Annotated in this window: 49 protein-coding genes and 1 riboswitch (2 of these 50 running past the window's edge); of the genes, 33 read left to right on the top strand and 16 right to left on the bottom strand. The window is 39.5% G+C overall.

The annotated features are described in order from the left end of the window. Both AB3I00_RS03810 and AB3I00_RS03805 read left to right on the top strand, forming a co-directional pair. Positions 1 to 410, top strand: the 3' portion of a protein-coding gene (locus AB3I00_RS03810) for a hypothetical protein (protein ID WP_104764821.1). It extends 190 nt beyond the left edge of the window; only the last 410 of its 600 coding nucleotides appear in the window; its start codon lies beyond the left edge, outside the window; it ends in the stop codon at positions 408 to 410. 91 nt (positions 411 to 501) lie between these two features. After that, positions 502 to 1,188: a hypothetical protein gene (locus AB3I00_RS03805; RefSeq protein WP_070770584.1), complete on the top strand. Its 687-nt coding sequence runs from the start codon at positions 502 to 504 to the stop codon at positions 1,186 to 1,188. An 872-nt stretch (positions 1,189 to 2,060) separates the two neighbouring features. Here the strand turns inward: AB3I00_RS03805 and brnQ are convergent. Continuing rightward, complete coding sequence (gene brnQ / locus AB3I00_RS03800; RefSeq protein WP_368024789.1) at positions 2,061 to 3,413, bottom strand: branched-chain amino acid transport system II carrier protein; 1,353 nt, start codon at positions 3,411 to 3,413, stop codon at positions 2,061 to 2,063. 146 nt (positions 3,414 to 3,559) lie between these two features. Here brnQ and AB3I00_RS03795 point away from each other — a divergent pair, with 146 nt between their 5' ends. Continuing rightward, complete coding sequence (locus tag AB3I00_RS03795) at positions 3,560 to 4,150, top strand: TMEM175 family protein (RefSeq protein WP_368024788.1); 591 nt, start codon at positions 3,560 to 3,562, stop codon at positions 4,148 to 4,150. 407 nt (positions 4,151 to 4,557) lie between these two features. Here AB3I00_RS03795 and AB3I00_RS03790 read toward each other — a convergent pair whose 3' ends face one another. From AB3I00_RS03790 to AB3I00_RS03775, 4 genes are all read right to left on the bottom strand, one after another. Further along, a complete protein-coding gene (locus tag AB3I00_RS03790; RefSeq protein ID WP_002293445.1) occupies positions 4,558 to 5,907 on the bottom strand; it encodes an amino acid permease in 1,350 nt (449 codons plus the stop codon). Positions 5,908 to 6,075: 168 nt separating this feature from the next. Further along, positions 6,076 to 6,816, bottom strand: coding sequence for an amino acid ABC transporter ATP-binding protein (locus AB3I00_RS03785; RefSeq protein ID WP_002293446.1), 741 nt, complete (start codon positions 6,814 to 6,816; stop codon positions 6,076 to 6,078). Between the two features lie 12 nt (positions 6,817 to 6,828). Then, positions 6,829 to 8,421 carry an ABC transporter permease subunit gene (locus AB3I00_RS03780; RefSeq protein ID WP_002293447.1) on the bottom strand — a complete coding sequence of 531 codons (1,593 nt, stop codon included), beginning with the start codon at positions 8,419 to 8,421 and terminating at the stop codon, positions 6,829 to 6,831. Between the two features lie 137 nt (positions 8,422 to 8,558). Beyond that, a riboswitch (Lysine riboswitch) is annotated at positions 8,559 to 8,733 on the bottom strand. A 255-nt stretch (positions 8,734 to 8,988) separates the two neighbouring features. Then, positions 8,989 to 9,285 carry a hypothetical protein gene (locus AB3I00_RS03775; RefSeq protein ID WP_002293448.1) on the bottom strand — a complete coding sequence of 99 codons (297 nt, stop codon included), beginning with the start codon at positions 9,283 to 9,285 and terminating at the stop codon, positions 8,989 to 8,991. A 175-nt stretch (positions 9,286 to 9,460) separates the two neighbouring features. On the opposite strand from AB3I00_RS03775, the gene AB3I00_RS03770 reads away from it, so the two are divergent. From AB3I00_RS03770 to AB3I00_RS03755, 4 genes are all read left to right on the top strand, one after another. After that, a complete protein-coding gene (locus tag AB3I00_RS03770; protein WP_086286333.1) occupies positions 9,461 to 10,186 on the top strand; it encodes an NAD-dependent protein deacylase in 726 nt (241 codons plus the stop codon). After that, on the top strand, positions 10,179 to 11,021 hold the full coding sequence (locus AB3I00_RS03765; RefSeq protein WP_002329732.1) for a chorismate mutase: 843 nt from the start codon (positions 10,179 to 10,181) through the stop codon (positions 11,019 to 11,021). The genes AB3I00_RS03770 and AB3I00_RS03765 overlap by 8 nt, the downstream gene beginning before the upstream one ends. Positions 11,022 to 11,023: 2 nt before the next feature. Beyond that, positions 11,024 to 11,545 carry a transcription repressor NadR gene (locus AB3I00_RS03760; protein ID WP_002341084.1) on the top strand — a complete coding sequence of 174 codons (522 nt, stop codon included), beginning with the start codon at positions 11,024 to 11,026 and terminating at the stop codon, positions 11,543 to 11,545. Positions 11,546 to 11,759: 214 nt separating this feature from the next. Continuing rightward, the gene (locus AB3I00_RS03755) at positions 11,760 to 12,890 is read left to right on the top strand and encodes a hypothetical protein (RefSeq protein WP_368024787.1); all 1,131 of its coding nucleotides are present in this window, start codon (positions 11,760 to 11,762) and stop codon (positions 12,888 to 12,890) included. A 118-nt stretch (positions 12,891 to 13,008) separates the two neighbouring features. Here AB3I00_RS03755 and def read toward each other — a convergent pair whose 3' ends face one another. Beyond that, positions 13,009 to 13,572 carry a peptide deformylase gene (gene def, locus AB3I00_RS03750; protein ID WP_002293455.1) on the bottom strand — a complete coding sequence of 188 codons (564 nt, stop codon included), beginning with the start codon at positions 13,570 to 13,572 and terminating at the stop codon, positions 13,009 to 13,011. 249 nt (positions 13,573 to 13,821) lie between these two features. Between def and rpsO the strand changes: the two genes are divergently transcribed. From rpsO to AB3I00_RS03725, 5 genes are all read left to right on the top strand, one after another. Continuing rightward, the gene (rpsO, locus tag AB3I00_RS03745; protein ID WP_002289282.1) at positions 13,822 to 14,091 is read left to right on the top strand and encodes a 30S ribosomal protein S15; all 270 of its coding nucleotides are present in this window, start codon (positions 13,822 to 13,824) and stop codon (positions 14,089 to 14,091) included. 187 nt (positions 14,092 to 14,278) lie between these two features. Continuing rightward, entirely contained in the window at positions 14,279 to 16,405 is a 2,127-nt protein-coding gene (gene pnp, locus AB3I00_RS03740; protein ID WP_002309766.1) for a polyribonucleotide nucleotidyltransferase, read from the top strand. Positions 16,406 to 16,916: 511 nt separating this feature from the next. Continuing rightward, complete coding sequence (locus AB3I00_RS03735; RefSeq protein ID WP_174131746.1) at positions 16,917 to 17,183, top strand: GlsB/YeaQ/YmgE family stress response membrane protein; 267 nt, start codon at positions 16,917 to 16,919, stop codon at positions 17,181 to 17,183. 143 nt (positions 17,184 to 17,326) lie between these two features. Continuing rightward, positions 17,327 to 19,318, top strand: a complete 1,992-nt coding sequence (locus AB3I00_RS03730; protein WP_002315557.1) for a KUP/HAK/KT family potassium transporter — start codon at positions 17,327 to 17,329, stop codon at positions 19,316 to 19,318. Positions 19,319 to 19,534: 216 nt separating this feature from the next. Continuing rightward, positions 19,535 to 20,836 (top strand): hemolysin family protein, encoded by a 1,302-nt coding sequence (locus AB3I00_RS03725; RefSeq protein ID WP_024635700.1) that lies wholly within the window; start codon positions 19,535 to 19,537, stop codon positions 20,834 to 20,836. A 128-nt stretch (positions 20,837 to 20,964) separates the two neighbouring features. On the opposite strand, the gene AB3I00_RS03720 is transcribed toward AB3I00_RS03725, so the two are convergent. From AB3I00_RS03720 to AB3I00_RS03710, 3 genes are all read right to left on the bottom strand, one after another. Next, entirely contained in the window at positions 20,965 to 22,335 is a 1,371-nt protein-coding gene (locus tag AB3I00_RS03720) for an MATE family efflux transporter (RefSeq protein ID WP_002293436.1), read from the bottom strand. A gap of 181 nt (positions 22,336 to 22,516) precedes the next feature. Further along, positions 22,517 to 22,840 (bottom strand): DUF960 domain-containing protein, encoded by a 324-nt coding sequence (locus AB3I00_RS03715; RefSeq protein ID WP_002289744.1) that lies wholly within the window; start codon positions 22,838 to 22,840, stop codon positions 22,517 to 22,519. A gap of 325 nt (positions 22,841 to 23,165) precedes the next feature. Next, positions 23,166 to 23,774, bottom strand: a complete 609-nt coding sequence (locus tag AB3I00_RS03710; protein ID WP_002293435.1) for a 50S ribosomal protein L25/general stress protein Ctc — start codon at positions 23,772 to 23,774, stop codon at positions 23,166 to 23,168. A gap of 328 nt (positions 23,775 to 24,102) precedes the next feature. Here AB3I00_RS03710 and AB3I00_RS03705 point away from each other — a divergent pair, with 328 nt between their 5' ends. The 7 genes from AB3I00_RS03705 to AB3I00_RS03675 all read left to right on the top strand — a co-directional run bounded on the left by AB3I00_RS03705 (position 24,103) and on the right by AB3I00_RS03675 (position 29,961). Continuing rightward, entirely contained in the window at positions 24,103 to 24,819 is a 717-nt protein-coding gene (locus tag AB3I00_RS03705; protein ID WP_024635699.1) for a 16S rRNA pseudouridine(516) synthase, read from the top strand. Positions 24,820 to 24,831: 12 nt separating this feature from the next. Next, a complete protein-coding gene (locus AB3I00_RS03700) occupies positions 24,832 to 25,527 on the top strand; it encodes a YjjG family noncanonical pyrimidine nucleotidase (protein ID WP_002315562.1) in 696 nt (231 codons plus the stop codon). 83 nt (positions 25,528 to 25,610) lie between these two features. Beyond that, positions 25,611 to 26,240 carry a uridine kinase gene (gene udk / locus AB3I00_RS03695; protein WP_002289751.1) on the top strand — a complete coding sequence of 210 codons (630 nt, stop codon included), beginning with the start codon at positions 25,611 to 25,613 and terminating at the stop codon, positions 26,238 to 26,240. Between the two features lie 461 nt (positions 26,241 to 26,701). Next, a complete protein-coding gene (locus AB3I00_RS03690; RefSeq protein ID WP_002293431.1) occupies positions 26,702 to 27,304 on the top strand; it encodes a TVP38/TMEM64 family protein in 603 nt (200 codons plus the stop codon). Between the two features lie 21 nt (positions 27,305 to 27,325). Continuing rightward, on the top strand, positions 27,326 to 27,814 hold the full coding sequence (locus tag AB3I00_RS03685) for an N-acetyltransferase (protein WP_002293430.1): 489 nt from the start codon (positions 27,326 to 27,328) through the stop codon (positions 27,812 to 27,814). Positions 27,815 to 28,136: 322 nt separating this feature from the next. After that, positions 28,137 to 29,510: a hypothetical protein gene (locus AB3I00_RS03680; RefSeq protein ID WP_086286329.1), complete on the top strand. Its 1,374-nt coding sequence runs from the start codon at positions 28,137 to 28,139 to the stop codon at positions 29,508 to 29,510. Further along, positions 29,494 to 29,961: a YaiI/YqxD family protein gene (locus AB3I00_RS03675; protein ID WP_104764245.1), complete on the top strand. Its 468-nt coding sequence runs from the start codon at positions 29,494 to 29,496 to the stop codon at positions 29,959 to 29,961. Before AB3I00_RS03680 ends, AB3I00_RS03675 begins: the two co-directional genes overlap by 17 nt. Positions 29,962 to 30,144: 183 nt before the next feature. On the opposite strand, the gene AB3I00_RS03670 is transcribed toward AB3I00_RS03675, so the two are convergent. Beyond that, positions 30,145 to 31,890: an ABC1 kinase family protein gene (locus AB3I00_RS03670; protein ID WP_368024786.1), complete on the bottom strand. Its 1,746-nt coding sequence runs from the start codon at positions 31,888 to 31,890 to the stop codon at positions 30,145 to 30,147. 195 nt (positions 31,891 to 32,085) lie between these two features. Here AB3I00_RS03670 and AB3I00_RS03665 point away from each other — a divergent pair, with 195 nt between their 5' ends. From AB3I00_RS03665 to AB3I00_RS03640, 6 genes are all read left to right on the top strand, one after another. Then, positions 32,086 to 33,162, top strand: a complete 1,077-nt coding sequence (locus AB3I00_RS03665) for a D-alanine--D-alanine ligase (RefSeq protein WP_002293424.1) — start codon at positions 32,086 to 32,088, stop codon at positions 33,160 to 33,162. Positions 33,163 to 33,314: 152 nt separating this feature from the next. Beyond that, positions 33,315 to 34,667, top strand: coding sequence for a UDP-N-acetylmuramoyl-tripeptide--D-alanyl-D-alanine ligase (gene murF / locus AB3I00_RS03660; RefSeq protein WP_086328589.1), 1,353 nt, complete (start codon positions 33,315 to 33,317; stop codon positions 34,665 to 34,667). A 321-nt stretch (positions 34,668 to 34,988) separates the two neighbouring features. Beyond that, entirely contained in the window at positions 34,989 to 36,500 is a 1,512-nt protein-coding gene (locus AB3I00_RS03655) for a DEAD/DEAH box helicase (RefSeq protein ID WP_002293419.1), read from the top strand. 129 nt (positions 36,501 to 36,629) lie between these two features. After that, entirely contained in the window at positions 36,630 to 36,980 is a 351-nt protein-coding gene (acpS, locus tag AB3I00_RS03650; protein ID WP_002293418.1) for a holo-ACP synthase, read from the top strand. Between the two features lie 15 nt (positions 36,981 to 36,995). Beyond that, positions 36,996 to 38,117 carry an alanine racemase gene (gene alr / locus AB3I00_RS03645; protein ID WP_086286326.1) on the top strand — a complete coding sequence of 374 codons (1,122 nt, stop codon included), beginning with the start codon at positions 36,996 to 36,998 and terminating at the stop codon, positions 38,115 to 38,117. Between the two features lie 10 nt (positions 38,118 to 38,127). Continuing rightward, positions 38,128 to 38,490 (top strand): type II toxin-antitoxin system PemK/MazF family toxin, encoded by a 363-nt coding sequence (locus AB3I00_RS03640; protein ID WP_002289874.1) that lies wholly within the window; start codon positions 38,128 to 38,130, stop codon positions 38,488 to 38,490. Positions 38,491 to 38,661: 171 nt separating this feature from the next. On the opposite strand, the gene rpsN is transcribed toward AB3I00_RS03640, so the two are convergent. Then, on the bottom strand, positions 38,662 to 38,931 hold the full coding sequence (rpsN, locus tag AB3I00_RS03635) for a 30S ribosomal protein S14 (protein ID WP_002293413.1): 270 nt from the start codon (positions 38,929 to 38,931) through the stop codon (positions 38,662 to 38,664). A gap of 187 nt (positions 38,932 to 39,118) precedes the next feature. On the opposite strand from rpsN, the gene AB3I00_RS03630 reads away from it, so the two are divergent. From AB3I00_RS03630 to AB3I00_RS03620, 3 genes are all read left to right on the top strand, one after another. Beyond that, entirely contained in the window at positions 39,119 to 40,066 is a 948-nt protein-coding gene (locus AB3I00_RS03630; RefSeq protein WP_368024785.1) for an NADP-dependent oxidoreductase, read from the top strand. A gap of 307 nt (positions 40,067 to 40,373) precedes the next feature. Further along, complete coding sequence (locus AB3I00_RS03625) at positions 40,374 to 43,043, top strand: YhgE/Pip family protein (protein ID WP_368024784.1); 2,670 nt, start codon at positions 40,374 to 40,376, stop codon at positions 43,041 to 43,043. A 417-nt stretch (positions 43,044 to 43,460) separates the two neighbouring features. Beyond that, entirely contained in the window at positions 43,461 to 45,284 is a 1,824-nt protein-coding gene (locus AB3I00_RS03620; RefSeq protein WP_002294202.1) for an APC family permease, read from the top strand. Between the two features lie 97 nt (positions 45,285 to 45,381). Here AB3I00_RS03620 and AB3I00_RS03615 read toward each other — a convergent pair whose 3' ends face one another. Genes AB3I00_RS03615 through AB3I00_RS03600 form a run of 4 tightly spaced genes read right to left on the bottom strand, consistent with a single transcriptional unit; the run spans position 45,382 to position 48,790 of the window. Continuing rightward, positions 45,382 to 46,059, bottom strand: a complete 678-nt coding sequence (locus AB3I00_RS03615; protein WP_368024783.1) for an ABC transporter permease — start codon at positions 46,057 to 46,059, stop codon at positions 45,382 to 45,384. After that, positions 46,056 to 46,973: an osmoprotectant ABC transporter substrate-binding protein gene (locus AB3I00_RS03610; RefSeq protein ID WP_368024782.1), complete on the bottom strand. Its 918-nt coding sequence runs from the start codon at positions 46,971 to 46,973 to the stop codon at positions 46,056 to 46,058. The genes AB3I00_RS03615 and AB3I00_RS03610 overlap by 4 nt, the downstream gene beginning before the upstream one ends. Beyond that, positions 46,970 to 47,611: an ABC transporter permease gene (locus tag AB3I00_RS03605; RefSeq protein ID WP_002293405.1), complete on the bottom strand. Its 642-nt coding sequence runs from the start codon at positions 47,609 to 47,611 to the stop codon at positions 46,970 to 46,972. The genes AB3I00_RS03610 and AB3I00_RS03605 overlap by 4 nt, the downstream gene beginning before the upstream one ends. Positions 47,612 to 47,614: 3 nt before the next feature. After that, positions 47,615 to 48,790: a betaine/proline/choline family ABC transporter ATP-binding protein gene (locus AB3I00_RS03600; protein ID WP_086286320.1), complete on the bottom strand. Its 1,176-nt coding sequence runs from the start codon at positions 48,788 to 48,790 to the stop codon at positions 47,615 to 47,617. Positions 48,791 to 48,982: 192 nt separating this feature from the next. Between AB3I00_RS03600 and queA the strand changes: the two genes are divergently transcribed. Both queA and AB3I00_RS03590 read left to right on the top strand, forming a co-directional pair. Then, positions 48,983 to 50,014, top strand: coding sequence for a tRNA preQ1(34) S-adenosylmethionine ribosyltransferase-isomerase QueA (gene queA / locus AB3I00_RS03595; protein WP_002293403.1), 1,032 nt, complete (start codon positions 48,983 to 48,985; stop codon positions 50,012 to 50,014). Positions 50,015 to 50,879: 865 nt separating this feature from the next. Then, the gene (locus AB3I00_RS03590) at positions 50,880 to 53,519 is read left to right on the top strand and encodes a cation-translocating P-type ATPase (RefSeq protein ID WP_368024781.1); all 2,640 of its coding nucleotides are present in this window, start codon (positions 50,880 to 50,882) and stop codon (positions 53,517 to 53,519) included. Positions 53,520 to 53,745: 226 nt separating this feature from the next. Here the strand turns inward: AB3I00_RS03590 and AB3I00_RS03585 are convergent, their stop codons facing one another. Continuing rightward, positions 53,746 to 54,444: a DUF975 family protein gene (locus tag AB3I00_RS03585; protein ID WP_002293400.1), complete on the bottom strand. Its 699-nt coding sequence runs from the start codon at positions 54,442 to 54,444 to the stop codon at positions 53,746 to 53,748. A 214-nt stretch (positions 54,445 to 54,658) separates the two neighbouring features. Here AB3I00_RS03585 and tgt point away from each other — a divergent pair, with 214 nt between their 5' ends. The 3 genes from tgt to adhE all read left to right on the top strand — a co-directional run. After that, entirely contained in the window at positions 54,659 to 55,804 is a 1,146-nt protein-coding gene (gene tgt, locus AB3I00_RS03580) for a tRNA guanosine(34) transglycosylase Tgt (protein ID WP_002294183.1), read from the top strand. Positions 55,805 to 55,900: 96 nt separating this feature from the next. Continuing rightward, a complete protein-coding gene (gene yajC, locus AB3I00_RS03575) occupies positions 55,901 to 56,281 on the top strand; it encodes a preprotein translocase subunit YajC (protein WP_002293398.1) in 381 nt (126 codons plus the stop codon). Between the two features lie 304 nt (positions 56,282 to 56,585). Next, on the top strand, positions 56,586 to 57,671 hold the start of the coding sequence (gene adhE / locus AB3I00_RS03570; protein ID WP_002341075.1) for a bifunctional acetaldehyde-CoA/alcohol dehydrogenase. The gene runs 1,512 nt beyond the window's last position; 1,086 of the gene's 2,598 nt are visible here — the first part of the coding sequence; the start codon lies at positions 56,586 to 56,588; the stop codon falls past the right edge of the window.

Genomic DNA, 57,671 nt, shown 5'->3' with positions numbered 1-57,671 from the left:
TAGTTTCTAAAAAAATATATGCACAAAAACTTTACGAATTCAGAGAAGAAAAAATCAACTATACGGATATCCGATTTTTTGACAAGATGAAAGATTATCCTATTTATGTGAATAAAGAAATGATGAAGGCGAAAAGAGTCACCCCTAAAGCATTATGGGCTGAGGATGGTATCTATCGGACTTCTTTTCTTGATGCGCCTCAAGGAGCGGCAGGAACGGAAGAAGAATTTAACCAGTTGAATGATCGTCTTTTCCCAGATAAAGATCATCTGCATATTTACCTTTGGAATAATGAATTTACGAATTATTATAATAATGGTCGTTATTGGGATGGTGCTTATGTGTGGTCAGTGTATGACGAAAAAAGAAAGCGATTTACTGTTTTTGATGCTATATTGGTATTGGATTGAATTACTTCATAATAGTGAGATAGCGAGAATCTACATCTTTAAAATCATCATGTAATGAAACGAGAGGTAGTAAAAATCGGAGGAGGACAAAATGAAACTTTTGAAGGAGGTAACAGATCAATTATACAAGAAGTATATTCTAGATTTAGATTATGTTATTTTATCTGTATCAGATTATCAAGGATTAGATAGCCATCAAGAAGCTGCAATCATATTAATGAAATATGTAAATAATGAATGGTATAAAGGCGTTAGAGGGACAAAACCTATACGTAAACCTATGCCGTTTGTAGAGTTCATATTCCAAAAATGGTTACAGCAAAAAATGAAAGGTAAACCATCGGGTATGACTTTTCGTGAGCGTCGGAGTTTAAAAAGAACTGTAGATAACTATTGGCGAACGGAGAAGCCGATAAAAATGAGATTAGTACATACTGACTGGACATCTTTTGATCATGTGGCTGGTTACCCAATTTATTTGAATAAAGGGCGAATGATTCCATCTCCCATTGATTTTGAAGAAATGCTTCAGCCAGAAAGTCTTTATGAAGAGGTTTTTTTTGAAACATCTTATGGACTTTATGTAACAAAAGAAGAATATTTAGAGCTGAATAATTATTTGTTCCCTAATAAAAAGAACTTAGTAGCCTATAGCTGGAATGACAGTTGGTCTAGTTATTTCACATCTGGGAGAGGATGCCGTGGAGCGCATATGTGGACGATTTATGACTCGTTAGAAAAGAGGATGGTTGTCATTGGTGCTTCAACGACGGATTAGTTTATATTTGTAAGAGTTAGCTAATATTACTGAATATAAAATGTATCAAAATAAAAAACCCGCAACGCGGGTTTTTTGTAATTGCCTTTCTAAATCTGGAAAAGTGGTTAAAATATAGTATCTTCTATTTTTTCGAACGATAGTCTCAGTTTTTTTAATAATCACTCTAGCGGAGACAATATGATTATGACGATTGAATATATACCTCCGTACATTCCTATTAGCTTACACATTTAATTATTCTTGAAAAAACGAAAGAGTACAAGGCGTAATAGAAAAAATCGATTTAAAAAAAGTTTTTTATATTATTGGTGTTTCCTTCGTGTATTCTCATGGAAGACAGTAGTTATGTCAAATAATCGTTTGTTTTGGACGCATAATCGTTCACGTAACTGATAAAGAAAAAGAAGGGAGGAATTTATTTGTTTTGAAATTAACGTTATTTAATGTTTGCTTTTTTAATATGTAAAAATAACTTTATTTATAAAAAAGAGGTTGTGACTGAAGTGGTCAGCTTCAAGAAATAAGAAGGAATTGACGAAAATTGCTTCTCAAATTTTTGTAGAATTTCGGCTTATTTTTCGAAGAAGCTACTTCTGGAACACCATGAATCAGAGGTTGTGAAAAAGTCGCTTAGTTTCGAGTAGTAAGAAAAATTTTGTGAAAATGGCTTTCCACATTTTTGCATAAATTTGGCTTAATACCGAGAAACTGGCTTTTGAACACCGTTTATTCGGAAAAAAAGGTCTGTGACAAGACTTTTGTCACAGACCTTTTGCTTTTTATTGATCCTGCGATTACTCGTCGCAATTTTTGTGAGAGCTTTTTCGCAAACTCTTTCTTAAAAAGTGTTCAAGAGACAACCTCTTTTATCAATCCAATACTTCTTCTTTCTTAGCGAAACTCCAAATCAGGCCGATAACAAAACCGATAATTGCTGGCACGATCCATCCCATCCCCAATTTGAAAAACGGCAAGTAGCTTTCCGCAACATATAAAAGATTTTGAACGATAGGGGTTTGCTTGATAGATTCTGGGCAGGCATTCAACCCATCAAAAATCGAAGCAATCAATGTAAAATAGGTAGTCATCCGATAAACAGCTGTACGCTGCTTAAACAAAGGACCAACCAACACTAACAGAATCAATGTCATTGCTAATGGATAGATGAACATCAAAACAGGCAACGAAAATTGAATGATATTCGTCAAGCCTACATTTGCCGCTAAACAGGGAAGGATACTGGCAAGTGCAACAAAAAAGGCGTAATTTCTTTGCGGGAACAAATCCGTGAATGTTTCTGCAAAAGCTGTAATCAAACCAATACCAGTCTTCAAACAAGCTAATATAACGATGAATGCTAATAAGATACTTCCATAAGTGCCTAAATAATGATCAGCAATCTGAGCCAGCGTAATTCCGCCGTTTTCACTTAGAGCAAAGCTACCTAAGCTCATAGCACCTAAATAAGCGAGCAAAGTATAAATGATTCCCATCAATATAATGCTGATCGCACCAGATTTGATCGTGTCTTTAGCAATTTCAGCAGGTTTTGTTACACCCATGTTTTGAATCGTCGTAACGATGATGATTCCAAATGCTAAAGCAGCAAGCGCATCTAATGTGTTATATCCTTGAGTAAATCCTGTGAAAAAAGCATGGTCTTGGTAATTTGGCTGAATAGGCGCTTGATTGACAGAGCCTAATGGATTCAAAAAAGCAAGGAGAAGCAATGCCCCTAATAAAACCAAAAATGCAGGATTCAGGAATTTTCCAACATAATCTAATATCTTTGTCGGTTTTCTTGAAAACCACCAAGCCAGCACAAAAAATACAATACTGAAAATTGCTAGATATAGCGTCTGTCTGCTAGGATCGATAAATGGTGCTAAACCAATCTCGAAAGATGTGGTCGCAAGGCGAGGTAAAGCAAAAAACGGTCCGATAACTAAGTAAAGCAAGATGGTAAAAACCATCGCATATGTTTGATTTATCCGTTTTGCTAATTCATATACACCTGAGCTTTTCGATACACCAATGGCAATCACCCCTAAGAAGGGGAGACCGATACCGGTAACCAAGAAACCTAGATTCGCCCAAAAGGTAGCAGCGCCTGCTTCTTGACCCAAATGAACGGGAAAGATAAGATTTCCAGCACCAAAAAATAGACCGAAAAGCATGGAGCCTATAAAAAGATAGTCTTTAAATGATAATTTTTTTGTCATACATAACTCCTTTACGGTTTTTTTAAAAGTAACAAAATTTCGAAAAATATGCAACAATTTTCAGAAAATTTCCTATATAAAACGATGGTTATTTAATAACATAAGTGATAAAATAAAAGCGCTGAATCATCTGAGGAGGAATCATCGTGACAAAGTCGAGATTAGAAGCATTTACTGATGGAGTAGTGGCCATCGTTTTGACAGTTCTTGTATTAGACATCAAGATTCCTGATCCATCTGGTTTTCATTCTTTGTGGGTCATCCGAAATACATTATTAGCTTATGCAATAAGTTTTATATTTGTTGCGGTAATCTGGGTGAACCATCATCGTATATTCCAGATGGCAGAACGCATCAATTACCGAGTGGTCTGGTCGAATATCTTTTGGCTCTTCTGGCTGACCTTATGTCCTTCCGTTACTAGTTGGGTCGGGCGTAACCCTGAAGCTTTTTGGCCTGAGATGGCTTATGTCTTAGTATACACGATGTGGAGTTTTTCTTTTGGTATATTGATGAGGCAAATCATGAAAGCAAATAAACCAGATTCCCATGTTGTGAGAGTTTTGTCAAAGGACCATCGAAGTTTTATCTCCATGTTTATTAACTTATGTTTGATTGCCGGTATCTTTTTTGTACCGATGATTGGGTTATTCGGACGTTTTTTCGTATCTGGTATTTGGATTTTTTCCTATAAAAAAGCAGATACCTATTATCAGCGGTTGTTTCCGGGGAAATAAAAAGGCTGTGACAAAAATCTTGTCACAGCCTTTTTCCGAATAAACGGTGTTCTCCTGCCAACTCCTCGGTCACAAGTCACAATATTCAACAAACATGAGAAGCTGTTTTTTTGAAATTGCTCCTTGTGACTCAGAGTGAAACGGCAGGCTCACGACCTCTTTCTTAAACGGTGTTCAAAAGCCAGTTTCTCGGTATTAAGCCAAATTTATGCAAAAATGTGGAAAGCCATTTTCACAAAATTTTTCTTACTACTCGAAACTAAGCGTCTTTTTCACAACCTCTGGTTCACGGTGTTCCAGAAGTAGCTTCTTTGAAATAAGCTGAAATTTCACAAAAATTTAAGAAGCAATTTTCGTCAATTCCTTCTTATTTCTTGAAGCTGACCACTTCTGTCACAACCTCTTTCTTACTTCTTACGTTCATATTTCATATGATAGATCAGTAAGAGAAGCAAGAACCACACAGGTGTCAGTAATAAAGCGATTCTCGTATCTTTTCCTAGGAACAAGACGACACACACAAAGGCCATATAAAGAAAGACCAAATAATTACTCAATGGATACAGCGGCATTTTAAATGAATGTGCTTTTTTGCCGATGATACTTTTACGATATTTCATATGCGTGTAGACAAGCATACTCCAAATAAACAAGAAACAAGTAGTGGCAATACTGCTTACGAGTGTGAATACTTCACTAGGCATCACGTAATTCAAGATAACCGAAATGAAAATAACGATCGTAGAAAATGTCAAAGCATTTCCTGGAACATGATGTGTTGTTAACTTCTTGAATTTTTTAGGAGCACTGCCTTCTTGTGCTAAAGAACGAAGCATACGTCCTGTACTGTATATGGCGCTGTTGCAGGCAGAAGCTGCTGCACTTAATACGACTAGATTGATCAAGGATGCAGCAATCGTGATCCCAATTTCCGAAAATACCTCTACAAATGGACTATTATCTGGATTCAAGCTATTCCATGGATAGATGGCCATAATGACAAAAAGAGAACCTAAGTAAAATAAGATGATCCTGATAGGAATATTATTGATAGCTTCCGGCAACACTTTTTCAGGATTTTCTGTTTCTCCAGCGACTAATCCAACTAATTCGATCCCAGCAAAAGCAAAGGTCACCATTTGAAAAGCCAAGATGAATCCTTTGGCACCAGTCGGAAAGAATCCGCCATGAGACCATAGATTCGTGATGCTGGCTGTGCCGATATCTGTCGTATAGTGGGTGAGGATCATATAAGCACCTACGAGGATAAAGGCAATGATCGCTACAACCTTGATCAAGGCAAACCAAAACTCTAACTCACCAAACAACGAGACAGCCACCATATTCAAGCAAAGAAGAAGACCTAATGCAATCAGTTCAGGAAGCCACTGAGGAACACCAGGTGCCCAGTAGCGTACATACATCCCGATGGCTGTTAAATCTGCCATTGCAATCGATACCCAGCAGAACCAATACGTCCAACCAGTGATGAAAGCCGCTTTTTTGCCAAGATATTCTGCAACAAAATCCAGAAAAGAATGGTTATTAGTGTTTGATAACAGAAGTTCGCCTAACGCACGCATAATGAAAAAACAGATGCATCCAGTGATGAGATAGGCGAGCAATATCGAAGGGCCAGCTAGCTGGATAGACTTTCCGGAACCTAAAAAAAGCCCCGTTCCAATCGCTCCGCCAATAGAAATCAGTTGGACATGTCTATTTTTCAGTCCACGCTGCAGTTCTTGCTCTTCATTCATTTTTAAATCATCCTAACTAAAAAAGTTTATATTACTTCCATATTAAGAGAGTTTTCTGAAAAACACAACTAAGATTCCAAAATTTTCAGAAATTTACCTTTTATGAGTAGGCGCAAAAAAAGAACTGCGGTAAACACCGCAGCTCTCTGTCCCAATCAGCGATTGATCCTAAGCATTTAAAATACGTGAAAGGAACTCTTTTGTACGTTCTTCTTTCGGATGGACAAAGATATCTTCTGGTGTACCTTCTTCTGCAATCACACCTTTATCCATAAAAATGACACGGTCAGATACATCTTTTGCAAATTCCATCTCATGCGTCACGATAAGCATCGTCAAGCCAGTATGTGCTAAGTCTTTGATCGTATTAAGCACTTCACCAACCATTTCAGGGTCTAACGCCGAAGTAGGTTCATCGAATAACAATACATCTGGATTCATCGATAATGCCCGAGCAATTGCGACACGCTGCTTCTGCCCGCCAGACAATTGTGCTGGTTTAGCTTCGACATAACGATCCATACCAACTTTTTCCAGATTTTCGATTGCTACTTTTTTGGCAGTTTCTTTATCTCGTTTCAGGACAGTTGTTTGTCCAGACATACAGTTTTCCAAGACGTTCATATTGTTGAAGAGATTGAAGGATTGGAAGACCATACCTAGATTCGTTCGATATTTAGGTAAATTATATTTAGGAGCTAATACATTTTCTCCATTATAAATGATCTCGCCGCCTGTTGGTTTTTCTAGTAAATTGATACAGCGCAAGAAAGTAGATTTACCAGAACCAGAAGAACCGATGATCGTCACAACTTCGCCTTTGTTGACTGTCACGCTGATATCTTTCAATACTTCATTTTCACCGAAGCTTTTTCTTAGATGGTTGATTTCAATAATTTTTTCACTCATGATTCTTCCTCCTTATTCCTGCAAATTTGAATTGTCGATTTCTTCAAGCTTTGTGTAAGCAGAAGGTCCATCGATTTTCTTTTCTACCGCACGCAGGATTCTGGTGATCGTAAAGGTCATGACTAAGTAGATGATCCCGACGATCGTAAATGTTTGGAAGAATTGGAAATTCGCACCGGAAGCAGAGTTCCCTTGGAAGAACAAATCAGCTACGCCGATTACACTTAAAACGGCTGTATCTTTGATATTGATAACAAATTCATTCCCCGTTGCCGGCAAGATATTCCGTAAAACTTGTGGAATAACAACTTTTCTCATCGTTTGGCCATGGGTCATACCAATGGCTTGCGCAGCTTCGAACTGTCCTTCATCTACTGCAAAAATCCCCCCACGGACGATCTCTGTCATGTAAGCTCCAGTATTGAGAGAGACGATAAACAAAGCGGCAATCGTTCGATTCAACGAAATACCAAAAGCGAGTGCCAGGCCGTAGAAGATGACCATTGCTTGTACCATCATCGGTGTTCCGCGGAATATTTCGACATAGATAGATAGAAGTGCATTTCCGATTTTTTGGAAGAAGCGAGTCAGTGCATTTCCTGATTCAGGTACCGAACGGAAGACACCAATCAGTAATCCAAGTGTGGTACCGACAACTGTCCCGATCAATGCGATGAACAAGGTAAGTCCAGCACCTCGTAAGAACATATTGCCGTATTGTTTCCAAATCGTAGTGAAGTCAGAAATGATGCCGGGTTTTTCTTCACTATCAGTTGCAGCAGGCTGATCTTTGACTGCTTGGTCCATGATTTTTGTTCGTTCATCGTTAGAAATGCCAGAAAGAATCTGGTTTACTTTTTGGATATCTGGGTCGCCTTTACGCATACCAACAGAAATCTGAACATCTTCCGGGTTTGTCTGGAAGCCATCTGCACCGCTGAATTCGAGCATTTCCAAGTCTTTATTCACACTAGTTGCCGTTACACCTTCCGGACGTTCGCTGACATAACCATCGATCATTCCAGAAGCTAACGCTGTTCTCATGGCTGAGAAATTATCCATTGCTTGTTGTTTCTGAACATCCGGTATCTGATCGATCACAGTATAATGGAAGGTATTTAACTGAGCAGTGATCTTTGCTCCAGAAAGATCTGCTAAACTTTTTGCCTTTGCGTATTTGCCATCTTTCTGGACTACTACTACTAATTGTGATTCATAATATGGATCGGTAAAATCAATTTCTTTTCGTCGTTCAGCAGTAGGGCTCATTCCGGCGATGATCGCATCGATCTTGCCTGATTGAAGGGCAGGAGCCAGACCATCCCATTTTGTTTGGACGATGACTAATTTTTTCCCTAAACCATCTGCTACTTTTTTAGCGATTTGAACATCATAACCGCCGGCGTAACTATTTTGGCCTTGGATTGGCAAGGCGTTATTCTCATCTGTTTGTTGAGACCAGTTGAAGGGTGCATACCCAGCCTCCATACCTACGCGAAACTCATCGCTCGGTGTTTTTTCATCTGCATTTGCCAGAGATCCCACACTGAATAGTGAGAAGACAAAAGCAAATAGTACGGCAACTGAAACCATATTTTTTTTCATTTTTTTCTCCCTTTCTGATTATATGATACACGAGCGGTCTAGATGAAATGCGGTAAAGCTTTATCTGAAAAAATAAAAAGCGACCGATTTATAGATATAAAAAGGCCGCTAAAATTCCATAAGGTGATAAACCTCTCACAAAACATAGCGCAACTTAGCATCACTGCTAAGACAGTCCGCAAGCTCTTAACTTGCGTCCCAACATACACTTCAAGCAAAAAAGTGTACATTTCGGCGATCCTCCCTATTCCTGCTTCTCCATGTTTGCTTCACTCCACAGGGTTAATGATTCTCGCGACCTCTACCTCATTGATTGAGGCATCTCGTATTCAGTTATTTATACAAAAAAAGTTTACGATACTCGAGAGGCTTTGTCAATCTATAACTGCTGTTTTTTGAAAAAATACTGATAAATATAGAAAACTTTACTTTTACCGAAAAAACAATCACAATGTGAATCATCTATCCATTACAAACGATAGTATAATTATACACAAAAATGTATGTAACACAATAAAAAAAGAACTGAAACAGAAAATTTCCTGCATCCAGTTCCACCTCGATTATTTAAGCAGCCGCTTTCTTTGGCTCGCGTCCTAGGATCGCTTGCAAAAGAACAACGACACCGTAAATGGCTAATATTAGATAAATCAAACTTGAGTATTGGGTGATTCCCCAGCCCCATGTTCGATAAACGGCTAATGTAATGGCTAAAACAATGGCGGCAATCACGTTGAATAAAGCAAAAGCCCAAAGATTTCCGTTTTCTTTGCGTACAAGGTAAAAAACAGAGAAATAAACACTTAACGCTAACCAGGCGATGCAAGCCAGAATAACGCCCCAGTAAATAAAGAATGGTAACATATCGATTCACCTCACTTTTATACAGCAGTATTGTAACACGTTTTCATTCTTTTGTCAGTGAAGATTGTGATAAATTGTTCAAATGTACCTCGCACTTTTTTATTCCTATTTTTCACACTTTTCAACAATAAATTTGTTTGAGTATGGGCTATAATGGAAAGTGAGGTGACAAAACATGAAACAAGGAACAGTAGACGAAGCAGCAAAAGAGATATTGACCCATCAGAAAATCACGTTTTTGACCGGTGCTGGGGTATCCACACCTTCTGGAGTGCCAGATTATCGATCACTGACAGGAATCTACCACGGAATGGAACAGCCGGAATACTTGCTGAGTCATCAAGCAATGGTGAATGAACCGGATAAATTCTATCAATTTGTCAAAAAGATTTATCATCCTGAAGCAAAACCAAATATTATTCATTTAGAAATGGCACAGCTAGCGAAAGAAAAAAATGTCTGGGTCGTTTCACAAAATATCGACGGGTTGCACGCAAAAGCTAAAAGCCCGCAACTCGTCAATTTTCATGGAAGTTTGTATCAATGTCATTGTCGAAAATGTAAGCAAACAGTAGACTGGAAAGAATATCTTCACAGCGACAAACATCAAGCATGCGGCGGACAAATACGCCCAAACATCGTGTTATATGGTGAAGGATTCCAAGATGAAGTCATTGAGCAGGCGGCTTATGCCGTCAGCCAAGCAGAGCTGGTCGTCATTGTTGGAACGAGTTTTCAAGTTCATCCATTTTGTGATCTGGTACAATTTCGCCAACCGTCAGCCAAAATTTTAGTAATCAATCAAACGCCTGTTTATTTAGCGGAACCTTATACGTTTATTCAGGAAGACGGAGCGGTTGTTTTCAAAAAAATACAAGAATTAGGAGTAGACTATGACTGAATTCAAAACAGAAAAAGAAAAAATGATTGCAGGCGAGCTTTATTTTGCCAATGATCCTGAGCTGGTTGCCGACCGTATGTTTGCAAGAAGTCAAAGCCAAATCATCAACCAAGCCGAATCAGCGGAACTGCGATCCCAATTGTTGAAAGAGACATTTGGTCGTACAGGGAAAAAAATCTATATGGAGCCAGTTATCAATTTTGATTACGGATATAATATATTTGTCGGTGAGAATTTTTATGCAAATTTCAACTGTACATTTTTAGATGTCAGCACAATCGAAATCGGTGATAACTGCATGTTCGCTCCCAATGTCCAGCTGTATACGGCAACACATCCATTACATCCAGTGAAACGTAACAGTGGTTTGGAGTATGCAAAACCCATAAAAATCGGTGATAATGTTTGGTTAGGCGGAGGCGTTATCGTCACGCCGGGTGTCACACTAGGAAACAATGTAGTGGTCGGCGCAGGTTCGGTCGTGACCAAATCTTTCCCCGACAATGTAGTGATTGCAGGAAATCCTGCTCGTATCATCAAGACAGTAGAGGAAGAACCGTTAGAAGAGTCTCTTGAAACATTACGTCAAAAGATCGATACGATCGATCGAGAATTAGTTGCTTTATTAGAAAAAAGAATGGATACAGTAACTAAAATAGGACAAGTAAAAAAAGAAGGAAACAAAGCAGTTTATGATGAAAAAAGAGAGCAGCAAGTATTGGATAAAGTTGCTAAACTGCTGAAAAATAAGGGATACAAGGAAACAATAACAGACACATATGTTGATTTGATGAAACACTCGCGCGAATACCAAAACAAAATGAAGGAGGAATAAGTGTGATCGAAGGAGAGGCACGGCGAAAACAAATCATGCAAACCTTGGCAAATACAGAAAAACCAGTGAGTGCTAGCAAGTTTGCGAAAACTTTTGGAGTCAGCCGTCAGATTATTGTCGGTGATATTGCTTTACTACGAGCGGCAGGTAAAAGTATTGTGGCAACAGCAAGAGGTTATATCCTTGAAACAGAAGAAACCAATACTGGACATATCAGTAAAATCGCTGTTCAGCATGGAAAAGATCAGACAGAAGAAGAGTTGAGACTCATCGTTGAAAATGGCGGTGAAATCATTGATGTGATCGTAGAACATCCGCTTTACGGTGAATTAACAGGTACGTTGCACATTAAAACACCACAAGACATCGATTCATTTATGAGACGTTATCAAAAAAGCAATGCTTCTTTATTATCCGAACTCACAGGAGGAATCCATCTGCATACGATCCGCTACCCAGAAAAGCATATGCTGAAAACAATCAAGCAAAAACTAGCTGAAGCAGGTATCTTGTACGAAGGATGACATCGTAGCTCATGTTCTTTATCTAAGAACCTGTCTAAACATCCCTGAGATAAAAAGATAAAGATAAGGTAGAAATGAATATCTATATGATAGGAGTAAGAGAAACTGGCGAGATTAACGCCAGTTTTTTTATTTTCAAGAAAAAGTAGTTTCTTTTATTTAGATAAAAGTAAGTTACACTTTGTAATAACTAAAATTAAGAAGAGGTGCAGCAATGGAAAATAAAAACGATAAGAAGACATATATGCTATTTGGATACAAAGAAGAAATGAAGAGTGCTGTTTATTCAAATCCGACATGGGAAAAACAACTTAGAAATCAGTACAAAAACAATAACCCTAGTACCCCTTATGCCTATTCTACAAACTTGGTGTTTGAAGCTGATCTTATGAAAAATAAAACAATTGAAGTAAAAGAACTGTTGTTTAAACATTATCCAATAGTTATAGAGCCTAAAAGAAAAAATTTTATTTTGTGGGATGATGTTCATCAGGTCATGCAATCCATACGGGCATTCCAACCAGAGAATCTGGCAAGAGGAGCAGATTTGGAAGCTTGTTTCGAAATGATTATGTTAGAAGTAGCGAAGAAACACCCTCAAATGGAAATCGTCGTGTGTATTCATGCCGATCCTCATAATGAATCAAAGATTATTGATGGAACAGATAAAGATTCAATTGCCTCAGTTATTCGCTACATTTATCATTCACCAGAACTTAAAAACAGAGTAGTTTTTTACGATGGAGCAGAAAGAATGATAGTACCATGGGTTAGGAACCCTGAATTATGGAAAACATGTGTCAAAGACTTTGGCATGGACCTAAGACCAGTGGGACAGTCGACTCAGTCAAAAGGGTTATATCCAAACAAGTCAGCGCAACTAACTGATTTAGCTTCTCGCCATCACCAAAAGTCGCTGTCAGATTTCATAACATCAGCTAATGTACAATATAAAGCGGATGATCAATTAAACAATCGGCAACAAAATGGTCCAACAAAACAAAACGTGCGTATGAATACACGAACAGAAAAACCGTTGGTAAAAGTAGATTCTTGGGAAAACAGAGAGGGATTGAAGCAAGAGACCGATAAAAATCAAGGGAAGAAGCGAGTGGGACAGTTAATAAAGTCATGGGAAAATCGGCAAGACAGTAACTCAGGACAGGTTCTAGACAATCGCACCCAAACAACGGGCATAGCAACACTAAATTCAAGAAAACAGAGGTTAAACCAACTCCAAGAAGGCGCAACGAAACATAAAAGCTATCTTTTAGGAGATAAAAAACATATAATCCCCAATAAAAATTTATCTCTATCCAAGACACAGCCGTATGCTGAATTTTGATTTTAGTAATTTTGATTTCAGTCAGTGACAAAACATAAAAAGGGAAGTGACGATTTTCTGTCACTTCCCTTTTATAAAGCTTTCTTATGCCATAGAATCGAAGGATCAATCCAAGTCTCTACTCGATCACCAATACGCCTTCTTTTAATGCAAATGGATTTTGATCGTTGATGTGGTCATAGAACATCACACCGTTGATATGGTCGATTTCATGTTGAACGACGATCGATTCATAATTCTTCAAACGAATCTTGTGTTTTTCACCATTCATATCATAATAAGACACAGTGATTTTGGCATGGCGAACGACATATCCTGGTACTTCTCGGTCAACAGATAAACAGCCTTCACCTTCCCCTAAACAAGCATCTTGAACAGAATGGCTCAAAATTTTAGGATTATACATAACAGTACTTAGAGAAGGTTCATCTACCTCTGGGTCTGCACTTGGTACGTGAACAGCAATGATTCTTTTAGAAATATCTAATTGAGGTGCAGCTAAGCCAACACCGCCTCGTAAGTGCAATTCTTCAGCTTTGATTGGATCTTGGCTGTTTTTTAAGAACTCAAGCATCTCTTTTCCTAAAGAGATATCTTCTTCGCTTAATGGAAGAGAAACTTCTTCTGCTACTTCGCGTAAGGTCGGATTTCCTTCACGAATGATATCATCCATTGTAATCATGGAATATGTACCCCTTTCTTAAAAGACTATATTCAAGTCTATTTTCGCATTATAGTTTACCACAAAAATGGAAAAGTAGTAGTAAGATTGTTTGAAAACTACTTTTTCTTAATGATTAACCACTTGATTTCCAGCCCGGTTTCAGGTAAAGTATAGCTGTGTGCTCTAGGCGCACGGCCTGCCACTTGGTTAAGCGAATCACCAACGTTTTACTCAGTCGCAGGGGAATAATCGAAAGAGGTGAAAGAAATGGCAATTTCAAAAGAACGCAAGAATGAAATCATCAACGAATATGCTCGCCATGAAGGGGATACTGGTTCTCCAGAAGTACAAATCGCTGTATTAACTGAAGAAATCAACCACTTGAATGAACATGCACGCGTGCACAAAAAAGACCATCATTCATACCGCGGCCTAATGAAAAAAGTTGGTCACCGTCGTAACTTGTTAGCTTACTTACGTAAAACTGACGTTCAACGTTACCGCGAATTGATCAAACGTTTAGGCTTGCGTCGTTAATTTTAGTCAAAAAGAGTGGGATTCACATGAATCTCACTTTTTTTACTCGTATATCAATTAAGCAAAATTCCGTGATCAAGCTAGATGGACTCCTACTAACCAAATGAAAGCTGCTCGAAAAACGGCTTTCAGCAGTTTTCATTTGTTTAGTAGCGTCTTGCTTTCACGAGAAGGAAAAGGAGAAGTTATGTCAGAAAAACAAGTATTCAAAACGACATGGGGCGGCCGTCCCTTACAAATCGAAGTCGGTCAGCTAGCAAAACAAGCAAACGGAGCCGTTTTAGTCCGTTATGGAGATACAGTGGTCTTAAGTGCAGCTGTGGCCTCTAAAGAAGCAAAAGATACAGACTTTTTCCCATTAACGATCAATTATGAAGAAAAAATGTATGCAGCAGGGAAAATCCCTGGAGGTTTCATCAAACGAGAAGGACGTCCAAGTACGGAAGCAACATTGACTGCTCGTTTGATCGACCGTCCGATTCGCCCGATGTTTGCGGAAGGCTTCCGTAATGAAGTCCAAGTAACGAACATCGTGATGAGTGTAGAAACTGACTGTTCACCAGCTATGGCAGCGATGTTAGGTTCTTCTTTAGCACTATCGATCTCAGATATCCCATTTGATGGTCCAATCGCAGGTGTAGAAGTTGGTCGTGTAAATGGTGAGTATGTCTTGAATCCAACGGTAGAGCAAGCAGAACAAACAGATATCGAATTGACTGTTGCTGGTACGAAACAAGCGATCAACATGGTTGAAAGTGGCGCGAAAGAAGTTTCAGAAGAAGACATGCTTGGTGCATTGCTGTTTGGTTTTGACGCTATCAAAGAATTAGTTGCTTTCCAAGAAGAAATCGTTCAAGCAGTAGGAAAAGAAAAAATGGAAGTCACTTTACTGCAAGTTGATGAAGTATTGAAAAAAGAAATCTTTGATGCTTCTTACGCTACAATGAAAGCAGCAGTAATGACCGAAGAAAAACTTGCTCGCGAAGAGAACATTGAGCAAGTGAAACTCGATATTCGTGAAGCTTACGCTGAGAAATTTGCAGGTCACGAAGATGAAGATCACTTATTGAAAGAAGTCAAACAAATCACGGAAGATTTGGAAAAAGATGTCGTACGTGAATTGATTACCATCGATAAAATCCGTCCTGACGGGCGTAAATTGGATGAAATCCGTCCATTGTCATCAGAAGTCAGCTTATTGCCACGTGTACATGGTTCAGGATTGTTCACACGAGGACAAACACAAGCTTTATCTGCTTGTACACTCGCACCTTTAGGAGAGCACCAAATCATTGACGGTTTAGGGGTTGAAGTCAGCAAACGATTCATCCACCACTACAATTTCCCTCAATTTTCTGTTGGTTCTACAGGACGAGCAGGATCTCCAGGACGTCGGGAAATCGGACATGGCGCATTAGGAGAACGTGCATTGGCACAAGTAATCCCTTCAGAAGAAGAATTTCCTTATACGATCCGCTTGGTAGCAGAAGTATTGGAATCAAATGGTTCTTCTTCCCAAGCAAGTATCTGTGCTGGCACATTAGCATTGATGGATGCAGGGGTACCAATCAAAGCACCTGTTGCCGGTATTGCGATGGGACTTGTTTCTGATGGTGAGAACTATACGATCTTAACAGATATCCAAGGGTTGGAAGATCATCTTGGCGATATGGACTTTAAGGTTGCCGGTACAAAAGATGGGATCACTGCTTTGCAGATGGATATCAAGATCCAAGGAATCACAGAACAAATCCTAACTGAAGCATTGACGCAAGCAAAACAAGCACGTATGGAAATCTTAGAAGAATTGACTTCAACGATTGCTGCTCCACGTGAAGAATTAAGCCAATATGCACCAAAAATCGAAATGATCCAGATCGAACCTGCTAAAATCAAAGATGTTATCGGTAAAGGCGGAGACACGATCAATGGAATCATCGATGAAACGGGTGTAAAAATCGATATCGATCAAGATGGAAAAGTAAGTATTGCTTCTGCTGATGCAGAAATGATCAAAAAAGCCATCAAGATCATCGAAGATCTGACAAAAGAAGTCAAAGTCGGTGAAGTTTATCTAGGGAAAGTTGTCCGTATCGAAAAATTCGGTGCATTCGTCAACTTGATCAAAGGAAAAGATGGACTTGTCCATATTTCTCAATTGGCAAACGATCGTGTCAATAAAGTCGAAGATGTTGTTAAGCTAGGTGATGAGATCCTTGTGAAAGTAACTGAAATCGATAAACAAGGACGCGTAAATCTGTCAAGAAAAGCAATGTTGAATGAAGATGGTTCAACGAAAAACGAAGCAAAATAATTTTAATTCTTATGAATATTGTGTCTTGTGATCAAGAAGTTGGCAGGAGAACAACAATTATTCGAAAAAAGGGGACTGTGACAAAAAACTGTCACAGTCCTTTTTTTGCGAATAAACGGTGTTCAAAAGCTTGCATCTGCGGTAATCAGTCCAGCCAAGTTAAAAACATTAGGAGCTGTTTTTACTTGGCTGTTCTTATTACTTGATGCAGAACAGCTTTTTTACAACCTCTCCAATAAACGGTGTTCAATCAGCTGTCCCTCGATATTAGCTCAAAAAACGGCAAAATATGAGGAACTATTTTTCCGTTTGTTTCTCTAATACTCAGGTCAAACCGCTGATTTCACAACCTCTGATTCACGTTGTTCCAGAAGTAGCTTCTTCGGAAATAAGCTGAACACTTTTGTCACAACTTCTTTTTTTTCTGGAGTTTCTTGGTGCATATTTTTGGAGTCCTTCTAAATAAAGCGTAAAATAAAAGTGAGATAAAGGGACGAAGGAGGGGAAGGCTATGCTGAACTTTTTATGGTCGTTGTTTATCGGCGGTGTGTTAGGTTTGATAGCTGGTGCCATTTTGGGAAAGGAAGTCCCAGGTGGTGTATCTGGAAATATCATTATCGGCTTTTTAGGCAGCTGGCTTGGCGAATTTTTACTAGGGCCGCTTGGACCGGAACTTGGCGGTTTTTATTTGATCCCAGCATTATTGGGTGCAATTTTTTGCCTTGCTCTTTATTCATTTGTGGCAAGACGCATCAGGGAACGATCAAAGAAAGAATAATTTTATTCAAATAAGTTGACACTTCAGTGCGTTACTTGGATAATTAGAAGCAATTTAGGAAAGCGGGTGTCATGGATAAGAAGATCGTCTATCATTCAAGCTTACCTAAAGGACATCCATATAACAAGAAATGAGGGAAAAACGTGGCAACAACGCACAATACCAAAAAGATATCAATGGCTGGCCTACTTGTAGCGATGGGAGTCGTCTACGGAGACATCGGGACAAGTCCGCTTTACGTGATGAAATCGATTGTTGAAGATAATGGCGGATTGACAGGAATCAATCCTGATTTTGTTATCGGATCAGTCTCATTGATTTTTTGGACATTGACTCTACTAACAACGATCAAATATGTCGTGATTGCATTGAATGCAGATAACCATGGGGAAGGTGGAATTTTCTCACTCTACACACTTGTCCGAAAAGGTGGGAAATATTTGATCATTCCTGCAATGATCGGAGGAGCTGCCTTATTAGCAGATGGGGTATTGACCCCTGCTGTGACGGTAACGACTGCGATTGAAGGATTGCGGGGAATTCCGCAGTTTTTTGACCGGTTCGGTAATAACCAGAATGTGATCGTCATTATCACTTTAGTTATTATTTTTGTCTTATTCATGGTCCAACGCTTTGGGACAGATATTGTCGGAAAAGCATTCGGACCAATCATGTTCGCTTGGTTTACTTTTTTAGGAGTAATGGGGTTGCTGAATTTTAGCCAGGATTGGACAGTTATCCGTGCATTGAACCCTTATTACGCAATCCAGCTGCTTTTTAGTGCAGATAACAAACTAGGCTTGTTCATTCTTGGAAATATTTTCTTGGCTACGACAGGTGCAGAGGCGCTTTATTCCGATCTTGGACATGTCGGCAAACGAAATATTCGTTTGAGCTGGCCTTACGTCAAAATTTGTTTGGTTATCAATTATTTTGGGCAGGCTGCATGGTTATTGAATGTTTATCAAAACCCTGAAGCACAGCAAATCAAGAACTTGAATCCATTCTTCCAAATGATGCCTCAAAGTTGGATCGTGATTGGCGTTGCTTTTGCAACAGTTGCTGCGGTGATTGCTTCGCAAGCATTGATTACAGGCTCGTTTACGCTGGTTTCGGAAGCCATCAAGTTGAAACTGCTGCCTCGATTAAAGATTATGTATCCTGGGAACAGTATCGGGCAAATGTATATCCCAGCAGTCAATCTGATTCTATGGATCGCCTGTTCTCTAGTGGTTGTCACATTCCGAACCTCCCATCATATGGAAGCTGCTTATGGTCTGTCGATCACGGTGACCATGTTGATGACGACGGCACTGCTTTACTTTTATCTTATCCAAAATGGGCATTCTCGTTGGTTTGCATATTTAGTTACCTTTTTCTTTGGTGCAATAGAAGTTGTTTTCTTTATCTCAAGTGTCGTCAAATTCTTCCGTGGCGGTTTTGTAGCCGTTCTGATTGGTTTGATCATCTTAGTTGTGATGTTCATTTGGGAACAAGGAAACATCATCCGCGAATCGTCAACTGAGGATGTGTCTTTGAGAGATTATATCCCTCAGCTTAAAGAATTACGTGATGATACTTCTTTACCAATCTATCAGACGAATGTAGTCTTCTTAGTGCCTGATATGGCTGAAGACAAAGTGGGACGACAGTTCATCTATTCGATTTTAGATAAGCGACCTAAAAGAGCACGAGTTTATTGGTTTGTTCATGTGGAAGTGACGGATGAGCCATATACGAAAGAATATCAAGTAGATATGATGGGCACCGACTTTATTGTCCAAGTGAATCTGTTCTTAGGTTTCAGGGTCCAACAGGAAATCAATGTATATGTTCGCCAAGTCATCCATGATTTGATGAAACAAGGCCGTTTGCCAAAACAGCCACAAAGATACTCTCTGACACCAGGACGGGAAGTTGGCGATTTCCAATTTGTCCTGATTGATGAAGTAGTCTCCAATGTGACAACTCTAGGAAAATGGCAGCGTCAAATCATGCAGGCAAAACTGGCAATCAAAAAAATCGCTACCTCGCCAGAAACATGGTTTGGGCTAGAGTACAGTGAAGTAAAACATGAAACTGTTCCGCTTATCATTGGAAATACTCGGAAAACATGGTTGAAAGAGCGATTGTGAAAGTAGCGCTTTGATCTGAATTCAGCTTTTGAATACCGTTTTTATCAGAAATCACGAAAAAGCTGTTTAGCAACAAGTAATGCAATGCTTTTGAGTAAGAAGGAGATGTGGCATTTTTCAGCCACATCTCCTTTTTTATTCCTAATATAAATACGCATTATTTTCAATCTTTTTGTAGAAAAAGGGTACAATAGAAAAAGAGAAAGGCGGGAGAATATGGTTATCAATTTCATTATTTTATTTTTGATGATCGCAATTACTTCATTTTTTGTAGCAAGTGAATTTGCTTTAGTGAAAATCAGACGATCAAAATTGGAACAACTAGAAAAGGAAAACGTAAAGAACGCCAAGCTAGCTCTTCATGTTACACACCATTTAGATAATTATTTATCAGCTAGTCAATTAGGAATTACGCTAACCGGTCTGATCATCGGGTGGGTCGGTGAAGGCTCTGTCGCGGCTCTACTGGAACCAGTGATCGGTAAACTACCTTTCAGTTCGGCTATCAGCAGTACAATCTCTGTGGCGCTAGGATTTATTTTAGTGACGTATATCGATGTGGTTATTGGCGAACTGCTTCCTAAGAGCTATAGTATCGTCAATACGGAGAAGGTCGTCTTGTTCGTAGTCAAACCGCTTCATTATTTTTATAAAGTAATGTTTCCTTTTATTTGGGTATTGAATCATTCGGCAGCGGGTCTAGGAAAGCTTTTAGGTGTGCGCCTCGTATCTGAAGGAGAAGAAACCTTGTCTCAAGAAGAGCTGACATTAGTCGCATTGAATTCTTATGAAAAAGGTGAGTTAACCAAAGAAGAATATCATTATTTGGAAAACGTGTTTGAATTTGATGATACCTTGGCAAAAGATATACAAGTAGACCGTACGTCTATGCAAGTATTCGAAGCTTCAGAAACAGTAAAAGAAGCGATAAAAGCTTCGATCGAGCAAGGACATACTCGCTATCCAGTGATTTTAGAATCCAAAGACAATGTTCTAGGTTATGTTACCTTACCAGATTTGATCAAGCAATCATATAAAGATGACCAACTGACAGTAGAACATTTGATTGAAGAGCCAATCGTAACAACTGAAACGATCCCTATAAAAAAATTATTGACGATCATGCGAAAAAAAGGAAAACATATTGCTATCTTAAAAGATGAATATGGAGGGACAAGCGGCTTAGTGACGATTGAAGATATTTTAGAAGAAATCGTCGGGGAAATCCGGGATGAGACAGATTTGGACGAAGCGTTGATAGCGGAACAGTCAGATGGCTCTTATATCATCTCCGGCAAACTAACATTAGATGATTTCCAACGTTATTTTCATGTAGAGATTCCAGAGTTTGAAGAAACGAATTTTACTACACTTGCGGGATTTGCTTCTAGCCGATACAAAGAAATAAACGCAGGAACGATCATTGAGATTGCCTCATTTCGCTTCACGGTATTAGAATACCAGCATGCACATATCGATTATTTCAAAGTAGAGACCATGGAAAGAGAAGCAGAATAAATGAAAAAGGGCTGTGACAAAAAATGTCACAGCCTTTTGTTATCTAAAAAAACTGTTTTCGGTAAACGAAGAAGATATTTTCAATAAAAGTTTTCATTTTTAGCCGCACCGATTTCTTTTAATCAAGGTTACCTTGCTTCGGCATGTTCTAACGTGAAATGCTCCTCTTCACCCATGTGTTTCAATTGTTTCATCGAACGCATGTAAGAGTAAAGCAACACAGCAACAGAGCCGATCCAAGCTAGAGGAGAAGCTGCTGCGGCTCCTGGATACCCCCACATTCCTGTAAGAACGATAGCTGCAAAAGAACGCATAAGCAATTCCATCATACCGGCGATCGTAGGAATCTTGCTTTGTCCAAGACCTTGAAGCGTGTAGCGTAAAATGAACAGGACTGCTAAGATCCAGTAAAGAGACCCATTGATATTGAAGTAGGTTTGTGCTAATTCAAATACATGTGTTTCTGATGGGCTAACAAACAGTTGAACAAAGAAATGTCCAAAGAAAATGACGATAGCACCTGCTAAAAGACTAAATCCGACACTCATCAATAAAGTTTGTCGTACACCTTGCAAGATTCGGCCATATTCCTTTGCACCATAGTTTTGTGCAGTGAAAGTCGCCATTGCGATACCAAATGACATCATCGGTTGATTGGCAAATTGATCAATACGACCAGCAGCGGCTTGAGCAGCCACAACATCTGTCCCTAAGCTATTTAGTGCTGCTTGTAATACGATAGCACCGACAGCGATGATTGAAGACTGGAACGCCATTGGCAAAGCTGCATTTAGATGTACACGAAACTCTTCTTTGTCAAAATTGAAATCTTTTTTGCGTAACTGTAATAAAGGCATCTTTTTCTTGATATACACAAGACACAGTACGCTAGAAGAAACTTGTGCGATTACGGTAGCAATAGCTGCACCTTCCACACCCATACCAAAATAGATAATAAAAATCAAATCAAGTACGACATTGATGATGACCGCAATGATCAGAAAGAATAATGGTGTGCGGCTGTCACCAAGTGCGCGAATGACATTAGAAAGCAAATTGAAACTGACGGATGCAAAGATCCCTAACAAAATAATTGAAATAAATGTTTGTGCTTGATCAATTATTTCAGGAGGAGTTTGCATCAACTGAAGCATCGGACGAATAAACAGGAGACTCAGGACAGTTAAAATCACAGTGACGACAAGACTAATAACAACACTAGCAGCAAAACTTTTCTTCAGACCCCGATAATCTTTTGCACCGTAACGTTGTGCAGTAATAATGGCTAAACCAGCTGTTAACCCTTGGGCAAAACCAATGATCAAAAATGTCAGGCTTCCAGTTGCACCAACCGCTGCCAGCGCATTTTTACCTAGTGTCTGACCCACGATGATCATATCGATCATATTATAAAACTGCTGAAAAACGTTTCCGATCAGTAAAGGAACAGTGAACAGCAAAATCAGTTTAGCGGGGCTTCCTTTTGTTAAATCGCGCATCTTTTAAACTCCTTATATCTTTAAAATTTAGTTAGTAGTATATAGCGTTTATCCTGAGAATACCAATTAGAAATCAATGATAATTGATGAAATTCCATAAAAAGAAGCCAAGAATTGAGTCAAAGAATCAACAACTTGGCCTGGTCTGTAAAATAAGGGACATCCACGTTTATCTATCACCTTAATATTGTCTGATCTCACTTGGTAAAAGGATCGTTTCTCTCGTACCGTCATCATAGGCGTATACTTGAGCAGGAAATTGGTTCGAATAGGCAAACGGCAAATCAATATCCATTTCCACATTGCTTCCTGCTTGAGAAAAATGCATCGTCACTTTTCCACGATTTTCGATCAAATCAAAGGTTAATATATTTTCTAATGGAATGACTCCCTTAAGATCTAGGTCAATAATAAACCATATACTGTCAATCAATTCATCTGGCAAACTTGATACTACACCAACTGAAGCGTAACGGTTGCGGCTGCTATCAAAACTTTCAAACATCTGGTTAACCTCCTTCGAATCAACGAATGTTTTTATTTTTATAATCAATCATAGGATAAACTAGAAATACTTACTTTAACGAGGGTTCATTCTAATAAAGAATCAGGAAAAATGCAACAATAATTGAATACTTTTTTTCAAAGTATAAATTTTTATAAAGGTACGATAAAAATATGCGAGGGAAAGCTTGGTAAATCAGCATTTTTCGTTTGCAAAGCTATTTACAAAAGCGGAAGCTCCATATGAAAATAAACGATTAGAAATAAAAAAGGCGTGTTAAAAGCTGCTGACCCGCCGCTTCTAACACCACCTGATTGTTTCAGTATTATTCTTCTTTTGAACCGATTACTTCTGGTTCGCCGCCTTCACCTGTGCTTTCTTCTTCTTCACTTTGAGCGACTACAGCAGCAATTTGTTCTTCACTGTCGGTCACGAACTTGTAATCGTCGTTTTTTGGAAGATCGGCTACTGTAATAGAATCGCCTAATTCCAAGTTTGTCACGTCGACTTCAATTCGTTCAGGCAATTTGTCTGGTGTAGCAGATACGACTACTGTATACAAGTTTTGAGCTAACACTCCACCCGATTTAACACCAACTGATTCGCCAACAAGAACGACTTCTGTTTCGACTTCTGTTTCTTCCGACATGTTGACAGATAGAAATTCTGCATGTTCGAAATGATTAGTAAAAGTGTTCGTTTGGATCTTATGAACCAATGTATTGACTTTTTGTCCGTCAATGTCCATCGTGATAACTGTGTTTGCTCCATGTTCACGTAGCAATTTGCTTAGTGTCAAACCATCGAATGAGATAGGGGTACTTTCTATTTTATACCCATAAACAACAGCTGGAACTTTCCCTTCATGACGAAGTTTATTTCTTAATGAACGGGGACGTACTTCTCTTTTACTTACTTCTAATGATACTGACATAACCAAAATTCCTCCTTAAAATGTGACTGTCTGCTTTGGTAACGGACAGATTTTATTTAAGTGAATTCTAAAGGCTAATCTCTTGCACATCATCGAAGGCAGGGCGCTTAAAAAAACGCAAAAGGAGAGATGTGCGCATCTCCCCTTAGAAAGTCAGGATTCAACTTTTCTCCACCAGGTCATTACGCTGTGTATGAGAAATCCAATTCACTTTACTCTTTAACCGTAACGCGAACTGCTAGTTAAGTCAAGGAATAACGCTGATGATTTATTTGCAAGCAAACATATTCAAGGTATAATTCTTATTAGTAATAAGAAAGGAAACGGTATGCGCTTAGATAAATTAATAGAAGAAAAATTAGAAACGACACGTAAGGAAATGAAGCGGCTGTTTGCTTTGAAGCAAGTGATGATCGATGGCACAGTCGAATTTCGACAAAATCGAAATGTAGACAGTTTGTTGCATCGGATTGAAGTAGCAGGTGAACATTTAGAAACAAATGAGTCCTACTATCTTCTCAACAAGCCTAAAAAAGCTGTGACTGCTGTGTCAGATCCAGAAAAGACGACGGTAATCGATCTGATTGCAAGTGCCGATCGTTTTCAGCCGCTCTATCCAGTGGGAAGACTGGATAGAGATACAACAGGACTATTGCTGATTACTTCGAATGGCCAATTGGGATATGAAATGCTCCTTCCTGAAAAAAAGGTCTCAAAGACTTATCAAGCAGTGGTGAACGAAAGGGTGACATCAGCAGACGTAGCAGCATTTGAAAAAGGAATCGTATTCGCTGATGGGTACCAATGCCAGCCGGCTTACCTGAAAATACTCAAAGCAGACAAGCACCAAAGTACCGTTTTATTGACGATCCAAGAGGGGAAATTCCATCAAGTCAAAAAGATGTTTTTAGCCCAAGGAAAGAAAGTGATCGCATTGAAGCGGTTAAGCATGGGACCATTGGAATTAGATGAACAGTTGGCAGTAGGCGAGTACCGATCGTTGACGCTAGCAGAGATGAAAAAGTTAAGTATTTATTTTAAATAGGAGATCAAAAAGATGAGATATAACACTTTATTGTTTGATGTTGATGATACATTGCTAGACTTTCAACAAACTGAGGCAAATGCTTTAAGTGCTTTGTTCGCAGAGCAAGGGATCACATTGACACCAGAAATCAAAACGAGCTATAAGGCTTTGAATCATCATTTATGGCAGGAATTTGAAAAGGGCAGACTATCACGAGAAGAAGTAACAGGCAGTCGTTTTGGATTACTCTTCCAGCAATTTGGGAAAACAGTAGATAGTCGCCAAATGGAGAAACGCTATCGTCACTACTTGAATCAAGGACATGATCTTGTTCCGGGAAGTCTAGAACTTCTGAAAAAGCTCCATCCTCACGCCGAACTTTATATTGTAACGAATGGTGTGTCGCATACTCAATATCAGCGTTTAACAGATGCAGGAATGCTTGATTATTTTAAAGATATATTTGTCTCAGAAGCTGTCGGAGCGCAAAAGCCGATGAAAGAATTTTTTGATCATGTATTTTCCCACATTCCTGATCTTGATAAAAAGCAGACGGTGATCATTGGTGATTCACTGACTTCTGATATCAAAGGAGGGAACATGGCAGGAATCGATACGATTTGGTTCAATAAAAACAAATTGCCGGAAATCGAAGAAATCCAACCCACTTATCGAATCGATTCTTTAGAAGAACTTTACTCATTATTGGAAATTGAAAAGGATTAATTTTCAGAAAAATATAGCATTTTCGTGTTTTTTCGCTATAATAGATTAGAATGAAAAAACGGATACGAAAGAGGTTTTAGTCAATGACAAAAAGCAAGCCAATTATCATTGGTGTGACGGGTGGGTCAGGAAGCGGAAAGACAAGTGTCAGCCGTGCGATTTTCAACAACTTCCCGGACCATTCCATCATGATGCTTGAACAAGATTCTTATTATAAGGATCAGAGCCATTTGAGTTTTGAAGAACGATTGAACACAAATTACGATCACCCTTTTGCCTTTGATAATGATCTGCTGATTCAGCATGTAGGCGACTTACTGAACTATAAAGCCATTGAAAAACCCGTGTATGACTATGTAGCGCATACAAGAAGTCAGGCAACGATCATTCAGGAACCAAAAGAAGTGATCATTCTAGAAGGAATCCTGATCTTAGAAGATGAACGTCTGCGTGACTTGATGGATATCAAGGTATACGTAGATACAGACGATGATATTCGTATTATTCGTCGTATCAAACGGGATATGGAAGAACGGGGACGCACATTGGACTCCGTGATCGAGCAATATTTGACAGTTGTTAAACCGATGTATCATCAATTTATCGAACCAACGAAGCGCTATGCGGATATCATTGTTCCAGAAGGCGGAGAAAACCACGTTGCTATTGATTTGATTACAACAAAAGTGGCTAGTTTCTTAAACCATAAATAGTGCGCAGCGAAACAGTTGAACGGACTGCGACCGTTCGAAAAGCAAGGATCCTGCTTTTTGAACAGTCACCAGTCAACTGTTTTTTTATTTATAACAAGAGGTTGTGAAATCAGCGTCTTGACTTGAGTATTAGAGAAACAAACGGAAAAATAGCTACTTATATTTTACCGTTTTTTGAGCTAATACCGAAGGTCAGCTGATTGAGCACCGTGAATCAGAGGTCGTGAAAAAGCTGCCCTGCATCCAGTAATAAGAACAAATCAAACAAAAACAGCTTCTCATGTTTTTCGTTTGGTTGGGTTTATTATCGTAGATGCAAGCTTTTGAACACCGTTTAACAAGAGGTTGTGTCAGAAGTAGTCAGCTTCAATAAATAAGAAGGAATTTTCCGAAGAAGCTACTTTTGCAGCACCCCCTAAGGAGGCAGTTTTAGCAAATGAAAAAAGATATGAGGAAGAAAGATGTCTAAAAAAGCATCAGTTTTACAAAAATGTCTTCAGATCATGCCAATCATCGGTCTGTTGTTTTTCTTTGTGTTGATTCTCTATGCTTATCATCATGGGATTTTTCGTTCAAGCACGTCTTTGCAAGCGTTTATCCAGGAATTCGGCAAGTATGCAGTGATAGTATTTGTTCTGCTGCAAGTGATCCAAGTGATCATTCCTATTTTGCCGGGAGGGATTTCTTCGGTAGCTGGCATGCTGATGTTTGGCAATGGATTTGGGCTTTTATATAGTTGTATTGGTCTAGTGATTGGGGAAGCAATCGGATTTTTGCTTGTCCGTTACTATGGCGTAGCCTTTGTCCAGCTTATTTTATCGCCAAAAAAGTATCAAAAATTTGATGAATTGCTGACAAGAAAAACGAAAGATATCAAAAAAGTATTAGTCGTTACCTTGCTGCTTCCCTTTGCGCCAGACGACTTGATCTGTCTAGTAGCTGGTTTGACGAAATTATCTTTTAGAGAGTTTATGCAGATCGTGATTTTCTTGAAGCCGTGGTCGGTAGGTGTGTACAGTATGATCATGCTCTTTTTATTCCATCAAGCGCAAGGTCATTTATAATGTAAAAAAGGACGTGGGTGTATGGAAAAAATAAAAGTAACAGAAAATGAACTGGATGAGCTGATGGCAGTCATTCAAGAAGTATGGCCGGAAGCTTTTGTACCAATTATTGGTCAAAAGCAAGTCGATTATATGCTGAAAACTTATCAGTCAAAAAAGCAGATCCAAAAAGAACTGGCAGAAGGCGTTTCTTATTTTTTATTAAAAAGTGAAGGGAAGACTGTCGGTTACACTGCTTATGAAGAGATAAAAGGTAAAATCTATTTAAGTAAATTATATTTGCTGAACAAAGCCCGTGGCCAAGGATTGACTTCTTCGGTTTTTCGCTGGTATGAAGAACTTGCTGCGCAAACAAAGGAAAAAGAGATTTTTTTACGAGTGAACCAGGGAAACCACCAAGCAATCGAGGTTTATAAGCATGAAGGGTTTGAGATTACAGAAGAACTTGTTTCAGATATCGGTCAAGGATTTCAAATGGTCGATTATAAAATGAAAAAAGCTCTCGCATAATCTTAGGAACTGTGTTAAAGTAACTTCATGCGACGGGTCGAGAAGGACTCTGGTTTACAGAGCTCCTAATTGATTTTGGAGGCACAGGATAATTGATTTCTATCTTTATCACCTGCCGGATGCAGGGGTGTCGGGCAAGACTTTTGTGGAGAAGGGCTTGTCTGCTTGAGTAATCAAGTACCGTAAAAATGCGGAAAGAAGCTTATGCTTCTTTCTGCATTTTTTTTTACAAGAATATATTCTGTAAAATTGGTTTATTTCCCCTTTAATGCTAAAATCGAAGAGCAGATTAGTTATAAGACTGTTTAAGGGAGCCATTGTCATGTTCGAAAAACTCAAACGATTTGGGCGCAATTTTACGCAAACAACGCCCTTTATCTTAAGCAATACGATTATTTTGATTCCTTATCTTTTATTTTTGGGAATAACAGATTCGCATAATTGGCTGACGATTTTGCCATTTACGCTGTTTTATGCCTTTCGGATGACTGGGCTGTTTTTAGTCAATAGTCTACGATTTGGTCTAGATAGTTACACGTTGCTGATGATCGCTCTGCTGATGGGTGGTACTGGTTCATTACTTGGAATACTAGGCGTATTTTATTTTCCCTTGTTTTATTTTTCAAGTGTTCTTCTAGGGCTAAGTGCAGCATGGCTTGTACCTGCTAATATCACGGTCAATTTCCATGAGAAGACGCAAGGCTTTATCAATATGGATGGGAAAAAATACTTATTTGCAGCTATCTGGCTATTTCTCCTGTATCAAGCGATCGGACTGCCTGCACCGACTCAGATTGCAGCAAGCTTTACGATTTATACACTTTTTTACGTCATGGCCTACCATACGGTCAGTCATTATCCGCGTTACGAACTGGATTTCAAAGATATTAAAAGAAACCTAGTGGCTACGCGGGAGCTTGTTTTATTTTTGGTGTTCTTTGGCTTATTGTTTCTTTTGAGAAATGCCCGATTGTTATTCGATGAAAGGCTTTTTGATCTTGCTGTTTATGGTTTCTTGGTGTTGTTCATTGTGTTCGTGTTCGTCTTAGGCCACCAGAAGAAGGAATGGAAGTTGCCAAGTTGGCTGAATCTGTTTACTTTTCTAAACGGAATGCTAGGGAATTTTCTTTTTTTGTTTAGCAGTTTTTATGTTGGCATACTGTACGGATTAGAGAAACTTCCGTTTTATATGTATTTTCCTTATGCTGCCGGTTTGATTGCAGCAAAAATAGTCGGACCATTGATTTTGAAACGTTTATCATGGTCTCCATTGGCTACGCAATTGCTTGGACTGAGTTCTTCTTTGTTGGTCCTCTTGATTCCAAATGGTTTTGCGATAGGTGTCTTTCTGCTTAGTTTCTGGCACGTAGTAACAGGCAGTTGGCTAAATAAGGAATACTATCAAACCGATGTAGCTATTCCAATGGATCGTCGGATTATTGCCAAATACACTACTCAAAATAAAGGAAGTGTGATCCACCAGTTTTTATTAATGACGCTTTTGTTTATTTTAGCAAAAGAAATGGGAGAGCCAATCCATCTACTACTGATCATGCTGAACCATGGAGCAGTGCCGATAGCAAGTGCGCAACTGCTTATTTTAGCCAAATGGATCAATGTCGGTCTCTTAATGAGCGGATTGGTGACTGTATATCATTTATGGAAGAAGGCGAAAAAGAATGAGGCTATTCATTGATGGGGATGGTTCTCCAGTAAAAGAAGATGTCATAAAGTTAGGAGAATCCTATGGTCTCGACGTGATTATCGTAACCAGTGTAGATCATTATACGACCAAAGAATACGCTAATCATGTCCAAATCGTCTACGTAGACCGTGGAGCTGATAGTGCAGATTATAAAATCGTCGGTATGGTTAAGAAGAATGACTTTTTGATCACGCAAGATTATGGTTTAGCTTCACTTGTATTGCCGAAGGGTGTTCGAGTGTTCCATCACTCTGGAAAAGAATTTGACGAAGCGAATATCGGTACGCTTCTCGAACAACGTTACCATAGTGGGAAATTAAGAAAAGCTGGTATAAGGACAAAGGGTCCAAAACCTTTTACGGAGAAAGATCATACGGCTTTTCGTCAAGCGTTGAAAAAGGCAATTGACCAAGGTTTACCAAGTACAGAAGATAGTAGGTAACGAAGGTAGTTTACTTGTGCGCGAATACACCAAAAAGGAACAGGGAAACAGGATAATTGGATTCCTTGTTCCTTTTTTTTGTTGTTCTTCGGTACTCGCTCAAAAAACGGTAAAATAGGAGGAGCTGTTTTTATTTGGTCGTTCTTATTGTTTGAGACAGAACAGCTTTCTCCCAACTTTTTTCTACTTTTTCCTCTTCTTGTACATTTGGATCAATGCATCGATTGCTAAAAAAATAATGACAAATGCGGCAATAGCATACGTAAATATCCCTAATAAGGAAACGACCTCTGCGTTTTCTACAGGTGCAGCTTGGACAAGGAGGGAAGATCCTACGATCAATGCAGCTAAAATCATGCCGAAAACAAGCCGATTGATCATACTTTCGATCCTGTTCAATAATTTGTCTTGCTTTTTTAATTCCAAATTGACTTTTCCTTGTCCCGAAGTCCACATTTCTAATAGATGATGGAGTTGTTGTGGAATCTTAGGCGCAGCCTTCATTCCTTCTAATAGATCTAATCCACTTTGTCTCAATGTATCTTCTACATCCAAATGGGTGAGAAAGTAATGTTGGGCAAAAGGCGAAGCAACTTCCATGAGGGAAACTTCAGGGTCAAGGACACGGATTACCCCTTCTAATGTCCCGAATGCTTTCAGCAAAAGCGTGATATCACGGTCGAACTGCAGATTATTTTGATGACAGATCATCACGACTTGTGCGAATACTTCTTGCAAGTTGATTTCATCAATAGGGGAATCATAATATTGTTCAAGAAAACTTGTCAGTTCTTGATGAAACCGACTTTCATCAAATAAGCCTTCCTGCTGACAAAGTCGAAGGACCGCTTTTTCGATTCGATAAGCATCTTTCGTATACAGCGCTAAAACGGCTTGTGTGAGCTTTTGCCTAAGTCCTGCAGAAAGATGCCCCATCATGCCAAAATCAATGTAGTTGACCGTATATGGCGCAACAGGGTCTTCTGTAGAAGTAGAGGCTCGAAAAGCAAAGGGGCCGAACTCTTTTTCATGAACTGTTTCAGCTGTTCGGCGAGCTCGTGTCTGTTCTTCTTTTGTTAGCACATGGAACAGCAAATTCCCCGGATGAGGATCAGCATGGAAAAAACCATCATCAAACACCTGTTTCATAAAGTTCTCAACTAAAAGCTTTGCAACTTCTTGTTTCAGCTGCTTGTTTTGAATACCGGTGATAAAAGTTTCTGTTCCGTTTTCGGCATTCATCAAATGATTCAAGTTTTTACCAGACATTTCTTCCATCACGATCACTTTTTTCGAACAAAAAGCGTCATAAATTTTGGGGCTGCGGATCTCTTTCCAGCCATTGTTCTTTTGATAGAATTGTTCGCCATTTTGACTTTCTTTTAAGAAGTCCATTTCATTGATCAAGGAACGTTTTACTTCTTGGAGTACCCCTTTTAGATCAACTACGCTAGTTTCAGGAATGTATTTGATCAAAGGGATTGCACGTTCAAATAGTTGAAGATCAAGGCGGATCTCTTCGGCAATGTTAGGGTGTTGGATCTTAACAACTACCGCGTCACCGCTTTTCAGCTTGGCACGGTGCGCCTGTCCCATAGAAGCGGAAGCAAAAGGTGATTTGGAAAAATCATCGAATATATCTGATACTGAAAGAGAAAGTTCCGTTTCAATCGTCCTTTTGACCGTTGAAAATGTGTCGCTAGGTACACTGTCTTGTAATGTTTTGAATGTCTGAGTGAAGGCAGAGGAAAGCAAGTCCTCCCGAACAGAAAGCATCTGTCCTATCTTGATGAAGGTGGGTCCTAATTCTTCAAAGGCTTTTTTTACCTGTTCGGGATTTTTTTGCTGTACAAAGTTTGGCACTACATTGTAGTTGATGAACACTCGAATGATTTCTGCCAAGCGGCTGCGTGGATTTGTTTGCGCCATCATCATCCCTCCTTTCCTTTATCATAACTTTTTATAAAAAACGGGACAAATAATCTAGCTGACAAAAAATAAATGACGTTTGTTCTTTTAGAAACCAACTCGTTTTTTTATAAATAAGTTATTCGTTTGTTTTTGTTTTGTGCTAAAATATGAGAGTAAATCACTGAACGATTTAGAATACAGGAGGACAATCTTTTGAAGATTACTTTACTATATGGCGGACGCAGCGCAGAGCATGAAGTGTCCATTCTTTCCGCATTTTCAGTTTTAAATGCCATTTATTATAATTATTACCAAGTTCAACTCGTATTTATTACAAAAGAAGGACAATGGGTCAAAGGTCCATTACTAACAGAAAAACCTGCCAGCAAAGATGTCTTGCATCTTTCATGGGACCCAAGTGGACAGACAGAGGAAGGCTTTACAGGAAAAGTGATCAATCCGGGCGAAATCAAAGAAGAAGGAGCCATCGTTTTTCCAGTTTTACATGGGCCAAACGGAGAAGATGGAACGATCCAAGGCTTCTTAGAGACATTGAATATGCCTTATGTCGGCGCAGGCGTATTGACCAGTGCATGTGCCATGGATAAAATCATGACCAAATATATTTTACAAGCTGCTGGTGTGCCACAAGTTCCTTATGTACCAGTACTTAAGAATCAATGGAAAGAAAATCCTAAAAAAGTATTTGATCAATGTGAAGGTTCTTTGCTTTATCCGATGTTTGTCAAACCGGCGAATATGGGTTCTAGTGTCGGTATTACAAAAGCAGAAAACCGCGAAGAATTGCAAAATGCTTTAGCAACAGCCTATCAGTATGATTCTCGAGCAATCGTTGAACAAGGAATTGAAGCGCGCGAAATCGAAGTTGCTGTATTAGGAAATGAAGATGTTCGGACGACTTTGCCTGGTGAAGTCGTAAAAGACGTAGCATTCTATGATTATGAAGCCAAATATATCAATAATAAAATCGAAATGCAGATTCCAGCCGAAGTGCCGGAAGAAGTTTATCAAAAAGCGCAAGAGTACGCGAAGTTAGCTTACACGATGTTAGGCGGAAGCGGATTGAGCCGGTGTGATTTCTTTTTGACAAATAAAAATGAATTATTCCTGAATGAATTAAATTCTATGCCAGGATTTACGGAGTTCAGTATGTACCCACTCTTATGGGAAAACATGGGCTTGAAATACGGTGATTTGATTGAAGAACTGATTCAATTAGGAATGAATCGATACCATCAGCGTCAATCTTTTTTTGAAAAAAATGAATAAAGAGAAATAAAGAAGAAGCTGGAGTGATTGCGTAACCGCGTTCATTCTAGCTTCTAAATACGAATAGAGAAATTTACTTGGAAGTGAGAGTCATGCGAACCCGCCGTTTAGGCCAAACGCTTTTTTCACAACCTTTTTTAGGAGAGATCTCAATGAATCTAACAATACAAGAAATTGCACAAGCCGTGGGCAGCGAATGCTCTGCACTGACAAAGATTACCAATGTCGAATTTGACAGCCGGAAGATAACCGAAGGAAGTTTATTCGTTCCTCTTGCCGGTACGCGAGATGGACATGAATTTATCCAGCAAGCGATCACAAATGGCGCATCTGCTTCATTTTGGAGCTTGCCTGTTGAACAAGCACCAAAAGATTTTCCAGTTATCCCTGTAGCAGATCCTTTGAAAGCCATGCAGCAATTGGCAACCTATTACTTGGAAAAAGTAGGCGCAGAAGTCGTTGCAATTACAGGAAGCAATGGTAAAACCACCACGAAAGATCTAACCGCGTCTGTCTTGTCTGAAAAATACAAAACATATAAGACGCAAGGAAATTACAACAATAATATTGGTCTTCCTTACACGATTTTGCACATGCCGCAAGATACAGAAAAAATCGTTTTGGAAATGGGCATGGATCACGCCAATGAAATCACAGAACTTTCACTTATGGCTCAACCAAAAGCTGCAGCAATCACAATGATCGGTGAAGCACACATAGAAAATCTTGGGTCGCGAGAAGGAATCGCTAAAGCCAAAATGGAAATCACTGACGGACTTGTACCAGACGGATTACTCGTTGTGCCCGCAGATGAACCGTTGCTGACACCTTTAACGGCAACATTAGTACAAACAGTCACAACATTCGGTATTGGAAATGGCGATGTTCATGCAGAAGTGACAGCAGAAGGAAAAGCGCAAACCGATTTTGTAGTAGAAGGAGAAACATTTACGATCCCGCTGCCTGGAAGTTATAATGTAACGAATGCTTTGATTGCGTATACGATCGGGCGCTTCTTTGGACTGTCCATACCTGAGATACGCCAAGGGCTCGCTCATGTTTCTATCACACAAAACAGAACTGAATGGCTAACGGCAGGAAATGGTGCAGCTATTTTGAGCGATGTCTACAATGCAAATCCAACAGCCATGGGACTAGTATTAGATACTTTTAAAAATCTGCCAACAAAAGGGCGCAGAATCGCTGTGTTAGCAGATATGCTGGAATTAGGGAAAGATTCATTAAACATGCATGCGCAAATGAGTGAACATATCGATCCTGAGAAATTTGCCATGATTTTCTTGTACGGGGAACAAATGCATGCATTAAAAGAAGACTTGAATCAAAAATATCCGCAACTACCTGTGTTCTATTTTGAAAAAGAAAAGAATAAATTGATTGAAGCTGTCAAACAAAATCTTGAATCAACAGACAGTATTATGCTGAAAGGCAGCAACAGCATGGGCTTATTCGAAGTAGTAGAACAGCTTCAGCAAATGAAATAAAAATCTGTAAACTTGCAGAAAATGAAAAGCTATGTTAGAATAACCTATTGCCGAAAGATGAAGAGAAATTGGACTGGTTTTGCCATGGAAGCAACTTGTCGAAACCAGATGTCATAATCATGATAAAGCTGAACGCGACCCGTTTGGCTTTTCTAATGCCTAAACTTCGCAAAGTGATTTTTCGGTGGTGCCACAGGGGCTAAGAATGGATAAAAACGTGCGTGGCCACTGTCAAAAAGAAACAATACACTTTGACCGAACAAATCGACGGGGTAGCAAAAAAGCTACATCCTCAGTTAACAACCATATAGGAGGATTCATTTGAAATTTAAAGAACTAGAATTATCACCAGAATTGTTGAAATCAGTCGAACGCGCTGGTTTTGAAGAAGCAACACCTATCCAAGCAGAAACGATTCCGCTAGCATTAGCTGGAAAAGACGTTATTGGACAAGCACAGACAGGTACAGGGAAAACAGCTGCATTTGGATTACCAATGTTAGAAAAAATCGATCCAGATCGTCACGAATTACAAGGTCTGGTTATCGCACCAACACGTGAATTAGCTATCCAAACACAAGAAGAACTATATCGTTTAGGGCGCGACAAAAAAGTGCGTGTACAAGCTGTCTATGGTGGAGCAGATATTGGCCGTCAGATCCGTGGCTTGAAAGATCGTCCACATATCGTTGTGGGTACACCAGGACGTATGCTTGACCACATCAACCGCCATACATTGAAGCTTGGAACTGTTCAAACATTAGTCTTGGATGAAGCAGATGAAATGTTGAATATGGGCTTCTTGGAAGATATCGAAAAAATCATTTCTCAAGTTCCTGAGCAAAGACAAACATTACTTTTCTCAGCAACAATGCCGCCAGCCATCAAGAATATCGGCGTTAAATTCATGAAAAGTCCACATCATGTGAAGATCAAAGCGAAAGAAATGACAGCTGACTTGATCGATCAATACTATGTCCGCGCAAAAGAATACGAAAAATTTGATATCATGACTCGCTTGTTTGATGTTCAAACACCGGAACTAACAATCGTCTTCGGACGTACAAAACGCCGCGTAGATGAATTGGCACGCGGATTAGAAGCACGTGGTTATCGTGCAGAAGGAATCCATGGCGATTTGTCTCAACAAAAACGGATGAGCGTATTGCGTTCATTCAAGAACGGTCATTTAGATATCCTTGTAGCGACAGACGTTGCCGCACGTGGATTAGATATCTCAGGTGTCACTCATGTGTACAACTATGATATCCCTCAAGATCCAGAAAGCTACGTTCACCGTATCGGACGTACAGGTCGTGCCGGAAAAGGCGGTATGTCTGTGACTTTCGTTACACCAAATGAAATGGACTACTTGCATGTGATCGAAAACTTGACGAAAAAACGGATGACGACTTTACGTCCGCCAACTGAAAAAGAAGCATTCAAAGGTCAATTAGGTGCTGCAGTTGAACAAATCGAAACAAAACTTGCAGAAAACGGTCTAGATAAATACCTGCAAACAGCAGATAAATTATTAGAAGAATATTCTGCACAAGATTTGGTTGCTTTACTGCTGAAAACGACAGCAAAAGATCCAGCTGATGCAGTACCAGTGAAGATCACACCAGAACGTCCATTGCCAATGCAGAAAAAAGGATACAACAAAAATGGCAAACGTGGCGGCGGAAACAACCGTAATCGTCGTGACGGCGGGAATTATCGTGGAAACAAATCAAAAGGCGGTTATAGCAAAAATAATAACAGCCAAAAAGATGGCGGTAAACGTCACAATGATAAAAAACGCGGATTTGTGATCCGTTCAAATAACGATTAAACCTAAAATGAAAGTTTCTCTGTTTTAAGAGAAACTTTCATTTTTGTTATTTGTGGACTTATTTGTGGCAAAATGGTTATAATTTGGTAGAATGAGAGTGTTCTAAATTTATTGAAAAGAGAAAAACATATGATAAAAGGAATTGGGATCGATGCAGTCGAATTGTCTAGGATCACTCGGCTGATCGAAGAAAAACCAAAATTCATTGCACGAATCTTGACCTCTGAAGAAACGAAACTGTTCCAGTCCTTGCCTTTTCATCGCCAAGTAGAATTTTTAGGCGGGCGTTACGCCTGTAAAGAAGCTTTCTCTAAAGCTTGGGGAACGGGGATCGGGAAAGTTACCTTTCAAGATATCGAGATTTTAAAAAATGAAAACGGTCAGCCCGTTGTTACGCGTTCCCCTCATGAAGGCAATGTATGGGTCAGTATTACTCACACAAATGAAACAGCTTTTGCACAAATTATTTTGGAAGACTAGAAAGAAGGAAAAATGATGGTTGTCGCTTGGCACCGCCCAACGAAAGCAGTGATACATAAAAAAGCTATAACTGAAAATGTAGCAAATGAAGTGGCAAGACTTCCGCAAGGGAAAGAATTGTTTGCAGTAGTAAAAGCAAACGGATACGGTCATGGAGCTGTAGAGACAGCTGAAGCAGCAGTTGCTGGTGGAGCTTCGGGTTTTTGTGTTTCAAATTTAGATGAAGGAGTCGAGTTGAGAGAAGCTGGATTTACTCAGCCCATCCTTATCTTGAACATGGTTCCTTACGACGCACTGGCTTTAGCTGTTGCTCATGATTTGTCAGTAACTGCAGGTACTCGGGAATGGTTGCAGGCAGCAGCTGCTATTTTAGAGGAAAGTAAGCTAGAGATGCCTCTTTCGATCCATTTAAAAGCAGATACTGGGATGGGGCGTATCGGTTTTTGTACACCTGAAGAAGTAAAAGAGGCAGCTGCATTCATCAGAGAAAGTCGTGTATTAGAATGGGAAGGATTATTTACCCATTTTTCTACAGCAGATCAAGCAGACGATACGTATTGGAATCTGCAAAAGGAACGCTTTATGGAAGTGCTAAAAAAACTTCCTGAACTTCCTCGATATGTACATGTCAGTAACAGTGCAACGGCTTTATGGCATGATGAAACAATCGGCAATATGATTCGTTATGGAGTAGCAATGTACGGACTGAACCCATCTGGACATGCACTACCGGAAGTTTATCCGTTACAGCCAGCGCTTGAACTGGTTTCTGAATTGATCCAAGTCAAAAAACTCCCAGCAGGTGAAGGAATCGGCTACGGGGAAACATATATCACTCCTGAAGCAGAATGGATCGGAACGATACCGATCGGTTATGCAGATGGCTGGCTACGAAAGATGCAAGGTTTTTCTTTATTGGTAGAAGGAAACTATTGTGAAACGATTGGACGTGTATGTATGGATCAACTGATGATCCGATTGCCTCAAGAATTTCCGGTCGGAACAAAAGTGACGCTTATCGGCAAAAATGCAGACAAAGAAATCACTATGCAAGATGTAGCAGATCAATTAGGTACGATCCACTATGAAGTGGCATGCGGATTAGGACAGCGGATACCAAGAGAATATCAAGAATAAGGAGGATCCTATGGTAAAAAGAGGAGATATTTATTTTGCTGATCTTTCTCCAGTCGTGGGATCGGAGCAAGGCGGAACACGTCCAGTTTTGGTTATTCAAAATAATCTAGGTAACCATTTCAGCCCGACGATCATTGTTGCGGCTATAACGGCAAAAATGGCTAAGCCTAAGCTTCCGACTCACATTGGGATCAAAGCTACTGGAACAGGAATAGAAAGAGACTCCGTTATCCTGTTGGAGCAGATCAGAACGATCGATAAATCAAGATTGAAAGAAAAAGTCTGCCATTTGGATCGTCCAATTATGGCAGAAGTTGACCGAGCATTAAAAATTAGTGTGGGCATTGAGGCACTCACTCCTGTTACTAAATAAGTATAGCGAAGTAACCATGCAGCCTTTACATATAAAAAAAGGACCAACTGTGCGTAAAAAAAGATACGTCCGCTTCTAGTACCAGCATTTCTGCTAGAAGAAGCGAACGTATCTTTTTTGATGATCCAAGGAGTGGTCCATGCGCCCTCCTCCTTTACAGCCAGACTTGGACTACCAGCTGGCTTTTTTTACTCCTGGAATCAAACCTTTATGTGCTAACTCACGGAATTTTATACGGGACATCCCGAATTTACGCATGTATCCGCGAGGTCGTCCATCGATTAGATCGCGATTTTTCAACCGTTCTGGACGAGCATCTAAAGGAAGTTTACGCAAGCCTTCATAATCTTTTTGCGCTTTTAATTCCTGACGTAAAGCAGCATAGCGTTCAATCGTTTCTTGCTGTTTTTTTGCTTTGGCAATCTTTGATTTTTTAGCCATCAACAAATTCCTCCAATTTTTTTATTAGCGTAAATCGTAATCTTTACGCTTTTAGATGAATAATTTAACACGATACGCGAAAAAAAACAACTATTTTGTTTTGGATCATGTTCCAAATCGAAAAGACATTTTTTTTGTCAAAATAAAGGCATGAACGTAAACTTAAAGAAAAAGGGAGATGGTAACCATGCGAAGATTTGCAATTAACGGTTACGGAGAAGCGCAAGATGTTTTTGAAGAAATCGATGCTCAACCCAGAGAAGTCCATTCCGGACATATTCGTGTAGAAATAAAAGCATTCAGCGTGAATCCGTATGATGTTGCCTTGCGTTCAGGAGAGATGAAAGAGATACGAACATTGAAATTCCCTTATGTACTAGGTAATGATGGCGCTGGTATCGTGACAGAGATTGGTTCAGATGTCACAACTGTTCATGTAGGTGATCGAGTAGCTGTCCATGCAGTCGGCGGGACTTACGGAGAAGAAGTCGTACTGCCATCAGCAAAAGCAGCAAAAATTCCAGATGAAATGAGTTGGGAAGAAGCAGCCGGAATGGTCACACCAGGGATTACGGCGTACAATCTAATCAATCATTTGACGGAAATCCAGCCGACAGATACAGTAATGATTCTAGGTGCATCAGGTGCGGTCGGGTCTAGTCTGATCCAGCTTCTCCACGAAAAGGGTATCCGAATCTTAACCAGTGCCTCTAGTAAAAACGAAGAAAAAGTAAGGAAACTAGGAGCTTCAGCATTTGCTGCTTATGATAAAACAGACCCAGGTATGCAATTTGCTGATCAAGCAGACCTTGTGATTGATGCCACGAAAGGAAGCATCAAAGGAGAAACCGGCATCCAGATCCTGAAACCAGGTGGGAGATATGTTGCATTAAATGACCTCCCAGACCTAGATTTGCGGCAAAAAAAGGAAGGCTTTTATGAATCATTTGTTCCAAGAAAGGAATATCAAGATGCAGAAGCCTTTGCTGGCATAATCAAAGCCTATCAAAAAGGTGCCTTTCATATTTTTATTTCAATGAATCTGTCTGCTTCCCTTGCACATGTCATCCAAGCACATCAGCAAGTTGAAGGGCATCCTCCTGCTGGGAAAATCATTTTGTCATTCGAAAAGTAAGAAATATAGGAATAAAAAATGAAAAAAGCTGAAACATTTTTGTAGGGGCAAAGACCAAAAAAGTGTTTTAGCTTTTTTGCGTATACGTATAATAGATAAAAACTTTGGCATAAAATTATCTTTCCCTTTTATTTCATGATAAAGTAAAGGCTGTAATCCTTAATTATTTCTCAATATGTAAGAGATTACAATGAGACAATTGCCGTGATATGTCCAAAAATTCGACTTTTTTGAAAAAAGCCGATTGAAAAAAGTATGAAATACATGGTAAAGTAATTCAGCTGAAAAAAGAAGAAGGGGGAGAACTATGCAGTCAATCAAAAATACACTTCGTTTATATTTGCTTGACTGGAAACGGATTTTCAAAAACCCGATTGCTACACTTTTGATCATTGCGATCATGATCATCCCTTCGCTATATGCGTGGTTTAACATTAAAGCACTATGGGATCCATATGGAAATACTGGAGAGCTGCCAATTGCTGTTTACAGTGCAGACAAGCCAGCAGAGTTTCAAGGTAAAGAAGTGGCCATTGGGAAGCAAGTCATCGAATCGCTTCATAAAAATAAACAATTAGGATGGCAATTCGTTGATTCAAAAGAACAATTAGAAGACGGAGTCCGTTCCGGAAAGTATTACGCAGGTATTTACCTGCCAAAGGATTTCTCAGAAGATTTGCTGAGTTTTACTAGTGGTGACATCAAGAAACCCAAAATCGAATATACGGTAAATGAAAAAATCAATGCGATTGCACCGAAAATCACCGATAAAGGAGCAAGTTCGATCCAATCGCAAATCACAAATGAATTTATCAAAACAGCCAGTTCGACTTTATTGAAAGTATTCAATGAAATAGGTTACGACATCGATACGAACCTAGTAAGTATCAATAAAGTCAAAGATATGATTTTATCAACAGATGAAAATCTGGACACGATCGACGGCTACACAAAGCAAGTCCTCGAATTACAAAGTCAACTACCTGACATTAAAGAAAAACTGAATAAAGCAAATGAATTCGTGGATTACATCCCTAAAGTAGATGAGATGGGCGAAAAAGTTGTTGCATTGAATAACAAAATGCCTGAGTTGAAAGACCAAGCAAAAATCATCCTTGATTTGCAAGAAAAAATCCCAGAGATCCAAAATGCCGGTAAACAACTAGCAGAGATCGACGGTGATTTTGCTTCGATCCAAGAGACAATGAATCAAGGAATTGACGAAGCAAAACAAGGCTTGACGATCATCCAACAAGTACAAGATATCTTGCCAGATGTGAAAAATTTAGAAAACCAGGCAAGTGATCTAGCAAACCAAACAAAATCAGGTGCCTCTCAGCTGAAAGATGCGATACCAAGCATCACAAACAGTGTAGATGTTACATTGAAGTCAATTGGACAAGTGGCAACAACGACAGGTTCGCTAATTGACTCTATCCAGGTTGGAACTGAATTAACGGATGAGCAAAAACAAGCAATACAAACTATCATTGATGGTATTCCACAGCAACAAGCTACGATTGACAAATTGATTCAGTTTTTGACTGAGTTACAGAATAACGCCGGTAATGATAAATTACAGGGAATTATTGACAAATTGACTCAAGGCAAAACGTTATTGGATGTATTAAAAAACGCCTTGAATACTGCTGTTCAGGCAGGAAGTATCAGTCAAAATCTCTTTGATGAGATAAAACAAGCAGTTTCTAATGTTAATAGTTTAATCAATGGTATTGATGTAAACAATGTCAGCTCTACCGTCACTTCTCTACTAGACCAAGTCATCGATACGATTGGGACTGCACAAGGCGCACTGAGCAAAGCGGACCAGATCGACTTTGATTCGCTTCTCAGCTCAACGAAAGCAACTGTAACAAATGCAGTGGCAATCTTAGAAAAATATCAAAAAGAAATGCCTGCAATTGGACAAGAAATCCACGATGCCAATACAATGTTGAATGGCAATATGGAGACCATCGTCAATGGCATCAATGAAGGGGCAGACCTATACAACAATGAATTACCGATCCTTCAGCAAAAATTAGGGTTGGCCGCTGATTTTATCCAAAATGATTGGCCCACACTAAAAAATGAAATCACCGGTACATTGACAACAGTAAATGAAAAAATGCCAGAAGTCGAAACAGCTGTGAATGCTGCTGCGGACTTGATCAACAATGACTGGCCAAATATCAAAGCTGGTATCCAAAAAGCAGCAGATGCGATCCGAAAAGGCGAACAGGAAGTCGATCTAGGCGAAGTCATCAAATTATTGAAACTAGATGCAACAAAAGAAAGTGACTTCTTTACACAACCTGTTGAGCTGCAAACCAATGCGCTCTATCCAATCGCAAATAACGGTTCAGCTAGCACCCCATTTTATACTGCACTATGTCTGTGGGTCGGCGCTGTTCTTCTTTCAAGTGTTGCTACGACAGAATACTATTTAGGAAAGAAAGACCGAAATAATTTTACGAAACGAGAACAATTCGTTGCTCGTATGCTGACATTCTTGACAATGGCAATCGCGCAAAGCTTGATTGTTACATTAGGAAATATTTTCTTACTAGGAGTAGATGTCCAAAATCCAGTCTACAGCGTGTCATTTGCTGTCTTGATCGCCTTAGCGTTCATGATGATCGTTTACGTCTTGGCTGCATTATTCGATAACGTCGGTAAAGGGATCGCTATCATTATTTTAGTACTGTCGATCTCTGGTGGAGGCGGGAACTATCCGATCCAAGTCTCAGGAAAATTCTTCCAAATGATCAATCCGTTCTTGCCATTTACGCATGCGGTAAACTTGTTGCGGGAATCTGCAGGAGGCATTTACTGGCCAAATGCTACGAATGCAATCTGGATCATGGTCGGTTTGTTTGTTGTCTTTGGAGTCGTAGGAACGGCAGTCTATCCGTTCATCGAAGAAAAAATGACGAAATTCAAAGAAGCGGCGCACGAGAGCCATATTTTTCATTAAAGAAAAGAGGTTGTGAAATCAGCGTTTTGAGCTAATACCGAGGGTCAGCTGATGGAACACCGTGTACCAAGAGGTTGTGAAAAAGCTGTTCTGCACCAAGTAATAAGAATGACCAAACAAAAACAGCTTCACATTTCTCTTTCAAAAGTTAAGATATAAAAAAGGATAGAACCTGATTTTCTAAGTCAAGTTCTATCCTTTTATTATAGAATTCAAAGAAAAAGCCCATAAAAAAATGTTAGATTTTTGCTGTATTAAAGCGTTTGAAAAAGCGCTTGATATTTTTCTGTTTTTTTCCAATTATTTTCTTAAAGTTTATTGACTTTTAAGGTCAGTGAGCGTACTATAACATCTTGTTTACTATAAATTTTCGACTATAATACTTGAAGTAAAATTGCGTGTAAAGGAGTTTAAAAATTGGATTACTTAAAAAGGTTGTTAGTAGGTAAGCCTTTAAAATCTGCTGAAAATGATGAGCACAAATTAACCCGTTTTGCTGCTTTGGCATTATTGTCGTCTGATGCGTTATCATCTATTGCATATGGTACGGAACAAATCGTTGTCGTTTTAGTCGCTTTGTCTGCTGCAGCTATCTGGTATTCGCTGCCCATTGCCGCTTTTGTTATTATTTTATTGATTTCCTTAACGCTATCATATCGTCAAATCATCCATGCTTATCCTCATGGCGGTGGAGCATATGTCGTCAGCAGTGAGAATCTTGGGAAGAATGCGGGCTTGATTTCCGGTGGCTCTTTATTGATCGACTACATGTTGACGGTAGCAGTATCTGTCTCAGCAGGTGCTGAAGCAATCACATCAGCGGTGCCAGCATTATACGGGCATCAAGTTGCTATTTCTGTGACAATCGTTTTACTACTGATGATGCTGAATCTTCGTGGTCTGAGAGAATCTGCATCGTTCCTGTTATTTCCGGTGTACACATTTATCCTTGTAATCTCGTTGCTAATCGTTGTTGGGTTATATAATATCGTGACAGGTGCTGTGCCATTGCAAGCTACTGCGCTTCCAGGAGCGGCTGTTCCGGGGGTTTCTATCGCCTTGATTTTACGAGCATTTTCTTCTGGTTCCTCCTCTTTGACTGGGGTGGAGGCTATCAGTAATGCCGTACCATTCTTCAAAAAGCCAAGAGCCAAAAATGCCGCTGCCACATTGACGATGATGGCATTGATCTTAGGTTTCTTCTTCGTTGGAATCACATTTATCAATTATTGGTATGGAATCGTTCCAGAAAAAGAAGTCACTGTTTTGTCTCAAATCGGTAAAGCTGTCTTTGGACATGGTATTTTGTATTACGTCCTTCAATTTGCTACAGCACTGATTTTAGCCGTTGCTGCCAATACTGGTTTTTCTGCTTTTCCAGTTCTTGCATACAATCTGGCAAAAGATAAATTCATGCCTCACATGTATCAAGATCGTGGGGATCGACTAGGCTATTCCAATGGGATTATCACTCTAGCGCTAGGTTCGATCGTGTTGCTGTTTATTTTCCATGGCTCAACAGAACGCTTGATTCCGTTATACTCTATCGGCGTGTTCATTCCATTTGCTTTATCTCAAACAGGGATGGTCGTCAAATGGAAAAAAGAAGGAAAAAGATGGTTAAGCAAATCGATTGCCAATATTACAGGTGCGTTCATCTCATATGCAATCATTGCGATTTTGTTCGTCTATCGGTTAGGAGACATTTGGCCTTTCTTCATCATCATGCCAATCGTTATGTTCATTTTTTATAAGATCCATGATCATTATAAAAAAGTGGCAGAACAGCTTCGTTTAGAAAATGATGCAAAACTACATGACTATGACGGAAATACCGTTCTTGTATTAGTTGGGAATGTGACACGGGTGAATATCGGTGCGTTGAATTATGCACGTTCGATCGGTGATTATGTCGTTGCGATGCACGTTTCGCTAGACGAAGATGTCGAAAAAGAAAAAGAAATCGAAGCAGAATTTAAAAAGCATTTCCCAGATGTCCGTTTCTCAATCGTCCATTCTTCTTACCGCTCGATTGAAAACCCAATTATTCGGTATGTAGATATCGTAAGTAAAAATGCAGCGAAACAAAACTATACAACTACTGTGCTGATTCCTCAATTTGTACCAAACAGACGCTGGCAGAATATTCTCCATAACCAAACAAGTTTGCGGTTAAGATTGCGATTGTCTTGGCGTGAAAATATCGTTGTCAGCACCTATAGCTACCATTTGAAGAAATAAGTCCATCAAGAATCTGGGACACAAAGTAGTTTATTGAATATCATCTAAATAAAAAAGGTCGTAGCGCTCAAGCGTTACGACCTTTTTTTGTCTTGATTCATTCTGTCTGCGATTTTTTTGAAGCAGGATCTAGCCGTCTTTCCAAAATACCTAAAAGCCAGTCCGTGATGATCGCCATTAATGCAGTTGGCAATGCACCGGCTAAAATAATCGATGTGCCATCTGTTGCATTAGTTCCTCGGATAATGATATCTCCAAGACCACCAGCACCGACGAATGCACCGATCGCGGTTATCCCGATGGCAACAACTAGCGCGTTTCTTATGCCTGCCATGATAACAGAAACAGAGAGTGGTAACTCTACCATGAATAGCCGTTGTCTAGCAGTCATCCCCATGCCTTTGCCGACATCAAGGATGTTCTTGTCTACTTGGATCATCCCAGTATACGTATTCTTGATGATGGGTAACAGGGAATATAAAAATACAGTAACAATCACGACATTGACTCCCAGACCTAATCCAATGATTAAAATGGAGATCATGGCTAGAGAAGGGATCGTCTGAATGATATTCGCCAAACGAATCACCGAGTTTGCTAATTTACGTCTCCTAGAAATCATGATCCCGACCGGAATCCCGACAACTGCTGCAAAGAGGACACCATAGATAGAAATCAGGAAGTGACGGATAAATTGTGCAAAGATATAGGAGCCATTTTCCTGGAAATAATAGAAAAATTGTTGAAAGACATTCATTTTATCCAATTGCTTCACTTCCCTTCAAAATAGTGGTTTTCTTGTAAGAAACGTTGTGCTACTACTGATGGTTCCACTAGATTATTATCTGCTTCGTAGTTCAATTCCTGCATTTTTTTCGTACTGATGGTATGACCTAACTTATTTAAGGCTTCTTTTAAATGAGGTGTATCAGCTAATACCTTGTTGTCTACAACTGGAGCAGCATCATATGGAGGGAAGAATTGACGATCATCTTCCAACATGACTAGATCATAACTGGCAATCCGTCCATCCGTAGAGTAGCCAAGAACAATATCCATTTTACCTGCTTCGACTGCATCGTAAACAAGTCCAATCTGCATAGGTAATATCGAGTTGAAAGAGAAGCCATAAGTTTCCTGGAAGCCGTCGTAACCGTCTCCTTTACGATTGATCCAAGAAGTATCTACACCAGCTACTAATTCATCCGCTACATTTTTCAGATCGCTGACTTTAGATAGATGGTATTTTTGTGCGGTGTCTTTTCGAACAAGAAAGACATACGTATTTTCAAAACCATAGGATGGGAACCATGTTTGGTCATATCTTTTCTCAAATTCATCTTTCACGATTTCAAAAGCTTTTTTCGGATCTTTTTCAGGAGGAAGATTCAATGTAGTGGTTAAATCTGTTCCTGTGTAGCGAGCTGCTGAAATCGAAGCATCTCCGTTCATCATCGCTTGGTGGTTGATAGTTGTAGTAGCCAGATTGTTGATGATCGCTGTGTTTTTATCTGTATAATGTTCAACCATCCCGGCAACTAGACTTGCTAAGATCTGAGCTTCAGAAGTGATCCCACCTGTGATCGAGATGGTGTCTTCATCTGTATTGCTGGCAAGTCCAGGGAAGGAACAACTCGCAAGTATAAGAAGAGAGAAAAGAACCATGGTCATTTTTAATATACGTTTCATTCTTCATTCTCCTCTCTAAGTGCGATCGGTGTCAGCCGGTGTTCCAAGAGACCTAGAAGCCAATCAGCCAACAGTGCTAAAATCGTTACAGGGATCGTACCTGCCAAAATGAGATCTGGTTGGTAATTATTCAGTCCACTAAAAATCAAATCACCTAAACCACCAGCCCCGATATAAGAGGCAAGGGTAGCCCATGCAATCACGTAAACGGCAGCTAAACGAATGCCGGCCATGATCGTTGGCATAGCAATAGGCAGTTCGACGGAAAAAATGGATTGGAACTCAGTCATTCCCATCCCTTTTGCCACATCCCGATAATTCCAATCGACATTTTTCATCCCGATATACGTATTTCGTAGAATTGGCAATAATGAATAAATAAAGAGAGCGATGATCGCAGGTAATTTACCTACGCCAAATAGCGGGATCATCAATGCCAATAAAGCAAGAGAAGGGATTGTCTGCAAGGCACTGGTTAAGCCAATCACAATCGTAGCAGCTTTCGGAAAACGTGTCAGTAAGACACCAAGCGGTACAGCAATGATGATACCAATGATCAAAGCAAGTCCCGAAATATAAAGATGTTCAAAACCTTTTGAGAGAATTTCTGAACCGTGCTGATGAAAAAACTGCTGCATAGGTCAGACCTCCTTAGATTCTTCAGGAGTAGCTGACTCTGCAACATCAGTAGTTGCGGGGTCTTCTCCCCAAATCACATCGTAGACAATATCCACTAATGATGCGCGAGTCAAGATACCTACGACTTTGTTCTGTTCATCAACGACCGGCACGTATTTCAGCCCGCGTTTTAAAATGCGTTGCAAGGTATCACGAAGATAGGCGGATTCTTTTACGTAAAAAACATGTTTATTCAAAATGTCGCCTACACTGGATACTTTTCCTCGTTTTTTATTCAACGTTTCTACATCGATAAATCCTTTTAATACATTCGAATTATCGGTAACTAACAACGTATCTACACGTTTTTCCCTCATCAGTTTGATTGCTTCTTGTAATGATTTTTCCGGTGTAATCGTGATTGCTGTATTTAGCATAACTTCTCCGACTCTTGTCGCATTTGGTTTTGCTTGTAGTAAGCGATCTTCTCCAATCAACTCTTCTACGAAATCGTTTGCAGGATGACGTAAAATATTTTCTGGTGTATCGAATTGGATCACACGACCTTCACTCATGATGGCGATACGGCTTGCTAGTTTAATCGCTTCATCCATGTCATGGGTTACAAATACGATCGTTTTTCCCAAGCGCTCTTGTAAATCTTTGACAAGGTCTTGCAAAGAATCACGAGTGATGGGATCAAGCGCACCGAATGGCTCGTCCATCAAGATGATATCTTGATTGGCTGCCAAGGCACGAACGACTCCAATACGCTGCTGCTGACCACCAGATAATTCATGTGGATAGCGATCTAACATCTCTCGGGGCAATTCCACAAGATCAATCATTTTTTCAGCTGTTTTATTCCGTTCTTCTTGACTGACTTTCAACAATTTTTGGACAAGAGTGATATTTTCACGGATCGTCATGTGAGGCATCAATCCAATACTTTGGATAACATAGCCGATCTGACGTCGCAATTCCACTGGATCAATTTCTTGGATGGATTTGCCGTCGATCAGGATTTTTCCTTTGCTCGGATCAGTCATGCGGTTGATCATCCGCATCGTCGTCGTTTTTCCGCTTCCGCTCGTACCGATAAAACAGATGAATTCACCCTTTTCAAATGAAAGATTGACGTCCTCTACAGCAACTTTTCCACCTTTATAAATCTTTGACACATTTTGAAATTCAATCATGGTGCCACCTCTTTTTCTATTTTCAATGAAGAACTATCTATTACTAGTATGCCTAAAACAATGAAAAAATACAAATAGGGTAGTTTTTTTATTTAAGGAAATAAAAAGCTAGGATAAAAATGTGCTGATTTTGCCAACAGAACGAAAAACATGATAGAATGATGAAGCACATGATAGAAAGTGAGTGACGATATGTTAACAACAGAAGATTTTGATTTTGACTTGCCGGAAGAGTTGATCGCACAAACACCATTAAAAGACCGCGATCATTCTCGTTTACTTGTTTTGGATCGGAAAACTGGAGAAATGAAAGACAAGCATTTCCATGAAATCATTGAAGAATTACACCCTGGTGATGCGCTAGTCATGAATAATACACGAGTTCTACCTGCTCGTTTATATGGAGAAAAACCAGATACTGGTGCTCATTTAGAAGTCCTTCTTCTAACGAATACAGAAGGAGATACGTGGGAGACATTGATCAAACCTGCGAAACGTGCCAAAGTTGGGACAAGAATCTCTTTTGGTGATGGCAGATTGCAAGCAGTAGTGAAAGAAGAATTGGAACACGGCGGACGGATCATTGACTTTGAGTATGAAGGAATTTTCCTAGAGATTCTTGAATCATTGGGAGAAATGCCATTGCCTCCATATATCAAAGAACGTCTGGAAGACCCAGATCGCTATCAAACTGTCTATGCGAAAGAAAATGGGTCTGCTGCAGCGCCAACAGCGGGATTGCATTTTACGAAAGAACTGCTTGATGAAATCGAAGCAAAGGGTGTTGAATTAGTCTATCTGACACTACACGTAGGGTTAGGTACGTTCCGTCCTGTCAGCGTAGATAAGATCGAAGAACACCATATGCATAGTGAATTCTACCGTTTGACGGAAGAAGCAGCTGAACGATTGAATCAAGTACGTAAAAATGGCGGGAAAATCGTGGCTGTCGGAACAACTTCAATTCGAACATTAGAAACGATTGGGACGAAATTTAATGGAGAAATCAAAGCAGACAGCGGATGGACTGATATTTTCATTACGCCTGGCTATGAATTCAAAGTGGTAGAAGCTTTCTCAACTAATTTCCATTTGCCAAAATCAACTTTAGTCATGTTAGTAAGTGCTTTTGCCGGAAGAGAATTGACATTATCTGCTTATCAGCATGCGATTGACGAGCGCTATCGTTTCTTCAGTTTCGGAGATGCGATGTTCGTGAAATAAGACTGTTTAGAACAATCGTACTCTGAGTATGAAAAAGTCAAGAATATCTCCGTAAAAACAAAGAAAAAAGCTGCCGATTTTTTAACTGGCAGCTTTTTTCGATGCTTCTATTCGCAGATAATTATGCAGTTGCGTTTCTGCTTTGAAGCACGTGTTATTACTAGAAACTTCATTAACGAGTAATAACATTGAAGAAGTTAAGAACTATCTTTATGATACACCAACTTTTCAGCGACAATCGATCAATTTTTGTATGAAAAATGTAGTAAAATGCAAGTTAAAAGTTAAGAAAAATGCGTACAAATAAGAAAAAGCCGAGCTCTCGATAAGCTCGGCTTTCTTGTATCTCGGAAGGATTCAAATAAACAGAAATGATTGTAACTTTCCATCATACATGCAAAGCACGGTGTTGAATTTCTTCATGTTAAACAAAAATTTTGTTTTCGTTACATCTTCAACATTTGAAACATCTCTTGTTCCTATTCAATTTTCAGACGTTTACGTTATTCAATTGTTACGTATCGCATTACTTCTTGTTTCGGATACTTCGTGATCCAAACATCCATACGCATTCACTATTTATAGTTTTGTACTCTACACGCATGTCTGGGTGAAACCTGTACTTCTAACAACTTTGTTTGCTTACACTGTTCTATCGAGAAATTCTTCTGTTTATTTGATGGTATCCTCCTTCCTTACATCTATATAATAGCATCTTTTGGTAGCGTTTGCAAATGTAAGTGCTTTGGATTTTATACTTTCTTAACAAATAATCAATAGGCCCTTTGTTTGAAGTAATTAAAAAAAGGATGTTATAGTAAAATTAGTACCTTTTTTTGTACGAAGATTTTAAAGGAGGAATAGGATGGAAGAATACAAGCAGACAATAGAAGAAGTAAGGAAGGTAACGGAAGCAGATCCAGATACTGGGTTGTCTTCACAAGAAGTGGATGAACGACGAAAAAAGCAGGGATTGAATAAATTCGATGAGGCACCAAAAGAATCAATGATCAAAAAATTCCTTCGAAGCTTGTCGGATTTTACAACGATCGTACTTCTTATAGCAGCGGTGATTTCCTTTTATACTGCATTTGCTACAGAGCATGGAGATTTATTTGAAGGACTGCTGATCATCGCTATCGTTGTGATCAACTCGGTATTGTCAATCGTCCAAGAAGGAAACGCAGAAAAAGCACTGGAATCCTTGCAAGATATGAATAAACAAACGGCAACTGTCATACGTGATGGCAAAGTGACCACTGTTGAGTCAGAGCAACTGGTGGTTGGGGATATTCTTGTTTTAGAGTCCGGTGATGCTATTTCTGCCGATGCCCGTTTGATCGAAGCATCCCAATTACGTGTAGAAGAATCGGCGCTGACTGGAGAAAGTGAAGCAGTCGAAAAAGATGCAGCATTCGTCGCAAAAGAAGATGAGTCATTAGGTGACCAACTTAATATGGTATTTAAAGGGTGTACGGTTGCTGCAGGTCGTGGGAAAGCCATCGTCACTGCTATTGGTATGGCTACTGAAATGGGTAAGATCGCGGATCTTTTGAACGAAAACACCATGCAAAAGACACCTTTACAGGTCCGGTTGAATCAGCTAGGCAAACGAATCAGTATGATCGCTTTAGCGGCTGCGGCTTTAGTATTTGTGATTGGTGAATTACAAGGAGAACCACTCCTTGAAATGTTCATGACTTCGATTTCCTTGGCTGTTGCAGCTGTACCGGAAACCTTGACTGTTATTGTTACGTTGACACTTGCCTACGGTGTGCAGAAGATGGCGAGGAAACATGCGATTATCCGGCAGCTACCAGCAGTAGAGACGCTAGGAACCGCTAATGTTATCTGCTCAGACAAAACAGGAACGCTGACACAAAATGAAATGCGCGTCCGCCGAGTCTGGAGCAAAGAAGATGAAGTAACGAATATCGAAGACTCAATGACGAACAGCGCGATGGAAATATTGAAAATGGCTGCATTATGTACAGATGTGACGGTCGAACAAGAAGACGATGATCTTGTTATCAAAGGTAATCCAACAGAAGTAGCCATCGTTAGGGCTGTTGAAGAGAATTATCATACAAAAGCAGAATTAGAAGAAAAATATCCACGAGTAAACGAGCTTCCTTTTGATTCTGAACGAAAAATGATGACAACGGTTCATCAAATGGGTGAAAAATACATCTCAATCACCAAAGGAGCATTCGATGTTCTGGCTCCGCGCTTTAGTTCAGGCGATGTAGAACAAGCAGCAATCGTTAATGATCGCTTTGGTAAACGGGCACTGAGAGTGATTGCTGTTGGTTATGCTACTTATGACGAAGAGCCGCAAGATATTTCTTCTGAAGCATTGGAAAAAGACTTACGTTTGATTGGCCTGATCGGAATGATCGATCCGCCACGTCCAGAAAGTAAAGGAGCAATCAAGCGAGCGAAAAAGGCCGGCATCAAAACAGTCATGATCACTGGAGATCATGTGGTAACTGCCAGTGCCATAGCGAAAGAATTAGGTATCTTGAATGATCCGTCAGAAGCACTCTCAGGATCAGAACTGCATCAATTATCAGACGAAGAATTAGATGCGCGTGTCAAAGCTCTCTCTGTCTATGCTCGGGTAACGCCAGAAGACAAGATCCGGATCGTCAAATCTTGGCAACGTACAGGTGCAGTCGTAGCGATGACTGGTGATGGTGTGAATGATGCACCAGCGTTGAAAGCAAGTAACGTCGGATGTGCTATGGGGATCACAGGAACAGATGTGGCGCAAAGTGCCGCAGATATGATTCTGACGGATGACAACTTTGCGACGATCGTCGATGCTGTCAGTCAAGGACGCTCGGTTTATCAGAATATTCGTAAAGCAATCAACTTTTTGCTAAGTTGCAACATTTCGGAGATCTTTATTGTTTTGATTGCGATGCTGTTAGGCTGGGGAGCGCCATTCACAGCTGTACAACTACTGTTTGTCAATGTAGTTGCCGATGGACTTCCAGGATTTGCATTAGGAAGAGAACCAGCAGAACACGGTATCATGGATCAGCCACCTATTCCGAAAAACGAAGGAATCTTTGCTCGAGGCTTATTGCAAAAAATCGCCATAAACGCAGGGGTCTTTACCATCGTGACACTGTTTGGTTATTATTTAGGTAGTTATGTCGATACCATCAGTCCATGGGTAGACGCAAGTCAGCATGTCGGTCAAACAGTTGCATTCTTGATCTTAGCTTATTCATCAATTTTGCATGTGTTCAATGTACGCAGCAGTCAATCGATCTTCAAAGTCAATTTAGCAACGAATAAAGCGTTGTTTGAAATGGCGTTACTGGCATTAGCTATTACAACAGCTGTTGCTTTGCTGCCGTTTACGCAAGAACTATTCGGCCTAGTACACATCAGTTTGAATCACTGGTTCTTGGTAGGGATTTTGTCTATCGTACCAATCGCGGTCAATGAACTGATCAAGTTCCATCGATTACCGGAAGCAGAAGAAGAGGAATGATCAACTGTTTCTAAGTTGATTTTCTTTTTACTGGAACTATACAAAAAGGAGGTGTGACATGAATGTTGTCACACCTCCTTTTTGCTAATGGGCTGAATGTTTTTTTTACTGCCTTTCGATAAACGGTGTTCTCCTGCCAACCCCACGGTCACAAGTCACGATATTCATCAAACATGAGAAACTGTTTTTTGTGACTCGGAATTAAACGGCAGGCTCACACTCTCTTTTAAATATCTTTTGGCAATTGTTCATAAAATGCTGCTTTTGTTGCGGAAATATATGGGCTGAGCCATAGATAACCGATACCAGCAGTTGCTAATGCTAAGATATGCCAGCCGATAAATGAAAGATCTAACCAGAAAAGTTTTCCTTTGTAACCATCCATCAATTTTCGACTTGCGGTGATCGTATCCAGTACTTTAGGCGTTTGACCTGTTTCTTGGACGATATCATAATAGATAAAATAGCTTTGAGAATAAGAATAGCTTTTAATGATTCCAGGAATAACTAATAACAAACCCCATAATGTTGTAAAGATTGAAATCAACACAGCTAAACCGATCACTCCGCCGATAAACAAACCTTTGAATCCACGAAATGCATCTTTGAATGGTTCAATCTGATCTTTTTGACCACGTAAAACATCAAGATAAGTCCAAGAAATACCACTCATGAACAAAGCGCTGATAATGCTAGAAATAATTCCACCACCGCCTCCTGAACTACCGCTTCCTGATGCCATCGCATCTGAGACGTTCGCTGAGCCATCATATGTGGCAATAGCAAACAAGATAATAGGAATCATAATAAGAAGAATAGCAACAATACCAATCAATGTAGGGATTAGATTTAATAAAACAGCTTGACCCCACCGACCTTTTAAACTCTCTTTTGCTTGGCGTTTTAATTCTGCAGAAGATTGCATGATTTTCCCCTCCTTTCTTTCATAAAACCAATATACCATGTATCAAAAAATATTTCTGTCATAATGTTTTTTTCTTTTTTGTTATTCATGAAAAAAATAAAAAAAAGAATATTAAATAAAGTAGAAGGAAGCCGAGGGAACTTGCAAAAAGCACTTGAAACGATTATGATGGTGGGAGTTGTCAAGATATTTTATATAGAAAGTAGGGAAATGAATGACGCAACCTGCCATTCGCTATCGTTTAATCAAGAAAGAAAAACATACTGGCGCGCGTTTAGGGGAATTGATCACGCCGCACGGAACTTTTCCCACACCAATGTTCATGCCAGTAGGAACATTAGCTACAGTAAAAACAATGTCCCCAGAAGAGTTGAAAGAAATGGGTGCTGGCGTTATTTTAAGTAATACATATCATTTATGGCTACGCCCTGGTGAAGACTTAGTAGAAGAAGCTGGCGGACTGCATAAATTTATGAACTGGGATCAACCGATTTTAACAGATTCAGGCGGCTTTCAAGTTTTTTCATTAAGTGATATGCGGAATATCGAAGAAGAAGGCGTGCATTTCAAAAACCACTTGAATGGTTCGCGTATGTTTTTATCACCAGAAAAAGCAATCAACATCCAAAATAAATTGGGCTCTGATATTATGATGAGTTTTGACGAATGTCCACCATTCGATGAAAGTTACGACTACGTGAAAAAATCAGTAGAACGTACGTCTCGATGGGCAGAACGAGGATTGAAAGCTCATGCTAACCCAGACCGTCAAGGATTATTTGGAATCATTCAAGGCGCAGGATTTGAAGATCTTCGTCGTCAAAGCGCGAAAGATCTAGTCGGCATGGATTTCCCTGGTTACTCAATCGGCGGGTTATCTGTCGGGGAACCTAAATCAGAAATGAACCGTGTATTAGAATTCACTACACCGTTGATCCCCGAAAACAAACCACGTTACTTGATGGGTGTCGGTGCTGCTGATTCATTGATCGATGGTGTTATCCGTGGAGTAGACATGTTTGACTGTGTCTTGCCTACTCGAATCGCTCGAAATGGCACATGTATGACTTCTCAAGGCCGTCTAGTAGTGAAAAATGCGAAATATGCCCATGATTTCCGTCCAATTGATGAGAAATGTGATTGTTACACATGTAAAAACTATACACGTGCATATATCCGCCATTTGATCAAATGTGATGAAACATTTGGCATTCGTTTGACTTCTTACCATAATTTATACTTCTTGTTGAATCTAATGAAACAAGTGCGTCAAGCAATCATGGATGATAATTTGCTTGAATTTAGAGAAGCCTTTTTTGAAGAATACGGGTTCAATAAAGAAAACGCAAAAAGTTTCTAAAGGAAAATCTTTTAAAAATTAAGTAAAAAACTAGTGTTAGCAGCATTTTTCTGCTAAAGTGTTTTTTGTAGATACAGAATTAGTGAGGTGAAAAAAATGGGATCATTACCAATGCTTGTGATGTTTATCGCGCTATTAGCAATGTGGTTTTTTATGTCACGTTCGCAAAAGAAACAACAGCAAGAACGTCAAAACTTGTTAGATAGCATGAAACCAGGTGATTCAGTCGTAACAATCGGCGGATTACACGGAGTTGTTTCAGAAATCGACAATGATAAACGGACAGTCGTTATAGACTGCGAAGGGATCTTCCTTGAGTACGATCGTGCAGCAATCAAAACGGTCAAACCAGGAACTGTCGTAACAAATGATGCAACGACTACTGTTGAAACAACAGAAGAACCAGCTGAGACAGTTGAAGTAAAAACTGAAACAACAGAAACGCTGGAAGAGACAGAAGAGAAAAAAGAAAAATAAGTATCAAAGCTTATTTAAAGACGAGGTAGGGCAGAAAGGTGTTCTACCTCATTTTTTATTCAAAAAAGAAAGAGATAAGAGCATAGGATACATTGCTCAACGTTGAATAATCGGATGTGTCATATAAATAATAATAAATAACTTTATATATTTTTCCATGTAAACACTTATAAATAAAGGGATTTTATATTTAAAAATAACTGTGAAAAAAATCACAAAAAAGTGTTTACATAGAAAAACAAATATTGTATGATATACATGTGAATGATTTAACAAATAACCATGACCCATTAGGAGGATAATGATGGCTAAAGTAATGGAAAAAGAAAAAACGAAGACAATTGACGTACAAGCAATGATTGATGGTTTGGCAGAAAAAGCAAATGTAGCATTGAAAGAAATGGAAAGCTTTGATCAAGAAAAAGTGGACCATATCGTGCATGAAATGGCAATGGCAGCTTTAGATCAACATATGCCATTAGCAAAAATGGCTGTGGAAGAAACAGGTCGCGGTGTTTACGAAGATAAAGCAATCAAAAATATGTATGCGTCTGAATATATTTGGCATAATATCAAACATGATAAAACAGTTGGTGTAATCAATGAAGATGTCCAAAAGGGATTGATTGAAATTGCTGAACCAGTCGGTGTGGTTTGCGGAGTAACTCCAACAACGAATCCGACTTCCACAACGATTTTCAAATCAATGATCGCGTTGAAAACAAGAAATCCAATCGTTTTTGCTTTCCATCCAAGTGCCCAAAAATCTTCTGCAGAAGCAGCACGAGTGGTACGTGATGCTGCTATCGCTGCCGGAGCTCCTGAAAATTGTATCCAATGGATTGAACATCCATCGATCGAAGCGACTTCTATGCTAATGAACCATCCAGGTATCGCGATCGTCTTAGCGACAGGTGGAGCTGGAATGGTCAAGTCTGCTTACTCTACAGGAAAACCAGCTTTAGGTGTAGGTCCAGGTAACGTACCAGCTTATATTGAAAAAACAGCAAAAATCAAACGTGCAGTGAACGATTTGATCGTTTCGAAAACATTTGATAATGGGATGATCTGTGCTTCTGAACAAGCTGTGATCGTGGACAAAGAAATCTACGCAGCAGTAAAAGCAGAATTCCAAGCACACCAAGTTTATATCGTAAAACCAGATGAATTGCAAAAATTGGAAGATGCAGTGATGAACGAAGGGAAATATGCGGTCAATCCATCAATCGTTGGACATTCTGCGATGGAAATCGCTAATTTGGCAGGAATCAGTGTACCAAAAGGAACGAAAATGCTGATTGCTGAATTGGAAGGCGTAGGACCAGATTATCCGCTTTCAAGAGAAAAACTTTCTCCAGTTCTTGCCATGATCAAAGCTAACAACACGGAC

The sequence above is a fragment of the Enterococcus sp. C76 genome, assembly GCF_040886985.1.
GTDB lineage: Bacteria > Bacillota > Bacilli > Lactobacillales > Enterococcaceae > Enterococcus_B > Enterococcus_B lactis.
The sequence above is the reverse complement of the archived record's forward strand: the minus strand, read 5'-3'. Positions and strand labels throughout refer to the sequence as shown.

Excerpts from the sequence above, each read along its gene's own strand:
- AB3I00_RS03805 (WP_070770584.1), top strand. The coding sequence starts at position 502 with ATGAAACTTTTGAAGGAGGTAACAGATCAATTATACAAGAAGTATATT.
- brnQ (WP_368024789.1), bottom strand. The coding sequence starts at position 3,413 with ATGACAAAAAAATTATCATTTAAAGACTATCTTTTTATAGGCTCCATG.
- AB3I00_RS03790 (WP_002293445.1), bottom strand. The coding sequence starts at position 5,907 with ATGAATGAAGAGCAAGAACTGCAGCGTGGACTGAAAAATAGACATGTC.
- AB3I00_RS03785 (WP_002293446.1), bottom strand. The coding sequence starts at position 6,816 with ATGAGTGAAAAAATTATTGAAATCAACCATCTAAGAAAAAGCTTCGGT.
- AB3I00_RS03780 (WP_002293447.1), bottom strand. The coding sequence starts at position 8,421 with ATGAAAAAAAATATGGTTTCAGTTGCCGTACTATTTGCTTTTGTCTTC.
- AB3I00_RS03775 (WP_002293448.1), bottom strand. The coding sequence starts at position 9,285 with ATGTTACCATTCTTTATTTACTGGGGCGTTATTCTGGCTTGCATCGCC.
- AB3I00_RS03770 (WP_086286333.1), top strand. The coding sequence starts at position 9,461 with ATGAAACAAGGAACAGTAGACGAAGCAGCAAAAGAGATATTGACCCAT.
- AB3I00_RS03765 (WP_002329732.1), top strand. The coding sequence starts at position 10,179 with ATGACTGAATTCAAAACAGAAAAAGAAAAAATGATTGCAGGCGAGCTT.
- AB3I00_RS03755 (WP_368024787.1), top strand. The coding sequence starts at position 11,760 with ATGGAAAATAAAAACGATAAGAAGACATATATGCTATTTGGATACAAA.
- def (WP_002293455.1), bottom strand. The coding sequence starts at position 13,572 with ATGATTACAATGGATGATATCATTCGTGAAGGAAATCCGACCTTACGC.
- rpsO (WP_002289282.1), top strand. The coding sequence starts at position 13,822 with ATGGCAATTTCAAAAGAACGCAAGAATGAAATCATCAACGAATATGCT.
- pnp (WP_002309766.1), top strand. The coding sequence starts at position 14,279 with ATGTCAGAAAAACAAGTATTCAAAACGACATGGGGCGGCCGTCCCTTA.
- AB3I00_RS03735 (WP_174131746.1), top strand. The coding sequence starts at position 16,917 with ATGCTGAACTTTTTATGGTCGTTGTTTATCGGCGGTGTGTTAGGTTTG.
- AB3I00_RS03725 (WP_024635700.1), top strand. The coding sequence starts at position 19,535 with ATGGTTATCAATTTCATTATTTTATTTTTGATGATCGCAATTACTTCA.
- AB3I00_RS03720 (WP_002293436.1), bottom strand. The coding sequence starts at position 22,335 with ATGCGCGATTTAACAAAAGGAAGCCCCGCTAAACTGATTTTGCTGTTC.
- AB3I00_RS03715 (WP_002289744.1), bottom strand. The coding sequence starts at position 22,840 with ATGTTTGAAAGTTTTGATAGCAGCCGCAACCGTTACGCTTCAGTTGGT.
- AB3I00_RS03710 (WP_002293435.1), bottom strand. The coding sequence starts at position 23,774 with ATGTCAGTATCATTAGAAGTAAGTAAAAGAGAAGTACGTCCCCGTTCA.
- AB3I00_RS03705 (WP_024635699.1), top strand. The coding sequence starts at position 24,103 with ATGCGCTTAGATAAATTAATAGAAGAAAAATTAGAAACGACACGTAAG.
- AB3I00_RS03700 (WP_002315562.1), top strand. The coding sequence starts at position 24,832 with ATGAGATATAACACTTTATTGTTTGATGTTGATGATACATTGCTAGAC.
- udk (WP_002289751.1), top strand. The coding sequence starts at position 25,611 with ATGACAAAAAGCAAGCCAATTATCATTGGTGTGACGGGTGGGTCAGGA.
- AB3I00_RS03690 (WP_002293431.1), top strand. The coding sequence starts at position 26,702 with ATGTCTAAAAAAGCATCAGTTTTACAAAAATGTCTTCAGATCATGCCA.
- AB3I00_RS03685 (WP_002293430.1), top strand. The coding sequence starts at position 27,326 with ATGGAAAAAATAAAAGTAACAGAAAATGAACTGGATGAGCTGATGGCA.
- AB3I00_RS03680 (WP_086286329.1), top strand. The coding sequence starts at position 28,137 with ATGTTCGAAAAACTCAAACGATTTGGGCGCAATTTTACGCAAACAACG.
- AB3I00_RS03675 (WP_104764245.1), top strand. The coding sequence starts at position 29,494 with ATGAGGCTATTCATTGATGGGGATGGTTCTCCAGTAAAAGAAGATGTC.
- AB3I00_RS03670 (WP_368024786.1), bottom strand. The coding sequence starts at position 31,890 with ATGGCGCAAACAAATCCACGCAGCCGCTTGGCAGAAATCATTCGAGTG.
- murF (WP_086328589.1), top strand. The coding sequence starts at position 33,315 with ATGAATCTAACAATACAAGAAATTGCACAAGCCGTGGGCAGCGAATGC.
- acpS (WP_002293418.1), top strand. The coding sequence starts at position 36,630 with ATGATAAAAGGAATTGGGATCGATGCAGTCGAATTGTCTAGGATCACT.
- alr (WP_086286326.1), top strand. The coding sequence starts at position 36,996 with ATGGTTGTCGCTTGGCACCGCCCAACGAAAGCAGTGATACATAAAAAA.
- AB3I00_RS03640 (WP_002289874.1), top strand. The coding sequence starts at position 38,128 with ATGGTAAAAAGAGGAGATATTTATTTTGCTGATCTTTCTCCAGTCGTG.
- rpsN (WP_002293413.1), bottom strand. The coding sequence starts at position 38,931 with ATGGCTAAAAAATCAAAGATTGCCAAAGCAAAAAAACAGCAAGAAACG.
- AB3I00_RS03630 (WP_368024785.1), top strand. The coding sequence starts at position 39,119 with ATGCGAAGATTTGCAATTAACGGTTACGGAGAAGCGCAAGATGTTTTT.
- AB3I00_RS03625 (WP_368024784.1), top strand. The coding sequence starts at position 40,374 with ATGCAGTCAATCAAAAATACACTTCGTTTATATTTGCTTGACTGGAAA.
- AB3I00_RS03610 (WP_368024782.1), bottom strand. The coding sequence starts at position 46,973 with ATGAAACGTATATTAAAAATGACCATGGTTCTTTTCTCTCTTCTTATA.
- AB3I00_RS03605 (WP_002293405.1), bottom strand. The coding sequence starts at position 47,611 with ATGCAGCAGTTTTTTCATCAGCACGGTTCAGAAATTCTCTCAAAAGGT.
- AB3I00_RS03600 (WP_086286320.1), bottom strand. The coding sequence starts at position 48,790 with ATGATTGAATTTCAAAATGTGTCAAAGATTTATAAAGGTGGAAAAGTT.
- queA (WP_002293403.1), top strand. The coding sequence starts at position 48,983 with ATGTTAACAACAGAAGATTTTGATTTTGACTTGCCGGAAGAGTTGATC.
- AB3I00_RS03590 (WP_368024781.1), top strand. The coding sequence starts at position 50,880 with ATGGAAGAATACAAGCAGACAATAGAAGAAGTAAGGAAGGTAACGGAA.
- AB3I00_RS03585 (WP_002293400.1), bottom strand. The coding sequence starts at position 54,444 with ATGCAATCTTCTGCAGAATTAAAACGCCAAGCAAAAGAGAGTTTAAAA.
- tgt (WP_002294183.1), top strand. The coding sequence starts at position 54,659 with ATGACGCAACCTGCCATTCGCTATCGTTTAATCAAGAAAGAAAAACAT.
- yajC (WP_002293398.1), top strand. The coding sequence starts at position 55,901 with ATGGGATCATTACCAATGCTTGTGATGTTTATCGCGCTATTAGCAATG.